The 54650-nt window shown below is 42.3% G+C and carries 68 protein-coding genes, 12 tRNA genes and 1 rRNA gene (1 of these 81 running past the window's edge); 75 read left to right on the forward strand and 6 right to left on the reverse strand.

Annotated elements, in window-relative coordinates; genetic code table 11:
• The first annotated feature begins 7 nt into the window (after nucleotides 1-7).
• The 16 genes from rrf (at nucleotide 8) to aroD (ending at nucleotide 8296) form a co-directional block, all read left to right on the forward strand.
• A 5S ribosomal RNA gene (gene rrf, locus ACWI_RS02710) occupies nucleotides 8-124 on the forward strand.
• A gap of 9 nt (nucleotides 125-133) precedes the next feature.
• Nucleotides 134-208 (forward strand) — tRNA-Asn (locus tag ACWI_RS02715).
• A gap of 55 nt (nucleotides 209-263) precedes the next feature.
• Nucleotides 264-338 (forward strand) — tRNA-Glu (locus ACWI_RS02720).
• 20 nt (nucleotides 339-358) lie between these two features.
• Nucleotides 359-435 (forward strand) — tRNA-Asp (locus tag ACWI_RS02725).
• A 162-nt stretch (nucleotides 436-597) separates the two neighbouring features.
• Nucleotides 598-673, forward strand: a tRNA-Thr gene (locus tag ACWI_RS02730).
• Nucleotides 674-694: 21 nt separating this feature from the next.
• Nucleotides 695-779: transfer RNA gene (locus tag ACWI_RS02735), tRNA-Tyr, on the forward strand.
• A 303-nt stretch (nucleotides 780-1082) separates the two neighbouring features.
• A tRNA-Lys gene (locus tag ACWI_RS02740) sits at nucleotides 1083-1158 on the forward strand.
• A 124-nt stretch (nucleotides 1159-1282) separates the two neighbouring features.
• Nucleotides 1283-1357, forward strand: a tRNA-Gly gene (locus tag ACWI_RS02745).
• Nucleotides 1358-1850: 493 nt separating this feature from the next.
• A complete protein-coding gene (gene fdhF / locus ACWI_RS02750) occupies nucleotides 1851-4526 on the forward strand; it encodes a formate dehydrogenase subunit alpha (protein WP_070369912.1) in 2676 nt (891 codons plus the stop codon).
• A gap of 60 nt (nucleotides 4527-4586) precedes the next feature.
• Nucleotides 4587-5201, forward strand: coding sequence for a molybdenum cofactor guanylyltransferase (locus tag ACWI_RS02755; RefSeq protein WP_070369913.1), 615 nt, complete (start codon nucleotides 4587-4589; stop codon nucleotides 5199-5201).
• An 80-nt stretch (nucleotides 5202-5281) separates the two neighbouring features.
• On the forward strand, nucleotides 5282-5974 hold the full coding sequence (locus ACWI_RS02760) for a TrkA C-terminal domain-containing protein (protein ID WP_070369914.1): 693 nt from the start codon (nucleotides 5282-5284) through the stop codon (nucleotides 5972-5974).
• Between the two features lie 87 nt (nucleotides 5975-6061).
• Nucleotides 6062-6146, forward strand: a tRNA-Leu gene (locus ACWI_RS02765).
• Between the two features lie 7 nt (nucleotides 6147-6153).
• A tRNA-Gly gene (locus tag ACWI_RS02770) sits at nucleotides 6154-6228 on the forward strand.
• 65 nt (nucleotides 6229-6293) lie between these two features.
• Nucleotides 6294-6370, forward strand: a tRNA-Arg gene (locus ACWI_RS02775).
• Between the two features lie 96 nt (nucleotides 6371-6466).
• A complete protein-coding gene (locus ACWI_RS02780; protein ID WP_070369915.1) occupies nucleotides 6467-7474 on the forward strand; it encodes a nucleoid-associated protein in 1008 nt (335 codons plus the stop codon).
• 63 nt (nucleotides 7475-7537) lie between these two features.
• Nucleotides 7538-8296, forward strand: a complete 759-nt coding sequence (aroD, locus tag ACWI_RS02785; RefSeq protein ID WP_070369916.1) for a type I 3-dehydroquinate dehydratase — start codon at nucleotides 7538-7540, stop codon at nucleotides 8294-8296.
• 16 nt (nucleotides 8297-8312) lie between these two features.
• Here the strand turns inward: aroD and ACWI_RS02790 are convergent, their stop codons facing one another.
• Together ACWI_RS02790 and ACWI_RS02795 are read right to left on the reverse strand one after the other, a co-directional pair.
• On the reverse strand, nucleotides 8313-8849 hold the full coding sequence (locus tag ACWI_RS02790; protein ID WP_070369917.1) for a phosphatase PAP2 family protein: 537 nt from the start codon (nucleotides 8847-8849) through the stop codon (nucleotides 8313-8315).
• A complete protein-coding gene (locus ACWI_RS02795; protein WP_070369918.1) occupies nucleotides 8849-9547 on the reverse strand; it encodes a uracil-DNA glycosylase in 699 nt (232 codons plus the stop codon). Before ACWI_RS02795 ends, ACWI_RS02790 begins: the two co-directional genes overlap by 1 nt.
• 164 nt (nucleotides 9548-9711) lie before the next feature.
• Between ACWI_RS02795 and ispE the strand changes: the two genes are divergently transcribed.
• On the forward strand, nucleotides 9712-10584 hold the full coding sequence (gene ispE, locus ACWI_RS02800) for a 4-(cytidine 5'-diphospho)-2-C-methyl-D-erythritol kinase (RefSeq protein WP_070369919.1): 873 nt from the start codon (nucleotides 9712-9714) through the stop codon (nucleotides 10582-10584).
• A complete protein-coding gene (locus tag ACWI_RS02805; RefSeq protein ID WP_070369920.1) occupies nucleotides 10574-11257 on the forward strand; it encodes a GntR family transcriptional regulator in 684 nt (227 codons plus the stop codon). The genes ispE and ACWI_RS02805 overlap by 11 nt, the downstream gene beginning before the upstream one ends.
• A gap of 81 nt (nucleotides 11258-11338) precedes the next feature.
• Here ACWI_RS02805 and lspA read toward each other — a convergent pair whose 3' ends face one another.
• On the reverse strand, nucleotides 11339-11818 hold the full coding sequence (gene lspA, locus ACWI_RS02810; protein ID WP_070369921.1) for a signal peptidase II: 480 nt from the start codon (nucleotides 11816-11818) through the stop codon (nucleotides 11339-11341).
• Between the two features lie 196 nt (nucleotides 11819-12014).
• Here lspA and ACWI_RS02815 point away from each other — a divergent pair, with 196 nt between their 5' ends.
• The 52 genes from ACWI_RS02815 to ACWI_RS03065 all read left to right on the forward strand — a co-directional run bounded on the left by ACWI_RS02815 (nucleotide 12015) and on the right by ACWI_RS03065 (nucleotide 45955).
• Nucleotides 12015-13229 (forward strand): AI-2E family transporter, encoded by a 1215-nt coding sequence (locus ACWI_RS02815; protein WP_242871564.1) that lies wholly within the window; start codon nucleotides 12015-12017, stop codon nucleotides 13227-13229.
• A 66-nt stretch (nucleotides 13230-13295) separates the two neighbouring features.
• Nucleotides 13296-14522, forward strand: coding sequence for a tyrosine--tRNA ligase (gene tyrS, locus ACWI_RS02820; protein ID WP_070369923.1), 1227 nt, complete (start codon nucleotides 13296-13298; stop codon nucleotides 14520-14522).
• Nucleotides 14523-14533: 11 nt separating this feature from the next.
• Nucleotides 14534-15769, forward strand: a complete 1236-nt coding sequence (hisS, locus tag ACWI_RS02825; protein ID WP_070369924.1) for a histidine--tRNA ligase — start codon at nucleotides 14534-14536, stop codon at nucleotides 15767-15769.
• 170 nt (nucleotides 15770-15939) lie between these two features.
• Entirely contained in the window at nucleotides 15940-17145 is a 1206-nt protein-coding gene (locus tag ACWI_RS02830) for a THUMP domain-containing class I SAM-dependent RNA methyltransferase (protein WP_070369925.1), read from the forward strand.
• Between the two features lie 67 nt (nucleotides 17146-17212).
• A complete protein-coding gene (rlmB, locus tag ACWI_RS02835) occupies nucleotides 17213-18199 on the forward strand; it encodes a 23S rRNA (guanosine(2251)-2'-O)-methyltransferase RlmB (protein WP_070369926.1) in 987 nt (328 codons plus the stop codon).
• Nucleotides 18196-18708, forward strand: coding sequence for an NYN domain-containing protein (locus ACWI_RS02840; protein WP_070369927.1), 513 nt, complete (start codon nucleotides 18196-18198; stop codon nucleotides 18706-18708). The genes rlmB and ACWI_RS02840 overlap by 4 nt, the downstream gene beginning before the upstream one ends.
• 12 nt (nucleotides 18709-18720) lie before the next feature.
• A complete protein-coding gene (gene sigH, locus ACWI_RS02845) occupies nucleotides 18721-19329 on the forward strand; it encodes an RNA polymerase sporulation sigma factor SigH (protein WP_070369928.1) in 609 nt (202 codons plus the stop codon).
• A gap of 61 nt (nucleotides 19330-19390) precedes the next feature.
• A tRNA-Tyr gene (locus ACWI_RS02850) sits at nucleotides 19391-19475 on the forward strand.
• 11 nt (nucleotides 19476-19486) lie between these two features.
• Nucleotides 19487-19562, forward strand: a tRNA-Thr gene (locus tag ACWI_RS02855).
• 70 nt (nucleotides 19563-19632) lie between these two features.
• Nucleotides 19633-20826, forward strand: a complete 1194-nt coding sequence (tuf, locus tag ACWI_RS02860) for an elongation factor Tu (RefSeq protein WP_070369929.1) — start codon at nucleotides 19633-19635, stop codon at nucleotides 20824-20826.
• A gap of 256 nt (nucleotides 20827-21082) precedes the next feature.
• The gene (locus tag ACWI_RS02865) at nucleotides 21083-21964 is read left to right on the forward strand and encodes a DegV family protein (protein ID WP_084633459.1); all 882 of its coding nucleotides are present in this window, start codon (nucleotides 21083-21085) and stop codon (nucleotides 21962-21964) included.
• A 290-nt stretch (nucleotides 21965-22254) separates the two neighbouring features.
• Nucleotides 22255-22563: a 30S ribosomal protein S10 gene (gene rpsJ / locus ACWI_RS02870; RefSeq protein ID WP_014357213.1), complete on the forward strand. Its 309-nt coding sequence runs from the start codon at nucleotides 22255-22257 to the stop codon at nucleotides 22561-22563.
• 54 nt (nucleotides 22564-22617) lie between these two features.
• Nucleotides 22618-23247: a 50S ribosomal protein L3 gene (gene rplC, locus ACWI_RS02875; RefSeq protein ID WP_070369931.1), complete on the forward strand. Its 630-nt coding sequence runs from the start codon at nucleotides 22618-22620 to the stop codon at nucleotides 23245-23247.
• 29 nt (nucleotides 23248-23276) lie between these two features.
• Nucleotides 23277-23897: a 50S ribosomal protein L4 gene (rplD, locus tag ACWI_RS02880; RefSeq protein WP_070369932.1), complete on the forward strand. Its 621-nt coding sequence runs from the start codon at nucleotides 23277-23279 to the stop codon at nucleotides 23895-23897.
• Nucleotides 23897-24187, forward strand: a complete 291-nt coding sequence (gene rplW / locus ACWI_RS02885) for a 50S ribosomal protein L23 (RefSeq protein ID WP_026393635.1) — start codon at nucleotides 23897-23899, stop codon at nucleotides 24185-24187. Before rplD ends, rplW begins: the two co-directional genes overlap by 1 nt.
• A 55-nt stretch (nucleotides 24188-24242) precedes the next feature.
• Nucleotides 24243-25076 (forward strand): 50S ribosomal protein L2, encoded by an 834-nt coding sequence (rplB, locus tag ACWI_RS02890; protein ID WP_070369933.1) that lies wholly within the window; start codon nucleotides 24243-24245, stop codon nucleotides 25074-25076.
• A 43-nt stretch (nucleotides 25077-25119) separates the two neighbouring features.
• Complete coding sequence (gene rpsS, locus ACWI_RS02895) at nucleotides 25120-25398, forward strand: 30S ribosomal protein S19 (RefSeq protein WP_070369934.1); 279 nt, start codon at nucleotides 25120-25122, stop codon at nucleotides 25396-25398.
• A gap of 18 nt (nucleotides 25399-25416) precedes the next feature.
• Nucleotides 25417-25752: a 50S ribosomal protein L22 gene (gene rplV, locus ACWI_RS02900; protein WP_041669084.1), complete on the forward strand. Its 336-nt coding sequence runs from the start codon at nucleotides 25417-25419 to the stop codon at nucleotides 25750-25752.
• Between the two features lie 11 nt (nucleotides 25753-25763).
• Nucleotides 25764-26489: a 30S ribosomal protein S3 gene (gene rpsC, locus ACWI_RS02905; protein WP_070369935.1), complete on the forward strand. Its 726-nt coding sequence runs from the start codon at nucleotides 25764-25766 to the stop codon at nucleotides 26487-26489.
• 18 nt (nucleotides 26490-26507) lie between these two features.
• Complete coding sequence (rplP, locus tag ACWI_RS02910; RefSeq protein ID WP_026393630.1) at nucleotides 26508-26948, forward strand: 50S ribosomal protein L16; 441 nt, start codon at nucleotides 26508-26510, stop codon at nucleotides 26946-26948.
• On the forward strand, nucleotides 26945-27148 hold the full coding sequence (gene rpmC / locus ACWI_RS02915; RefSeq protein ID WP_070369936.1) for a 50S ribosomal protein L29: 204 nt from the start codon (nucleotides 26945-26947) through the stop codon (nucleotides 27146-27148). The genes rplP and rpmC overlap by 4 nt, the downstream gene beginning before the upstream one ends.
• A gap of 28 nt (nucleotides 27149-27176) precedes the next feature.
• Nucleotides 27177-27434 (forward strand): 30S ribosomal protein S17, encoded by a 258-nt coding sequence (rpsQ, locus tag ACWI_RS02920; protein WP_070369937.1) that lies wholly within the window; start codon nucleotides 27177-27179, stop codon nucleotides 27432-27434.
• Between the two features lie 27 nt (nucleotides 27435-27461).
• Nucleotides 27462-27830: a 50S ribosomal protein L14 gene (rplN, locus tag ACWI_RS02925; protein ID WP_026393627.1), complete on the forward strand. Its 369-nt coding sequence runs from the start codon at nucleotides 27462-27464 to the stop codon at nucleotides 27828-27830.
• A 14-nt stretch (nucleotides 27831-27844) separates the two neighbouring features.
• Entirely contained in the window at nucleotides 27845-28159 is a 315-nt protein-coding gene (gene rplX / locus ACWI_RS02930) for a 50S ribosomal protein L24 (RefSeq protein ID WP_070369938.1), read from the forward strand.
• 20 nt (nucleotides 28160-28179) lie between these two features.
• Complete coding sequence (gene rplE, locus ACWI_RS02935) at nucleotides 28180-28722, forward strand: 50S ribosomal protein L5 (RefSeq protein ID WP_070369939.1); 543 nt, start codon at nucleotides 28180-28182, stop codon at nucleotides 28720-28722.
• Between the two features lie 13 nt (nucleotides 28723-28735).
• Nucleotides 28736-28921: a type Z 30S ribosomal protein S14 gene (locus ACWI_RS18375; protein ID WP_084504860.1), complete on the forward strand. Its 186-nt coding sequence runs from the start codon at nucleotides 28736-28738 to the stop codon at nucleotides 28919-28921.
• A 32-nt stretch (nucleotides 28922-28953) separates the two neighbouring features.
• Nucleotides 28954-29352 carry a 30S ribosomal protein S8 gene (rpsH, locus tag ACWI_RS02940; RefSeq protein WP_070369940.1) on the forward strand — a complete coding sequence of 133 codons (399 nt, stop codon included), beginning with the start codon at nucleotides 28954-28956 and terminating at the stop codon, nucleotides 29350-29352.
• Nucleotides 29353-29376: 24 nt separating this feature from the next.
• Nucleotides 29377-29913 (forward strand): 50S ribosomal protein L6, encoded by a 537-nt coding sequence (rplF, locus tag ACWI_RS02945; protein ID WP_070369941.1) that lies wholly within the window; start codon nucleotides 29377-29379, stop codon nucleotides 29911-29913.
• Nucleotides 29914-29953: 40 nt separating this feature from the next.
• On the forward strand, nucleotides 29954-30322 hold the full coding sequence (rplR, locus tag ACWI_RS02950; RefSeq protein WP_070369942.1) for a 50S ribosomal protein L18: 369 nt from the start codon (nucleotides 29954-29956) through the stop codon (nucleotides 30320-30322).
• Between the two features lie 17 nt (nucleotides 30323-30339).
• Nucleotides 30340-30846 (forward strand): 30S ribosomal protein S5, encoded by a 507-nt coding sequence (rpsE, locus tag ACWI_RS02955; RefSeq protein WP_070369943.1) that lies wholly within the window; start codon nucleotides 30340-30342, stop codon nucleotides 30844-30846.
• An 11-nt stretch (nucleotides 30847-30857) separates the two neighbouring features.
• Nucleotides 30858-31040: a 50S ribosomal protein L30 gene (gene rpmD / locus ACWI_RS02960; protein ID WP_070369944.1), complete on the forward strand. Its 183-nt coding sequence runs from the start codon at nucleotides 30858-30860 to the stop codon at nucleotides 31038-31040.
• An 11-nt stretch (nucleotides 31041-31051) separates the two neighbouring features.
• Entirely contained in the window at nucleotides 31052-31495 is a 444-nt protein-coding gene (gene rplO, locus ACWI_RS02965) for a 50S ribosomal protein L15 (protein WP_070369945.1), read from the forward strand.
• Nucleotide 31496: 1 nt separating this feature from the next.
• Complete coding sequence (gene secY, locus ACWI_RS02970) at nucleotides 31497-32756, forward strand: preprotein translocase subunit SecY (RefSeq protein WP_070369946.1); 1260 nt, start codon at nucleotides 31497-31499, stop codon at nucleotides 32754-32756.
• 23 nt (nucleotides 32757-32779) lie between these two features.
• Nucleotides 32780-33439 (forward strand): adenylate kinase, encoded by a 660-nt coding sequence (locus ACWI_RS02975; protein WP_070369947.1) that lies wholly within the window; start codon nucleotides 32780-32782, stop codon nucleotides 33437-33439.
• Nucleotides 33440-33441: 2 nt separating this feature from the next.
• Nucleotides 33442-34191 carry a type I methionyl aminopeptidase gene (gene map / locus ACWI_RS02980; RefSeq protein WP_070369948.1) on the forward strand — a complete coding sequence of 250 codons (750 nt, stop codon included), beginning with the start codon at nucleotides 33442-33444 and terminating at the stop codon, nucleotides 34189-34191.
• Nucleotides 34192-34203: 12 nt separating this feature from the next.
• On the forward strand, nucleotides 34204-34506 hold the full coding sequence (locus ACWI_RS02985; protein ID WP_070369949.1) for a KOW domain-containing RNA-binding protein: 303 nt from the start codon (nucleotides 34204-34206) through the stop codon (nucleotides 34504-34506).
• Nucleotides 34507-34509: 3 nt separating this feature from the next.
• Nucleotides 34510-34737 carry a translation initiation factor IF-1 gene (infA, locus tag ACWI_RS02990; RefSeq protein ID WP_070369950.1) on the forward strand — a complete coding sequence of 76 codons (228 nt, stop codon included), beginning with the start codon at nucleotides 34510-34512 and terminating at the stop codon, nucleotides 34735-34737.
• Between the two features lie 13 nt (nucleotides 34738-34750).
• The gene (rpmJ, locus tag ACWI_RS02995; RefSeq protein ID WP_013382261.1) at nucleotides 34751-34864 is read left to right on the forward strand and encodes a 50S ribosomal protein L36; all 114 of its coding nucleotides are present in this window, start codon (nucleotides 34751-34753) and stop codon (nucleotides 34862-34864) included.
• A gap of 144 nt (nucleotides 34865-35008) precedes the next feature.
• A complete protein-coding gene (rpsM, locus tag ACWI_RS03000; protein ID WP_070369951.1) occupies nucleotides 35009-35371 on the forward strand; it encodes a 30S ribosomal protein S13 in 363 nt (120 codons plus the stop codon).
• A 13-nt stretch (nucleotides 35372-35384) separates the two neighbouring features.
• Entirely contained in the window at nucleotides 35385-35777 is a 393-nt protein-coding gene (rpsK, locus tag ACWI_RS03005; protein ID WP_070369952.1) for a 30S ribosomal protein S11, read from the forward strand.
• A gap of 15 nt (nucleotides 35778-35792) precedes the next feature.
• Nucleotides 35793-36422: a 30S ribosomal protein S4 gene (rpsD, locus tag ACWI_RS03010; protein WP_070369953.1), complete on the forward strand. Its 630-nt coding sequence runs from the start codon at nucleotides 35793-35795 to the stop codon at nucleotides 36420-36422.
• Between the two features lie 71 nt (nucleotides 36423-36493).
• Nucleotides 36494-37453, forward strand: a complete 960-nt coding sequence (locus ACWI_RS03015) for a DNA-directed RNA polymerase subunit alpha (RefSeq protein ID WP_070369954.1) — start codon at nucleotides 36494-36496, stop codon at nucleotides 37451-37453.
• Nucleotides 37454-37457: 4 nt separating this feature from the next.
• Nucleotides 37458-37799: a 50S ribosomal protein L17 gene (gene rplQ / locus ACWI_RS03020; RefSeq protein ID WP_026393609.1), complete on the forward strand. Its 342-nt coding sequence runs from the start codon at nucleotides 37458-37460 to the stop codon at nucleotides 37797-37799.
• Between the two features lie 98 nt (nucleotides 37800-37897).
• On the forward strand, nucleotides 37898-38743 hold the full coding sequence (locus ACWI_RS03025; protein WP_070369955.1) for an energy-coupling factor transporter ATPase: 846 nt from the start codon (nucleotides 37898-37900) through the stop codon (nucleotides 38741-38743).
• Nucleotides 38734-39588: an energy-coupling factor transporter ATPase gene (locus ACWI_RS03030; protein ID WP_070369956.1), complete on the forward strand. Its 855-nt coding sequence runs from the start codon at nucleotides 38734-38736 to the stop codon at nucleotides 39586-39588. Before ACWI_RS03025 ends, ACWI_RS03030 begins: the two co-directional genes overlap by 10 nt.
• A gap of 4 nt (nucleotides 39589-39592) precedes the next feature.
• Complete coding sequence (locus ACWI_RS03035; protein WP_070369957.1) at nucleotides 39593-40414, forward strand: energy-coupling factor transporter transmembrane component T family protein; 822 nt, start codon at nucleotides 39593-39595, stop codon at nucleotides 40412-40414.
• Between the two features lie 16 nt (nucleotides 40415-40430).
• Nucleotides 40431-41165, forward strand: a complete 735-nt coding sequence (gene truA, locus ACWI_RS03040; protein ID WP_070369958.1) for a tRNA pseudouridine(38-40) synthase TruA — start codon at nucleotides 40431-40433, stop codon at nucleotides 41163-41165.
• A gap of 180 nt (nucleotides 41166-41345) precedes the next feature.
• Entirely contained in the window at nucleotides 41346-41783 is a 438-nt protein-coding gene (gene rplM / locus ACWI_RS03045) for a 50S ribosomal protein L13 (protein ID WP_070369959.1), read from the forward strand.
• A gap of 23 nt (nucleotides 41784-41806) precedes the next feature.
• Entirely contained in the window at nucleotides 41807-42199 is a 393-nt protein-coding gene (gene rpsI / locus ACWI_RS03050; RefSeq protein ID WP_070369960.1) for a 30S ribosomal protein S9, read from the forward strand.
• 84 nt (nucleotides 42200-42283) lie between these two features.
• Nucleotides 42284-44098, forward strand: coding sequence for a translational GTPase TypA (gene typA / locus ACWI_RS03055; protein WP_070369961.1), 1815 nt, complete (start codon nucleotides 42284-42286; stop codon nucleotides 44096-44098).
• 199 nt (nucleotides 44099-44297) lie between these two features.
• Nucleotides 44298-44639: a hypothetical protein gene (locus ACWI_RS03060; RefSeq protein ID WP_070369962.1), complete on the forward strand. Its 342-nt coding sequence runs from the start codon at nucleotides 44298-44300 to the stop codon at nucleotides 44637-44639.
• Between the two features lie 125 nt (nucleotides 44640-44764).
• Nucleotides 44765-45955 carry an AI-2E family transporter gene (locus ACWI_RS03065; RefSeq protein WP_242871565.1) on the forward strand — a complete coding sequence of 397 codons (1191 nt, stop codon included), beginning with the start codon at nucleotides 44765-44767 and terminating at the stop codon, nucleotides 45953-45955.
• A gap of 72 nt (nucleotides 45956-46027) precedes the next feature.
• On the opposite strand, the gene ACWI_RS03070 is transcribed toward ACWI_RS03065, so the two are convergent.
• Together ACWI_RS03070 and ACWI_RS03075 are read right to left on the reverse strand one after the other, a co-directional pair.
• Nucleotides 46028-46876: a Tle-like phospholipase domain-containing protein gene (locus ACWI_RS03070; RefSeq protein WP_070369963.1), complete on the reverse strand. Its 849-nt coding sequence runs from the start codon at nucleotides 46874-46876 to the stop codon at nucleotides 46028-46030.
• Nucleotides 46877-46919: 43 nt separating this feature from the next.
• Nucleotides 46920-47759, reverse strand: a complete 840-nt coding sequence (locus tag ACWI_RS03075) for a putative ABC transporter permease (RefSeq protein ID WP_070369964.1) — start codon at nucleotides 47757-47759, stop codon at nucleotides 46920-46922.
• Nucleotides 47760-47979: 220 nt separating this feature from the next.
• Here ACWI_RS03075 and ACWI_RS03080 point away from each other — a divergent pair, with 220 nt between their 5' ends.
• On the forward strand, nucleotides 47980-48570 hold the full coding sequence (locus ACWI_RS03080) for a secondary thiamine-phosphate synthase enzyme YjbQ (RefSeq protein WP_070369965.1): 591 nt from the start codon (nucleotides 47980-47982) through the stop codon (nucleotides 48568-48570).
• Nucleotides 48571-48616: 46 nt separating this feature from the next.
• Nucleotides 48617-51175, forward strand: a complete 2559-nt coding sequence (locus ACWI_RS03085; protein WP_175440885.1) for an MrcB family domain-containing protein — start codon at nucleotides 48617-48619, stop codon at nucleotides 51173-51175.
• 115 nt (nucleotides 51176-51290) lie between these two features.
• On the opposite strand, the gene ACWI_RS03090 is transcribed toward ACWI_RS03085, so the two are convergent.
• Nucleotides 51291-51722 (reverse strand): CBS domain-containing protein, encoded by a 432-nt coding sequence (locus ACWI_RS03090; protein ID WP_070369967.1) that lies wholly within the window; start codon nucleotides 51720-51722, stop codon nucleotides 51291-51293.
• Between the two features lie 193 nt (nucleotides 51723-51915).
• Here ACWI_RS03090 and cdaA point away from each other — a divergent pair, with 193 nt between their 5' ends.
• The 3 genes from cdaA to serC form a co-directional block, all read left to right on the forward strand.
• Nucleotides 51916-52764 carry a diadenylate cyclase CdaA gene (gene cdaA / locus ACWI_RS03095; protein WP_070369968.1) on the forward strand — a complete coding sequence of 283 codons (849 nt, stop codon included), beginning with the start codon at nucleotides 51916-51918 and terminating at the stop codon, nucleotides 52762-52764.
• Nucleotides 52751-53965 carry a CdaR family protein gene (locus tag ACWI_RS03100; RefSeq protein ID WP_242871566.1) on the forward strand — a complete coding sequence of 405 codons (1215 nt, stop codon included), beginning with the start codon at nucleotides 52751-52753 and terminating at the stop codon, nucleotides 53963-53965. Before cdaA ends, ACWI_RS03100 begins: the two co-directional genes overlap by 14 nt.
• A 143-nt stretch (nucleotides 53966-54108) precedes the next feature.
• A protein-coding gene (gene serC, locus ACWI_RS03105; protein WP_070369969.1) for a 3-phosphoserine/phosphohydroxythreonine transaminase crosses the window boundary here: on the forward strand, nucleotides 54109-54650 show its beginning. The gene runs 547 nt beyond the window's last position; 542 of the gene's 1089 nt are visible here — the first part of the coding sequence; the start codon lies at nucleotides 54109-54111; its stop codon lies beyond the right edge, outside the window.

Below are 54650 nucleotides of genomic sequence, written 5' to 3' on the forward strand. Positions count from 1 at the left end.
TAATTAATCTCGCGACGATGGCGGAAGGGCCACACCTGTTCCCATACCGAACACAGAAGTAAAGTCTTCCAGCGCCGAAAGTACTTGGTGGGCAACTGCCTGGGAGGATAGGACGTTGCGGGATTTTAAATAATCCTCAGTAGCTCAACGGTGGAGCACTCGGCTGTTAACCGATAGGTTGCTGGTTCGAATCCAGCCTGGGGAGCCATTAAGAAACAAAGCGGGTGTGAAGCAGACCGTTTCATATCCGCTCTTTTAAGCAAGGCCCCTTGGTCAAGCGGTTAAGACACCGCCCTTTCACGGCGGTAACAGGAGTTCGAGTCTCCTAGGGGTCACCAAATTTAATATCCATCCATGCGGCCTGGTAGTTCAGTTGGTTAGAATGCCAGCCTGTCACGCTGGAGGTCGAGAGTTCGAGTCTCTTCCAGGTCGCCAAAGTTTTATCCCAATTTCTGTAAGAAATTGGTCGGAAGTGGAGCGTGCGCGAGACGACAGTGATAAAACAAACGCATTTTAATTGAAAACTCATCCAATCTGGATGAGAAGAGTTTTCGATTAAAATACGATCCAATTAATATGTCAAACAATTATCATTAAGCTGATGTGGCTCAATTGGCAGAGCAGCTGATTTGTAATCAGCAGGTTAACGGTTCGAGTCCGTTCATCAGCTCCATTTTTTTGTCAAAATTCGGATGGGAGAATGCCCGAGTGGCTAAAGGGGGCGGACTGTAAATCCGTTGACGACGTCTACGATGGTTCGAATCCATCTTCTCCCACCATAAGTGAGATCCGATTTCAGGATGAAATTGGCTATGCATGTGAGCAGAGCGAATCGTGCATCATCGAACTTACGCATTTTAATTGAAAACTCATCCATATTGGATGAGAAGAGTTTTCGATTAAAATACGATCCTTAGCACAACTTAATTTAATGATCTGACCCATTAGCTCAGTTGGTATAAGCAGTGAACCAAAAATGCACGACCGTAGGGAGTGAACATTTTTGTGTGAATCGCTTAGTCAGGCAAACTTGGGTATTACACAGTCGTTTGAAGACAAACAATAACTAAATAATTTACTATGACCCATTAGCTCAGTTGGTAGAGCATCTGACTTTTAATCAGGGTGTCGGGCGTTCAAGTCGCCCATGGGTCACCATTAAAAAAGCTAACCGCATGATTTGCGTTTTTTTACTTTTTTATTAATAAAATTCAACAAAAACATCATTTGTATGAAATAATTACTTGCAGAAGAATGGATTTGTTGTTATAATATAAGCGTTGCGGAAGTGGCTCAGTGGTAGAGCACTGGCTTCCCAAGCCGGGGGTCGCGGGTTCGAATCCCGTCTTCCGCTCCAATAAGATGATCGTCAAAACGTAAGTGTAAAGTTGTGTATAACAATTTTGCACTTTTTTATTTTTCTCTAAAATAGTTCTAACTTGACTCATATAAATTTGGAAGTGAATTACAAATTCCTGTAAAAATTATCAGTAATAACTGATAGAATTGAGATTGCTATAAAAATTTTGTGGTAGTTTAATCGACAGTCATTTTTTAACGTCGGAAAATTACTCGTTATTGTTGCTATTTTCCGAAGTAGTATTTTATTCGCATTTAATTTTTGTTAGTTAAATCACAAACATACAATCATTATAAATTCAGGTCCAGAATATCGTTTTGTAAAGCATTGCAAAATCCCATCCGACAGGGATTCTTGGTGATTTTACTAAGACGATAAGTATGTATTTCTTAAATCATCCGAGAAAAGAATCATTTAACTAAAAAACATCAATGACAAATTAAAAGTTATAGAATATAATGGAATCCTAAAAGAAGGGAGAAATAAATTTATGGTTAATTTGACAATTGATGGACAAAAAGTTAGTGTCGAACCAGGAACTACAATACTGAAAGCAGCACGTTCCATCGGTATCGACATTCCGACATTATGTAATTTTAAAGACTTCACACCGGAAGGCAGCTGTCGTATGTGTCTTGTTGAAGTCGTTGGAGCGAGAAGACTTGAAACTTCCTGCTCAACTCCAGTAGCGGAAGGTATGGTGGTTAATACCAATACGCCGGAGGTAAGAGAAGCGCGCCGATTTGTATTAAAAATGCTCATGTCAGATCATACCTTTGACTGTATGACATGTTATAAATATGGTTGTTGTGAATTTGTTGAATTCAATGCGAATTGCATTGAATATGATGCGGTTAAGGCTTTCGGTACCGAACGGGTGATGACAAAACCCATCGATGATTCCAATCCGTTTTATACCTATGATCCCAATAAATGTGTACTCTGTAATCGATGTATCAAAGTTTGCGAACACCTTCAGTGCAACCATATTTTAGCCCAATGTGACCGTGGTTATGAAACCAATATCAATCCGGTTTTCGAAACGCCCAGAGGGAAATCAGAATGTGTCAGCTGTGGTAACTGTATTGCAGTCTGTCCGACTGGTGCATTGGCACCGAAACAGTTTAAACCCTTTGCCTATGCCAAAACAGTTCAGACTGTTTGTCCATATTGCGGAGTAGGCTGTACCTTGAATTTAAAAATAATAGATAATAAGATTACTGACATTTATAGCACAGAAGGAAATGTTAATGACAATCTTTTATGTGTCAAAGGACGCTTTGCTTATGATTTTGTCAGCAGTCCTGATCGTTTAACAACGCCGTTAATCCGCAAAAACGGTGTTCTGGAAGAAGCAAGCTGGGAAGAAGCCTTAAACTTAGTAGCAGAGAAACTAAAAGAAGCTAAAGCAGAAGGTCCTCAGGCAGTTGCGGGGCTGTCTTCAGCCCGATGTACGAATGAGGATAATTATGTTTTCCAGAAATTTATTCGTACTGTTGGTGAAACCAACAACGTTGATCATTGTGCCCGACTTTGTCATGCTTCAACTGTTGCCGGTCTGGCTAAATCATTTGGTAGTGGGGCGATGACCAATAGTATTGATGAAGTGGATTTAATGGATGTTATGTTTGTTACCGGCTCCAATACCACCGAAACTCATCCGGTTATTGGTGCTAAAATAAAACAGCGACAACAAAAAGGGGCAGCTCTGATTGTAGCCGAACCACGAAAAATCGAACTGGCAAAATACGCCGATGTATATTTACAGATTAAACCGGGAACCAATGTCCCATTACTTAATGGAATGATGCGTGCCATTCTGGACGCTGGTCTGGAAGATAAAAACTTTATCAATGAACGAACCGAAGGCTATGCAGCGTTTAAAGAATTTATGGATACGCTGACTGTTGAAGGATGTGCTGAAATCTGTGGTGTTGATCCTGAAGATATGCGTAAAGCGGCGCTTCTCTATGCAACCAAAGACAAGGGTGGAATCTTTTATTCCATGGGTGTCACTCAGCATAAAACCGGTACCGATGGTGTTATGTCAACCGCCAATCTGGCGATGCTGACTGGAAAAATCGGCCGTGAAGGATGCGGTGTTAATCCATTGCGTGGTCAGAATAATGTTCAGGGAGCCTGTGATATGGGCGCATTACCAGGCGATTTGCCAGGTTATCAGAAAACCGCCAACCCGGAAGTGGTGGAAAAATTCGAAAAAGCCTGGGATGTCAAACTGCCACAAAATGCTGGCAAAACACTGACTGAAATTATTAATGGGGTCGGCGACGGAACCGTAAAATTCTTATACGTCATGGGCGAGAATCCAGTTGTTTCTGATCCGGACACAAATCATGTTAAACATGCTCTTGAAAAAGCCAATTTTGTTGTAGTCCAGGACATCTTCTTAACTGAAACGACAGAGTATGCGGATGTTGTCCTGCCAGCCTTTGTATATGCTGAAAAGGATGGTACCTTCACCAATACGGAACGCCGTATTCAGTTACTCCGAAAAGCGGTAGAAGCTCCCGGAGAAGCTAAGAATGACTGGGAAATTATTTCTTTAATTGCTCAGAAGCTGGGAGCCAAAGGCTTCGACTTTAACAGTGCAGAAGAAATCATGGATGAGATTGCCTCTGTAACACCCAGCTACACCGGGGTTTCCCATGAACGACTCAGAAATGGCGATCGGATTCAATGGCCGTGCCTGAGTAAGGATTCAGAGGGAGCAAAATTCCTCCATGCTGAAAAATTTACCCGTGGATTAGGAGCCTTTATGATTGCGGATTATATTCCGCCTGAAGATCAGGCTGATGAAAAATACCCACTGATTCTGATGACCGGTCGTATTTTGCAGCACTATCATACCCGAACCATGACCATGCGGACACCAGGAATCGAGGAAATCGCTGGTGACCCATTTGTCGAAATCAATCCCGAAACAGCTAAAGAATATGACATCAATGAGGGAGATTTCATTACCGTTACGTCGCCCAGAGGAAATGTTTCTGCAAAAACCCGTTTCAATAAGGGAATTATGGAAACGAATCTGTTCATGCCATTCCATTATGGAAACAGCGGTGCTAATCATCTAACCGGCGGAGAATTAGATCCAATAGCTAAAATTCCACCATTTAAAGTTGTCAAAGTCAATATTAGTAAGTAAATAGTCACAAACCAAAAAGGGTGCGCATAAGCACCCTTTTTCGATTAAAGGAGGATGGATTTGAAGAAGTTTGGTACAGCAGTAATCTTGTCGGGGGGGCTCAGCCGACGAATGGGATATGACAAAAAAAAACTACGGATTGATGGCGAAAACATCATCAATCGCATTGTTAAACAGCTTTCCTTAGATTTTGAGGATATCATTATTGCCGGATCAAAACCTGAAAATCTGCCCGAAATTGGAGGAATTCGGGGTGTGTATCCGGATGCTATGGAGTTGTCGGCATCCCTGGTTGGTATCTATACCGGTCTATTGCATGCCCGGTCTGAGTATCTTTATGTAACGGCTTGTGATATGCCGGTTTATAATCATGATTATGTGGTATACATGAAGCAGCTGATAAAGAGCAATCCTGGGGTAGGCGGTTGCGTTACCCGTTTTGAAGAGTGGATCGAACCCTTTAATGCGTTCTATCGTGCTGATCTTGGCCCTAAAGTAGCTTCTTTCCTGGAAACAGGGCGCAAGAGCATTTATAAATGCTTTGAGCATGAAAACCTCTATTATATTGATGAGAAAAAAGGGCGAGAGTTCAGTCCCGACTGGGATATGTTCTGCAATTTAAATACCCCCAGTGAGTTAAAAAATCATATCAAAAAAAGACGAGACTTGATTTAATCGGGATCGTGCGGCATAATATAAATCTGAAGGTCATGCCGGTAAATGATTCGGATCGGTGGCCTTTAAAAAGGAGTAGCATGAGTTTTAATGTATCACTGATTAGTTTTTTTGTCCTGATAATTGCCTATTTTATCCTGGTGGAGATATTTACCGTGCTTTTTCGTCTGACCGGTCTGCGGGAAGATAAGGCCCGTTTTCAGGCGGTATCCTGTATGACGAACAGCGGCTTTACCACGAGAGAAAGCGAATTGATCCTTAATTCGGCGGCGAGGCGTAATTTGGCTCGAGTGATGATGCTGTTTGGCTATCTGTTTGCGGTTTCCGGGGTTTCGCTTTTAGTCAATTTATTTATTCGTTCTTCAGGGGATCAGATCAATTGGATGACAATACTTTATTCACTGGTTTTTCTTGTGGTAATTTTAGTGATAACCCGATCAAAATGGATCATCCGAAAATTTGATGAATTAGTGGAGCGCCTGGCTAAAAACAAAACAAAGGGAGCATTTTGTAATAATGTTCGCATTCTGGAAATGTTTCACGATAAGCTCATCGCTGAGGTTTTTGTAACCTGCATTCCCCCGGAGATCAGAGATAAAACCTTATTGGAAATGAATTTTCGGCATACCTATAAATTAAATGTTTTGTTAATCAAACGGGGGAATATAATCATGGATCATGTTATTTCTTCTGATGAAATTAAACAGGGAGACCGGGTTTTGATCTATGGTTCAAAAAATAATATAATGGAATTATTTAAAGACAGCATATAAAATATAAAAAAAGTTTCAAAGTGGGTTGACAAAGCCTACGTATTTTGTTATTATAATCAAGCACGTTACAGATGACAGCATTGCTTAGCGGATGTGGCGGAATTGGCAGACGCGCTAGACTTAGGATCTAGTATCGAATGATGTGGGGGTTCAAGTCCCTTCATCCGCACCAATTATAAGCGGAAGTGGCTCAGTGGTAGAGCATCGCCTTGCCAAGGCGAGGGTCGCGGGTTCAAATCCCGTCTTCCGCTCCAAAATTTAATAAATTTGAAGCGATTTGGGCGATTGTCCGAGTCATTCTTTTTTAATCTACTTATGTGCGCCCATAGCTCAATTGGATAGAGTGCCTGGCTTCGAACCAGTAGGTTGGGGGTTCGAGCCCCTCTGGGCGTACCATAAACGTGCTTAAACAGTCATTCGTGGCTGTTTTTTATTTACCCGAAAGTTTGTTGAATGTCATCTGATCAAACGTAATAAGAATAGGAAAATGAAATGAAACCAGAAATCAGTATTAACAAAGCAATTTTACATGTTTTGGATACCAATGCAAGTATCCCGGTGTTATCGGACATGCTTTTAAATATGACGGTGTTGATCAAAGAATATGTCGAAAAACATGTGTCAAGATCGCTAAAGGATCCGGAAATTAAACGAACCATGTTTCGGGTGGGGAGTCCTTTTAAAGAGCGAATCATTGATTATAAGAATAATCCCCATGAGCTGATCCGAGTTAGCTCTGAAATATCGCAGTTGTTTTTTGACTATATGCTGGAAAATATAGAGATACCCTCTGCCGATCTGGTTTTTGTGGACTTTAACATCGAACATGAAAACTATCTGGGAATTTTCAAATTTAATTACAAACAGGGATACATCCACTACGTCAATACCGACAATGGTCTGACAAATGATATTCTGGTTCAGCCCTGTGTACTGCCAACGGAAAGTCAGAAACTGGATGAGTTTATTCTTATCAACTTGGCCAGCGATGAGCTGCTTCTAAAGGAAAAACAATATCTGATCAATAACGAGAAGGCTTATTATATTTCCAGCCAATTGATTTTTTGCGAGCCGGCGATTTCCGAAAAGGAGGCTTTTGACATTATTGACAAAACTGTCAAAGAAGTGATTGTCAGAGAATATGGCGGTGATTATGAAAAGCTGAATGCAGTTAAAACGGTGTTGGCAGGCGACTATGAAACCGAAAACGAAATTGATGTCGATAATCTGGCTAAAGTCGTTTTTGATGGGGATTCGACCATTCAGGAGCGTTTCAGATCGTCGTTGGAAGAAAAGGGGCTTTATGATAAAAGGATTCTGGTTACGTCAAATATCGAAAAGAAAATATTCAGTAAGCAAAAGTTCATTACCGATACCGGTATTGAAATCAGTATCCCTACGGATCAGCTAAAGCGAAATGACATTATCGAATTTAAAAATAATCCGGATGGTACCATTTCGGTGGAGATCAAAAATATCGGGCTTTTAAACCACAAGTAACGATCTGCTGTCACCAGGATGGTGTTTGCTACGATGAGCGGAAGATTTGGAAGGAAGAATTTTATGGATACGAAAAAGACATATAAATTAATCGAAAAAAACACTTTTACCTCGTGTGTTCCATTGATCAGCGCCAATCGTAATGAACTGTTGGCTGATGTTGAAGTGGGGGTGGCAAATGGCTGTGATTTTCTGGAGTGGCGCCGGGATCATTTTATGCCGGGAGAGATTCTTACTGTTGCAGACGAACAGGATCTGCTGAGTGAAATGAAAATCAGAATGCCTGATCAGGGGCTGATTTATACCTTTCGCAGTCATTATGAAGGTGGTGCTGTCGAAACTTCCGATGAGATTCGGGCAGACGCAGTGATGGCTGCGATAAAAAGTAACCGGGTTGACTATGTGGATGTGGAACTTAACAACGCGGCTCCTTTTTTGACGAGGATCAAAGAGGCTCTCAAAACAAGCGAGACCCAGTGGATCGTGTCATACCATGATTTTGCGAAAACGCCGACTACAGCGGAGATATGGGATATTTTTACAGCCATGGAGGAAGCAGGTGGAGACCTGCTTAAGCTGGCGGTCATGCCCCAGTCAACGGACGATGTGCGCCGTCTGATGCAGGCAACGCTTACCTATAATGAAAAATTTCCCAAAGCGATGATTGCCATTGCCATGGGAGCAAAGGGATCGATAACGCGAATAGCTCCGGAACTGTGTGGTGGTTCGCTGACTTTTGTGGCTGGGGCCGGGAAAACCGCCCCTGGACAGCTTAGTTTGGAAGAAGTAGTGGATCTGAGGAAACGAATGGCTCTGATATAATTATCAGAGCCAGCGGTCATTCCAGAAGCTTATGCATCCAGGCGGTGTTGGTAAAACGAAAAACCAGCCACCGGGAAAAATAGGCACAGAGGATACCGATGATAATCCCGGCCAGAACATCGGTGGGGTAATGAACAAAAAGGTAAAGTCGTGAAAAACAAACAAGCAGAGCGAAAGTTACAAAAATCCAGCGCATTCGGTCTTTTCGGGTAATGAAATATGCCCAGACAAAGGCGAAAACGGACGAGCTGTGACCGGATGGAAAAGAAAAATCAGTCTGCACTGGTAACAGCATGTCGATCTCGTACAGGGTATAGGGGCGGGGTCTGGCCACCAGTGGTTTCAGTGTTAGATTTACAACCAAAAGATTGAATAAAAGCGAAACGGCAATGACGAGACCTGTTAAACGGGTTTCTTTTTTTATGAGCAGAAACAGTGTAAGCAACACGGTTAGAATGCCATCGCCCCATAAATTAGTGATAAAAATAAAAAAACCGTTAAGCTGTTCAAAAACCAGATGTTGATGGATCCATATTAAGATGTTGAGATCCATTAGTTTGCTCCATTGGATGTCTCAAGATCCTTAATGCACCAGTCTATGGGCGCAATTCCCTGGGCTTGCAACAGCTGGTTAGCTTTGGAAAAGGGCCGACTGCCAAAAAAACCACGGTGGGCTGACAAAGGGCTGGGATGGGCGGATTCAATGATGGGATGATGGCGGTTGGTAATTAGAGATTTTTTGTTTTGGGCATCCCGGCCCCAAAGAATAAAAATAACTGGTTCAGCTCGGGTGTTTAACAATTTTATGATCTGACTGGTAAAAATCTCCCAACCTGCATTTCGATGAGAACCTGCTTCACCACCCCGGACGGTGAGTACGGCATTGAGTAGCAGCACTCCCTGTGTGGCCCAGTCGGTCAAACAGCCATGGCGGGGTATCGGGCAACCCAAATCAGCTTCCAGCTCCTTATAGATATTTTGCAGCGAAGGGGGAATTGCTACGCCAGGTTTGACTGAAAAAGCCAGGCCATGGGCTTGCCCGGGACCGTGGTAGGGGTCTTGGCCAATGATACAAACCTTTGTTTGCGACAATGGCGTCAGGTGAAAGGCATTGAAGATATCATGCATGGGGGGGTAAACAACCCGGTTCTGATATTCGTTAATCAAAAAATGCCGCAGGTTCCGGTAGTAGTCGGATTTTAATTCGTGTTGAATGGGTTGTTCCCAATCGTTGTCAAAATGGATAGCCATCGTTTATTCTCCTAAATATAGTGGTGATGAGTGGATTTGGGTAAGTTAATGTCTTGATTATACACTATAAAATTGGATTATAACCATGATTTTTATTTGAATCAGGGAGGGACTGTGTTATAATGAATAAAGTATACAATATTAAGAGTGCAATGTGAGGAAAGATGAATAAGGTTGTGTTAAAGGCCAAAGCTAAAGTGAATCTATCTTTGGATGTTGTTGGCATCCTGGAAGATGGTTATCATGAAATGAAGATGATTAATCATTTAATCGAATTGGATGATATATTGACCTTTGAATCCTGTGCGACGGGAATTAGTTTAACGTCCAACGAGGATACCATTCCTCTGGATGAGCGAAATCTGGTGATCAAAGCAGCCCATAAACTGCAGCGTCAGTTCGATGTCAAACAGGGAGCTAAAATTCATCTGGAAAAGCGAATTCCAACTCAGGCTGGCCTGGCTGGAGGCAGCAGTGATGCAGCGGCTGCCTTAAATGGTCTGAATCGTCTTTGGCAACTGGGGCTAACGCAATCGGAGCTTTTGGCAATTGGCGTTACCATTGGGGCAGATGTACCGTACTGTCTGGTTGGTGGTACGGCTCTGGTAGAAGGGATCGGCGAAAAAATCACTCCGCTAAAAGACCTGAGGAAAATGATAGTTCTGGTGGTAAAACCAGATATTGATATCGCCACCCCCTGGGCCTTTAAAAAACTGGATGAATCAATGATCGAAAATCATCCGGATATTCCGGAGATTATCAAGCTGTTGCAGGATGATGCGTATGATATGTTAAAAATGAAACTGGGAAACGTTTTTGAAGCCGTAGCTTTTGCCGAATATCCTGAAATAAAGACGGTTAAAAACCAAATGATGGAACAGGGGGCTTTGGCCGCCGTCATGACCGGTAGCGGGTCGACGGTCATTGGGTATTATCAGAACCATGAATTGGCGGAAAAATCCTGGCGATTTTTCAAAGAAAAATATACAATGTGTTTTTTAAGCAACACTGAAGAAGGAGAAAACGATGTGGGATGATAAAAAAGGCTTAAGTCTTGATATAAGTTCCTGTAAGCCATTGCGGGAAATTGTTTTTGAAACCATCCGCTGCGCTATTATTACCGGTGAACTCCAACCGGGACAGCGTTTAATGGAGGTTCAGTTGGCTGAACAGATGGGCGTCAGCAGGACTCCGGTGCGAGAATCCATCCGGAAGCTTGAACTGGAGGGGCTGGTAAAAATGGTACCAAGAAAAGGTGTCTATGTGACACCAATGTCAGTGAACGATCTCAAAGAAATGATGGAAATCCGCCGGGCACTGGAAGGGTTGGCAGCTGAGCTGGCGGCCATGAATGCCACCAAAGAGGAAATCAGCAGGCTCTATGAAGCTAACGAATTGTTTGGAGAGTCGGCGTTGCATAATGATGAAGAGGGAATCATCAAACATGATATGCAGATTCATGAAACGATTTATACTGCATCAAAAAATGTCAAATTACAGGCAATGATCAATAGTCTGCGGGAGCAGATGCAGCGGTTTCGGGCTGAATACGTCCATCGCATTGAAGATAAAACGCCGCTGGTCAATCAGCATATGGAAATAATCAGACAGATCGAAAAGGGTGAGTGCCGAAAAGCCAATCTGGCCGCCTGCGATCATATCTATACGACTGGCGACAGCATGCTTGGTTTGCTCAAAAAAAACGAGTAGACAAAAAACGCCTCCCGGGATAAGACAATTTTTGTTTTATCCCGGGAGGCGTTTTGTTTAGCTGCAGTATTTTTAATTGATCTACTCCAGACTACCAAAGTCATTGTTTTCCAAAAAATTTTTATTGGTGAACAGCGCAATGACAAGGATAATGCTCCCACAAACTACAAAGATGTCGGCGAAATTAAAGATCGCAAATTTGATAACTCGAAAATCAAGAAAATCCACGACAAAATTCAGACGCAGGCGATCCAGTAAATTCCCGGCAGCACCGCCGATGATGAAGGCAAGAGCGGTTTTAATAACTCGATTCTCCCGGATATCTGGTATCTTGATTAAAAAATAGATGAGAACCCCAATAAAAACCAGGGTCATAAGAATTAAGAAAATCTGTTTATTAGTCATCAGACTGAATGCAGCACCGGTATTTTCGACATAGGTTAAATGAAAAACATCAGGAATAAGTGGTAAGGTATCAATCGGTTTTATATGGGCAACGACCAGGTATTTCGAATACTGGTCAAGAAATATAGCAAAAAGAATAATAGCGATATAGATCATGATTTCTCCTAAAAAAAGAATTAACTATAAAAATATTATGATAGATTTCTCTAAAAGACAAGGAAAACTTTAAAATATACGGGTATTAATGCGGTTTTGTTTAATCATAATTTAAGAATCTGGCTGAAACTGCTTTAATTTTTTCCGGTTAAATGTTAAGATATAACTCGAATTAAAAACAGTATTGGAGGAGCGGTTGAAATTTAAAATCGATCAGGAACTTGTAAAAAAATACAGCTATCTGTTAGTGGGGATACTTATCCTAATTTTGTCATATAAATTATTGGATAATTTTGGCGTCGTTACCCAAACACTAAGTGGCATGATTACCAGAACTCTGGAAGTATTGATGCCGATTCTGTTGGGTGTAGTGCTGGCATATTTTTTATTCCGGCCAATGCGGGGAGTGGAAAAGTTTATCTTTAAAACGGTTCCCCGAAGCCAAAACAAGGCCCGGGTGGTTCGCTTGCTTTCAATTCTGATTGTCTATGTGATCACCATTATCTTAATTGTATTGTTTTTTTATGCGACGATTCCATCGGTGATCGAGAGTCTGACCGGTCTGATTGCCCAGACTCCCGAGTACTTAACAATCATTGATAACTATCTGGGAGAAAGTCTGGCTAAAGGTGGAGCCGCACAGGATATTTTAACTGAACTGAAGGTAGCAATCGATAGTCTGCAGAATATGACGGCAATGGATGTACTCAATCAGCTGACCACATATTTTGGGGCTAATCCGGACTCCATTAAAAATATCGGTAATTTTGCCTTTGTCTTTTTAAAAGGAACCATCGGCTTTGTCATCAGCTTTTTTATTGTTTTTTTTGTTGGGCTCTATTTAATGCTGGATAAGGAAAAAATCAGTGATCAGGTCGATCGTTTTGCTAAAGCGGTGTTAAACAAGACCTTATACAATGGAAGTCATTGGGCGATCCTGACCATTGATGAAATTTTTTACAAATATTTTACCGGAAAAATTCTGACATCAATGCTGATTGGATTTTTATTTTATCTGGGACTTTTGGTGATTGGCGTGGATTATGCACCCTTATTTGGTGTGATTGTTGCCGTTACCAATGTGATTCCATATTTTGGTCCAATTATTGGGGCGGTACCGGCTATTGTCATCACCTTTATTGATGATCCGTCCAAGGCCTTTTGGGTGGCAATCTGGATTCTTGTTGTCCAGCAGTTTGATGGTAATGTTTTAGCACCAAATGTGTTGGGAAAAATTGTCGAGCTCAATCCCTTCTGGGTATTGTTCTCAGTTATTGTCGGGGGCAGTCTTTTTGGCCTGTTGGGGATGTTTGTGGCGATTCCGATGTTTGCAGTGATCAAAGTGTTTTTTGAAGAAGGACTGACTCGGTGGGAACGAAAAAAAGAGGCGCTTGAAAAACTACAGGGATAAACAGTAACAAAACTATTTAGAATAATTGCGGGGGAAACCCCTTGAATAAGGAAAGGACAGAGATAAATGGAAAGTGTATTTGACGTATTGCAGGAGCGGGGCTTTATTGAACAATGTACCCACGAAGAAGAGATAAAAAAATTACTGGCGGAAGAATCCGTTTCTTTTTATATTGGTTTTGATCCAACGGCTGACAGTCTTCATATTGGACATTTCATTCAGATTATGGTGATGGCTCACATGCAACGTCATGGCCATCGACCGATTGCCTTAATCGGAGGTGGAACCACGATGATTGGTGATCCTTCTGGCCGATCTGATATGCGTCAGGTGATGACGTTGGAACGGATTGTTGAGAATGGTGAAAAATTCAAAAAGGTCTTTGAAAAATTTCTGACCTTTGAAGATGACAAGGCGGTGATGCTCAATAACGCCCAGTGGTTGCTGCCGCTTAATTACATTGACTTTTTACGGGAAATTGGAACCCATTTCTCAGTTAACCGGATGCTGACGGCGGATTGCTATAAATCACGGCTCGAAAAAGGACTGACCTTTTTGGAATTTAATTATATGCTGCTCCAGGCCTATGATTTTTATGTGCTGCATAAAGAGCAGGGCTGTAAGATGCAGTTTGGTGGAAATGACCAGTGGTCGAATATTATTGCTGGAGTTGAGCTGGTTCGTCGCAAAGATGCGAAACAGGTCTATGGCATGACCTTCTCGCTACTGACCACCAGTGAGGGCATTAAAATGGGAAAAACTGCCAAAGGGGCATTGTGGCTGGATCCGGAAAAAACATCGCCCTATGAGTTTTATCAGTACTGGCGAAACATTGCCGATGCTGATGTGGAAAAATGTCTGGCGCTTTTGACCTTCATTCCGATGGATGAGGTGCGGCGTTTGGGAGCCCTTAAAGACTCCCAAATCAATCAGGCCAAGGAAATCCTGGCGTTTACCGTTACTGAGATTATCCATGGCACGGAAGCAGCTCAGGAAGCTCAAAGTGCGGCCCGCAAGCTTTTTGCTGGCGATCAGGGAGATGCTGAAATTCCAAGTGTGGATTTATTGCAAGCGGAATTGGGCGACGGCATGGATATCCTGTCAATACTCGAAGTGGCGAAGTTGATCCCTACCCGCAGTGAGGGACGTCGTTTGATTGACCAGGGCGGAGTTCTGCTAAATGGTGAAAAAGTATCCGATTTTAAACGGCTGGTAACACTGGCAGATTTTAAAGACAAGAAAATTGTTCTCAAAAAGGGCAAAAAAGCGTTCAAGCAAATTAATTTAGTATAGAAGGTGACCAGATGATCAGTTCAAAACCTGTGAGAGGTACCCGGGATATTTTGCCCGAGGAAATGAAAATTCGGGATCGGTTGGAGCAACAGATATTGGCAGTCTACCGTTCTCATGGCTTCAGCCGGATTGAAACCCCGGTGATGGAAAATCTCGAATTGCTGCTGGGCAGTGATGGTGGCGAGAACTTAAAAATGCTGTTTACCATCTTAAAGCGTGGCGAAAAGCTGGATTTAAGTCAGGAAGCCAGTGTAACAGATCTTTGTGATATGGGTCTGCGCTTTGATCTAACTTTGCCCCTGAGCCGTTTTTATTCAAACAATCAGGAAGTGCTCGAAACGCCGTTTAAGGCAATACAGATCGGTAATGTCTTTCGGGCGGAGCGACCTCAAAAAGGCCGGTTTCGGGCCTTTAAACAATGTGATATCGATATTATTGGCGATCCTACCGTTTCGGCAGAGATTGAGCTAATGGATACCACGGCCAAAGCGCTGCTGGCAATGGGGTTTGCCGGTTTCACGATAAAAGTGAATCATCGTCAGCTCTTAAGTGAAGTCATTATCAATGCTGGCTTTGCCGCAGATCAGGTCGGAACAGTCTGTATTGCACTCGATAAAATGGATAAAATTGGAGTCGCTGGAGTAACCGGCGAATTGTTGGAAAAGGGACATGACCAGGAAAAAGTCGACAAGCTGATGGCCTGTGTGACCGGCATTAGTCTGGACAATTTGGAACGGTGGGTGGAAGATGCTGTTGCTGTTGGCCAATTAAACGAGGTGATTAACACCGTCAAAATCCTTGCTAAAGAACAATTTGATGTTGTTTTTGACTTTTCGCTGATCCGGGGAATGGGTTATTACACTGGTCTGATCTTTGAAGTCAGCTATGGCCCTTATGGTTATTCCATTGCCGGTGGTGGCCGTTATGACAACATGATTGGCAAATACAATAAAGTTTCAGTACCGGCAGTGGGTTTCTCGATTGGCTTTGAGCGAATCATTACGATTCTTATGGAAGAGCAGAAAGATGCCCGGCAAGTTGATTCGGCAATCATCCTGTTCTACGATCCACAGAGCAGCAACATGGCAGAAGTTATTGGTGAAGGCGATCGCTGGCGGATCAAAGGGTATCAGGTCAATCTGGTGGCCATGAAGAAAAAATTTGGTAAACAGATTGCCGCCTGGGATAATGGACAATACGAAGGCTTTGTGGTTTTTGGTCGGGATGAAGCGATAAAGAATTTTTAGAAGAAGAACTGATTTTTACTGCCCCAGGCACCGGTTGCGATGAGTGTAACGGTGTTTGGGGTTTCATTTTTATTTAAATATAGTTATTTAAGAATATCTCGAATTTTTGTGTTATAATGTACTATTGAGAGTTAACGACAAGATCAAAAATAATGATAAAGGAAAAATGAATGTCGAAAAAGATAAACTTAATTGCCACAGTGGCTTTTGGAATCGAAAGTGTGGTAAAGGACGAAATAAAAAAACTGGGCTACGAGGTAACTGAAGTGGAAAACGGAAAAATCCGTTATTCCGGGCCTCTGGAAGCGATTCCCCGGTCAAATCTCTGGCTCCGTTGTGCTGATCGGGTGCTGTTGGAGATTGGCCGTTTTAAGGCCGAAACCTTTGATGAACTGTTTGAGAAAACAAAGGCATTGCCCTGGGAAAACTGGATCCCGGTTGACGGCGAATTTCCGGCGGCTAAAATTACCAGTGTTAAATCAACGCTGTTTAGTAAATCGGACGGACAGCGAATTGTCAAAAAAGCCGTGGTGGAACGCTTAAGATCTAAATATCAGGTCGATTGGTTTGATGAGAATGGCGGAAAGTATCCGATTCATATTCAAATTCTTAAAGATGAAGTCACCCTTTCCATCGATACCAGTGGCTCTGGTCTTAATAAGCGGGGGTACCGCCAATATGGCAATGAGGCGCCGCTAAAAGAAACCATTTCTGCGGCGCTGGTTTATCTATCCCGGTGGCGACCAGATCGAGTTTTTCTCGATCCTCTTTGTGGATCCGGAACGATTGTCATTGAAGCGGCGCTGATCGGTAAAAATATTGCCCCGGGGCTGAAACGGGATTTTGTCTCTGAAACCTGGGACGCCATTCCGCCGGAATTGTGGGAACAGGCTCGTCAGGAAGCCCGGGATGCCATCAATGACAAAGAATTTTTGTTGCTGGGATCCGATTGTGATGCCAATGCGCTAAAACAAGCCCGGACGAATGCAGAATTGGCTGGCGTTTCAGATTTGGTCGCTTTTCAAAAACTGCCGGTTCAGTCGGTATCCACCAAGAAAAAATATGGGGTCATTATCACCAATCCGCCCTATGGTGAGCGAATCGGCGAAGAAAAAGAAATTCAACGCCTCTATCGGGATATGGGTAAGGTCTTTCACAGTCTGGATAGTTGGTCTTATTTTATTATTACCGGTTATGAAAAGTTTGAGAAATATTTTGGCGAAGTGGCAACCAAGAATCGCAAGCTTTATAATGGCGACATTAAGACCTACTATTATCAGTATTATGGACCACTGCCGCCACGAAAACGAAACTCTGTCGATGAAGCCCAAAATATGAATGCAGAAACTGAAATAAACACACAAGCCGATAAATAAACGAAATAATGCAAGAATCGGTTTATCGAGAAATAAATTGAATTAAAATAAAAGAATAGGTGAAAAGATGAAACGAGTATCAAATAGTCGCTCAAATAGCAGCAAGACCAGTGACAAGCCCCGAGGGAAAAGAAATGACCAGGCGGCAAATGGGGATAAACGGCCCCGCAAGTTTGAAGAACGTGGGGAAAAGGACGATAAAAAACCACGGAAATTTGACAGCAGAGGGCCAAAAGAGGAGCGTGGGCCCCGTCGTTTTGATGACCGGCGACCAGCACGTAAGTTTGATGGACATAACCGGGACGATGATGGCGTAACCGCAGAAACCTTTATTGTTGTCGGGAAAAATCCGGTGATGGAAGCACTTCGTTCCGGTCAGGAGATCGATAAATTATTGATTTTAAAAGACAACACCGATCATGTTCTTAAAAAGATTACCGATGCAGCGAAAAAACAGAATATCATTATTCATTCGGTCGAAAAAGCCAGACTGGAGTATCTGGCTGATGGTCAGGTACATCAGGGGATTGTGGCGTTGATGGCGCCATTTCCCTATAGTAATCTTCAGGATATCTTAAATCATGCCAAAAGCAAGGGTCGAGACCCCTTTATCGTTATTCTCGATCATCTGACGGATCCCCATAACTTGGGGGCGATAATACGGAGTGCCAATATTTGTGGGGCTGACGGCGTCATCATTCCCAATCGCCGCTCGGCTTCGCTAACAGCGGTTTCGGTAAAGGCTTCATCTGGAGCAGTATCCCATACCCCGATTGTTAAGGTGACAAATTTAAGTCAGACAATTGATGACCTTAAGAAAAAAGGGTTCTGGATCATGTCGACGGATATGAAAGGGAATCCCTATTATAAAGCCGATTACAAGGGGTCATTGGCCATTGTTATTGGTAACGAGGGGAGTGGAATCAGCGAGAAGATCAAAAAGCAATGCGATTTTTCAGTATCGATTCCCGTACATGGCGAGATTGAATCCTTTAATGCATCAGCAGCAGCAGCGATCATTTTTGCAGAGGCTGCCAAACAGCGATTTCAATGAAAACCATATTAATTGTGGATGGTTATAATGTCATTCATGGTTCAGATGATTTAAAACGTCTTTCAGAAATTCAGTTGGAAGAAGCCAGGCTAAAGTTGATCGATGATTTAAATGGCTACAGCGGATTTAAAGGATGGGAAACCATCCTTGTTTTCGATGCCTATCAGCAACAATCATTGGAAAAACGGGAAGAAGTCCATGGCCGGATCAAAGTAGTGTTTACCGAAAAGAATAAAACCGCCGACAGCTATATTGAAAAGCTTGTCTATAGCCTCCCGAAAGCTTATAACGTTCGGGTGGTAACGTCAGATTTTACCCTTCAGCAAATGGTCATGGCCAACGGCGCCGAGCGGGTTCCAGTGCGGGAGTTGATCCAGGATATGGAAGCGTCGTTGAAGAATTTTCGGGATGATAAGAGAAAAAGCGTCCCGAAACAGGGTCTTAAGCTCAGTGATTTTTTGGATGAAGAAACCCTGGATCAATTTAACAAAATGCGTGTTAAAGAATAATGTGAGGAAAAGATGGTTAAGCTAAGCAATGATAAACTAGCGGAATCGGAAATCGTCAGGCGTGCCCAGCAGGGGGACAAAGAGGCAGAGGAGTATCTTCTGGAAAAATATCGAAAAAATGTCCTGATCCGAGCCCGTTCTTATTATCTGGTTGGCGGGGATCATGAGGATTTGATTCAGGAAGGGATGATTGGGTTACTAAAGGCTATATGGGACTTTCGCCCTGATCGGGAGACACAATTTGCAACTTTTGCCAATCTTTGTATCGAACGCCAAATTCAAACAGCGATCAGCTCGGCGAATCGTCAGAAACATATGCCACTTAACAATTCGGTATCAATTTATGCGGCTGTTTCGGAAGAAGACCCTGGAAATACGATTTTTGACCGATTGGCAGCTAAAAAAAGTGTGGAGCCGGGAGTAAAATTAATTAAAGAAGAAGAATTGGAACAGCTGATGATTGATGTTAAACGGGAATTGTCCAGCTTTGAGAAAAAAGTTCTGGCACTTTATATCCAGGGGGCCTCCTATTATGAGATTTCCAGAATATTAGCGTGTGGAAATAAATCGGTGGACAATGCCTTGCAGCGCATTCGAAAAAAAATCGGTAAAAAGATTTAAAAAACAGTTGACAAAAATGGCAAAACAAACTATTATAGAGAAGCTGAATTAATAAGCACGTGGGAGAATGCCCGAGTGGCTAAAGGGGGCGGACTGTAAATCCGTTGACGACGTCTACGATGGTTCGAATCCATCTTCTCCCACCACTTTATTATAAGCCCTCATAGCTCAGTAGGTAGAGCACCACCATGGTAAGGTGGGGGTCTCCGGTTCAAATCCGGATGAGGGCTCCATTTTTATATCATAAATTAAATTTGACATAGTGGTTAAACGATAATATTTAGATTTATAAGGAGAATACAAATGGCAAAGTCAAAATTTGAAAGAAATAAGCCCCACGTAAATGTTGGAACAATTGGTCACGTTGACCACGGTAAAACGACATTAACAGCGGCCATCACATCTGTATTAAACAAACGTTTTGGAACCGGTGAAGCCGTAGCATTCGAAAACATCGATAAAGCCCCAGAAGAAAGAGAACGTGGAATCACTATTTCCACCGCTCACGTTGAATATGAAACAGCGAACCGTCATTACGCCCACGTTGACTGCCCAGGCCATGCCGATTATGTTAAGAACATGATCACTGGTGCTGCCCAAATGGATGGTGCCATCCTGGTTGTTAGTGCGGCTGATGGTCCAATGCCACAGACCCGTGAACATATCCTGTTAAGCCGTCAGGTAGGCGTGCCTTATATCGTTGTTTTCTTAAACAAAGTTGATATGGTCGATGACGAAGAATTACTGGAATTAGTTGAAATGGAAGTTCGCGAACTGCTTGACGAATACGAATTCCCAGGTGATGATACCCCAATCATTCCCGGATCGGCATTACGTGCCTTAGAAGATCCAGACGGCGAATGGGGCGACAAAATTGTTGAACTGATGACTGCTGTTGACAACTGGATTCCAGATCCAGAACGTGATACCGACAAACCATTCCTGATGCCAGTGGAAGATGTTTTCTCAATCACTGGTCGAGGAACTGTTGCAACCGGACGTATCGAACGTGGGGTTGTTAAAGTTGGTGAAGAAGTCGAAATCGTTGGTATCCACGACAGCCGAAAAACCGTTGTAACCGGAATCGAAATGTTCCGTAAATTACTGGACGAAGGTCGTTCTGGCGACAACGTTGGTGCATTACTGCGTGGTGTTGACCGTACTCAGATCGAACGTGGTCAGGTACTGGCTAAACCAGGCTCCATCAAACCACATACCCACTACATGTCAGAAGTCTATGTCTTAACCAAAGAAGAAGGTGGACGTCATACCCCATTCTTCGATGGCTACCGTCCACAGTTCTACTTCAGAACAACCGACGTTACTGGTATCATCAAATTACCAGAAGGCGTTGAAATGGTAATGCCTGGCGATAACGTACAAATGGAAATCACTCTGATCACTCCAATTGCGATCGAAGAAGGTTTACGTTTTGCGATTCGTGAAGGTGGCCGTACTGTTGGTTCTGGTGTTGTTGCCAAAATGCTGGAAGACTAATAGCCTAAAAACAGAGCAAATACAGATTTTTAAAGAAATGTCCGTTTGGATATGATTCTTGAAAAATCAGTAACCCATATAAAAAATAATCTATATAAAAATTCAACCGTCCTTTTCAGGGCGGTTTTTTTATTTGGATATTGTTAAAATTATAAGTTAGTGATAAAATAATGACTTAAACAAAATAATAAATTAATAGCAATAAGTAGCATCGATAAGTTGAAAATTGCTGGCAGCAATTGGAAAGAAGTGAAAAATGATAAGACTCTTAGTGGACAGTATGTGCGATCTGCCAAAAGATTTTGTAAATCATCCCAACTTGGATATGGTTTCGTTAAATGTAATTATTGAAGGCGTGGCTTATCGGGATAAACGGGAAATTGATTTGGATGGCATGAACAAATTTATGGCCCGGGGAATCGTGCCAACCACATCCCAGGTGAATCCGGGGGACTTCCTGGAATACTTTGAAGATTGTGCTAAGAATAATGTGGAATGTCTGTATCTGGCTTTTACCTCTAAACTATCGGGGAGTTATGAGACGTCGCGTCTTATTCTAAAAGAAGTGAAGGAAAAATATCCCGCTTTCAACTGTCAAATTGTTGACAGTCTCCACAGTGGCGGAAGCATTGGCCTGATTGCGGTGGAGTTGTTGAAATTGATCGACCAGGGCAAAGATCTGGACTATCTGGCAGATGCGGCAAAAAAAATGATTCCGCATGCGCATTTCTATTTTAGCATTGAAGATCTTAACTGGCTTTATATGGGCGGGCGGGTATCCAAGGGTACGGCTGTCGTTGGGGGGTTCCTGAAAATTCATCCGATCGTTTCAGTGGAAGAAGGGGAATTGAAGATCATTGGCAAATCCCGGGGGCCTAAGAAAGCGCAAAAGACAATTATTGATAAAACGGCTGAAAACATTGCTGGTTATCTGGATCAACACGTTGGCATTGCATTTAATGGCTCGATGAAGCCGGTGGAGGAGTACGATGCAGCGCTTCGTTTAATGGGTGTTAAACATATTGAACCAGTCCCGATCGGATGTGTGTTGGCTGCTCATTTGGGACTTCAGGGGACAGGGATTTATTTTTTTGACACGGCGCCGGAGACGATTTTGGAGCAAACGAAAAATAATTGAAAAATCTTGTAAAATATGAAAAAACGCTTGCCAAAGGCGTTTTTTTCTTGTATAATGTGAAAGGTTGACACTCTGCGATGAAGTGAGAGGTTGCTGTCGCCTTAGGCAGGTTTTTCCCATGGAGTATGTCACGATCTTAGAATCGGACGACAACCACTTAAATCATCTGATTTTTGCAAAATGATCCGTCATTTTGCTAAAAAAATAATGATGAAACACCCGGATGGGTTGACGAGTGGTTGGAGTACCTAAATGACGAGTAAAAATTGATAAGGAGGTAAAATTTAGGTATGGCAAAACAAAAAATTAGAATCAGATTAAAAGCGTTTGATCACAAACTGTTGGATCAATCCGCTGAACGAATTGTGGAAACAGCAAAGAGAACAGGTGCGAGCGTTTCTGGCCCGGTGCCACTGCCAACAGACAAAGAAATCATTACAATTCTGCGAGCAGTACACAAGTATAAGGATTCCAGAGAGCAATTTGAAATGCGTACTCACAAACGGTTGATTGACATTTTAAACCCAACACCAAAAACCGTAGACGCATTAATGCGATTGAACTTACCAGCAGGCGTTGATATAGAAATCAAACTATAAGCCCCAATTGGTATTATGATTGCAAAGCAATCCAATGATATTTAGGAGGAAATGATGAAAAAAGCGATTATCGGACGAAAAATTGGAATGACCCAGATTTTCACAGAAAATGGAACAGTAATTCCAGTAACAGTAGTTGAAGCAGGGCCCTGCGTTGTGCTTCAAAAGAAAACCATCGAAACTGACGGATATGAAGCAGTGCAATTAGCATTTGGCGAAGTGAAAGAACGACGCATGACAAAACCGCTAAAAGGTCACTATGACAAAAACAGTATCGAGTATAAAAAAGTAATCCGGGAATTCAAACTTGACGATTATGCAAGTTATGAAACCGGTCAATTAATTCAGGCTGATGTGTTTGAAGCTGGCGAACGTGTGGATATTTCAGGGACTTCAAAAGGTAAGGGATTCCAGGGGGTTATTAAACGACATAACCAATCCCGGGGACCAATGGCCCATGGTTCTAAGTATCACCGTAGCCCAGGTTCCATGGGAGCATCTTCTTCGCCTTCACGAGTATTCAAAGGCAAGAAGCTTCCAGGCCAGATGGGGAACAAAAATGTAACTGCAGTTAATTTGGAAGTTGTTAAAGTCGATGCTGAAAACAATGTGCTCTTAATCAAGGGTGCGGTACCAGGCATTAGAGGAGCACTTATTACAATTAAAAGCAGTGTTAAAGCATAAAAAAATCAAGCCTGAAAGGAGGAAATCAAATGCCTAAAATTGACGTTTTAGATGTAAAAGGAAATGTTGTTGGTGATGTCGAATTAAGCGAAGGAATCTTCGGAATCGAACCCAACGAACATGTAGTACATGAAGTAGTGGTCGCACTGCTTGCAAATAGACGACAGGGAACACGTTCCGCCTTGACTCGATCAGAAGTCCGTGGCGGTGGTCGAAAACCCTGGAGACAAAAAGGAACAGGCCGGGCTCGAGCCGGTACCATCCGATCTCCATTGTGGAAGGGTGGCGGTGTGATCTTTGCACCAAAATCAAGAGATTACAGCAAAAAGGTTAACAAGAAAGTTAAAGCTTTAGCAATGAAATCTGTTTTCTCGGCAAAGGCTCAGGACAACGAACTGCGGGTTCTGAATCAATTGGTGATGGATGCTCCAAAAACCAAAGAAATGGTAGCGGTGCTGAACAATATCAACGCTCAAAAAGCCTTGATTGTACTGCCGGAAAACAACGAAGCGATTATCCGCTCCGCAAACAATATTCCTAAAGTTGCAACAACGACAGTCAGTGAATTAAACGTATATGATATGTTGAAATATGACGTGTTGATCATGACTCAGGAAGCATTACAAAAAATTGAGGAGGTATACGCATAATGAAAAATCCTCGCGATATTATTATCAAGCCAATTATTACCGAACGTAGTATGGCCGATGCCGAAGAAAAAAAATTCACATTTAAAGTGGATAAAAGAGCGAATAAAATTGAAATCAAGAATGCAGTAGAAGTCATATTTGGTGTGCAAGTTGAAAAAGTAAGCACCATGAACATGAAGGGAAAACTGAAAAGAACCGGACGTTTCGTTGGTCGAAGATCAGATTGGAAAAAAGCAATCGTGAAATTGACACCCGGAAGTAAGGGTATCCAATTCTTCGAAGGCGTATAAGCAAACAAACGAGACTACAACCCGAGAAGCATACAAAAAAAGGAGGTAGCGATTAATGGGTATTAGAAAGTATAAACCAACGTCCCCAGGACGTAGAAATATGAGTGTCAATACATTCGAGGAAATTACCAAGCACGAGCCTGAGAAATCCTTATTGAAGCCACTTAAAAAACATGCTGGTCGTAATGCATATGGACGCATTACTGTTAGACATCATGGTGGTGGAGCGAAACGAAAATACAGAATTATTGACTTCAAACGAAATAAAGACAATATTCCCGGAAAAATTGCCGGAATTGAATATGATCCAAACAGAAGTTCAAATATAGCACTGGTTCACTATGCAGATGGTGAAAAACGTTATATTATTGCGCCACTTAAGTTAAAGGTTGGAGATGTTATTTTCTCTGGACCGGAATCAGATATTACCATTGGTAACTGTCTGCCACTCAAAAACATTCCCGTTGGTACAACGGTTCACTGTGTTGAGTTAAAAACTGGAAAAGGCGCTCAAATGGTGCGTTCTGCCGGTGCCAGCGCTCAGCTGATGGCGAAAGAAGGAAACTACGCAACATTGCGATTGCCTTCAGGCGAAATGCGACTGGTTCGAATTGAATGTCGAGCTACCATTGGTCAAGTTGGAAATCTGGATCATCAGAATGTCCGGATTGGTAAAGCGGGTCGTACCCGACACATGGGGATCCGCCCAACCGTTCGTGGTTCGGTAATGAATCCCAATGACCATCCACACGGTGGTGGTGAAGGACGTGCCCCGATTGGACGTTCTGGCCCAGTTACACCATGGGGTAAACCAGCACTTGGTTATAAAACACGTAAGAAAAACAAGCCTTCCGATAAATATATCGTAAGAGCCCGAAACAAAAAATAAGCACTCAACCATATAAGATAACGAACCGAGAGGAGGTTGAATAATGGGTAGATCACTTAAAAAAGGACCTTATGTTGACGAAAAGTTACTTAAACGTATCGAAGCAATGAACGAAAAAGGTGAAAAGAACGTGCTGAAGACCTGGTCAAGAAGCTCCACACTTTTCCCACAAATGGTAGGACACACCATCGCCGTACATGATGGCAGAAAACATGTTCCAGTTTATGTTACCGAAGATATGGTAGGGCACAAACTTGGAGAGTTTGCACCGACCAGAACCTTTAGAGGTCATGCTGGAGAAAAGAAATCTAAATTAAGATAGCCAGAAGGAGGTATACGAATGGAAGCAAGAGCGACAGCTAAATATGTACGTGTTTCATCCAGAAAGGCTAAGTTAGTGGCTGATTTAATTCGAGGCAAAAGCATTGGAGAAGCATTAAGTATTCTAGCATTAACACCAAATAAAGCAGCGAAAATAATTGACAAAGTTGTAAAATCTGCTTTGGCAAATGCTGAAAATAATTTTAACATGAATCCTGAAAACTTATATATCGATCAGATTTATGCAAATCAGGGTCCAACACTAAAACGATTCAGAGCGGGTGCACAGGGACGTGCAACAATCATTCGAAAAAGATCGTCTCATATTACAGCCGTATTAAAAGAAAAAGAGTAAGGAGGGCATAGATGGGTCAAAAAGTCAATCCTCACGGATTAAGAGTTGGCGTTATTAAGGACTGGAATGCAAAATGGTTTGCGAACAACAAGGATTTTGCAGATTGTTTAATTGAAGACTATGATATTCGTAAATATATAAAAGTAAATCAATACCAGGCGGGCATTTCTAAAATTGTCATCGAACGTTTTGGTAACAAGGTAAAGATTCATATCTATACAGCAAAGCCAGGCATGATCATTGGTCGTGGTGGTGCAGGTATCGATGCGTTGCGTCTTGAACTTGAAAAAATGACCAAGAAAACCGTTTTTATCAACATCGTTGAAGTTAAAAATGTTGATATGGACGCTCAATTAGTGGCCGAAAACATTGCTGCTCAGCTGGAACGACGAATTTCTTTCCGACGGGCAATGAAGCAAACCATGCAACGAACCATGAGAGCTGGCGCTAAGGGTATTAAAACTGCTGTTGCAGGCCGTTTAAACGGTGCTGAAATGGCACGAAACGAACATTATGCCCAGGGTCAGGTTCCCCTTCAAACCCTCCGAGCTGATATTAGCTATGGCTTTGCTGAAGCTGATACCACCTATGGTAAATTAGGTGTAAAAGTTTGGGTCAATAAAGGCGAAATTTTAACTGGACGTGAAGATATTTTAGCCGTCACAGCTGAAGACGACGCAAAAGCTAAAAAAAGCGCACCCCGCCGAAAAGCTCCTACTAACAGGACAGAAAACTAAGAGAGGAGGCCAACGCATATGTTAATGCCTAAACGTGTAAAACGTAGAAAACAACATAGAGGTCGTATGAAAGGAAAAGCGCTTCGTGGTAACAAAATCACTTACGGAGATTTCGCTATTCAAGCATTGGAGCCAGCATGGATTACTGCTAATCAGATCGAAGCTGCCCGTATTGCCATGACCAGATATATTAAAAGAGGTGGCCAGGTTTGGATTAAAATATTCCCAGATAAACCTGTGACACAAAAACCAGCAGAAACTCGAATGGGTTCCGGTAAAGGATCTCCTGAGTATTGGGTTGCAGTGGTAAAACCAGGTAGAGTAATGTTTGAGATTGCCGGAATTTCTGAGGAAGTAGCTCGGGAAGCCATGCGTCTTGCGCAACATAAATTACCAATCAAAACGAAATTTATCACTCGTAAAGATCAGGAAGCACAAGAAGTGGGTGATGAAGCATGAAACCAAGTGAATTAAGAGAATTAACAACGATCGAACTTGAAGCAAAATTGGGTGATCTGAAGGAAGAATTATTCAACCTCAGATTTCAACATGCGACTGGCCAGTTGGAAAACCCCATGCGGATTAAAGAAGTTAAGAAGACTTATGCACGGATCAAAACAATTATCCAAGAACGTGTCATGAAGTCAGATGAAGCATAATAAACCAATAGATAAGGAGGTTTAGCTTATGGAAGAAAGAGGTTACAGAAAAACTCGAATCGGTAAGGTTACCAGCGATAAAATGGATAAAACCATTGTTGTAGCTGTTGAAAGTTTTGTAAAACATCCACTTTACACAAAACGAGTTAAGCACACTGTAAAGTTCAAAGCCCATGACGAACAAAACGAATGTAATATCGGTGATACCGTTAAAATAATGGAAACAAGACCACTCAGCAAAGACAAACGCTGGAGATTAGTAGAAATCGTAGAAAAAGCACTATAAGTCAATGTGCGGAAGGAGGTATTTCGGATGATTCAACAAGAAACGAGACTGAAAGTAGCAGATAATACCGGTGCAAAGGAATTACTGTGCATCCGAGTTCTTGGTGGTTCCGGTCGTCGATATGCAAATATCGGGGACATTATCGTGTGTGCTGTTAAAAGTGCTGCACCCGGTGGCGATGTTAAAAAGGGCGACGTTGTAAAAGCCGTTGTCGTACGAACAAAGAGCGGAATCAGAAGAGACGATGGCAGTTACATCAAATTTGACCAGAATGCAGCGGTTCTAATAAAAGATGATAAAAACCCAAAAGGTACACGTATTTTTGGACCTGTCGCACGAGAATTACGGGACAAGAAATACATGAAAATCGTATCTTTGGCTCCTGAAGTACTTTAAGGAGGAAATGAAAGATGCATGTAAAAAAAGATGATATCGTAATGGTAATTTCCGGTAAGGACAAAGGAAAAAAGGGAAAAGTGATTCAATCTTATCCTAAAGATGGAAAAGTCCTTGTGGAAAATGTGAATATGGTTACTAAACACCAGAAACCAACACAGCAAATGCAACAGGGTGGAATAATCCGTCAGGAAGGGCCAATTCAGGCTTCCAATGTATTAATTTACTGTGCAAAGTGTGATAAAGGCGTTAGAACCGGTCATAAAGTTCTAGGTGACGGAAAAAAAGTCAGATTTTGTAAAAAATGTAATGAAACATTTAATAATTAATTTCGGGAAGGAGGACCAATATGCCCAGATTAAAAGATAAATATCTAACCGAAGTAATTCCAGCATTGATGGAAAAATTTCAATATAAAAACATCATGGAAGTTCCTAAACTCGAAAAAGTTGTGATCAACATGGGTTTGGGAGATTGCAAAGACAATTCCAAAGCTTTAGAAGCCGCCGTGATCGACCTTGGAATTATTGCTGGCCAAAAACCAGTGATCACTAAGGCAAAAAAATCAGTAGCTAACTTTAAAGTCCGAGAAGGCATGAACATTGGAGCGAAAGTAACTCTGCGAAGTGATCGTATGTATGAATTTGCTGATAAGTTATTCAACGTTGCCCTTCCTCGAGTACGTGACTTCAGAGGGTTATCCAATAAATCCTTTGATGGACGTGGTAATTATGCTTTTGGTATCAAAGATCAACTCATTTTTCCTGAAATTGATTATGACAAGGTAGAACAGGTTCGCGGCATGGATATCATGTTTGTCACAACGGCAAAAACAGATGAAGAAGCTCACGAACTGTTAAGACTGCTTGGCATTTCATTCAGTAGAGCATAAGGAGGACGGTACAGTGGCAAAAAAAGCGATGAAGGAAAAGCAACAACGCAAAGCAAAATATTCAACTCAGGCGTATACACGCTGCCGAATTTGTGGTCGACCACATTCTGTATTACAGAAATTTGGCATTTGTCGTATATGTTTCCGAGAATTAGCATATAAAGGCGAAATCCCTGGCGTAAGAAAAGCAAGCTGGTAAAAAATACCAGCAAAGAAAAGGAGGTACCGAGTATGGTTATGACTGATCCTATTGCGGATATGTTAACACGCATCAGAAATGCAAATGATGCAGGTCATAAAACAGTTGAGATGCCTGCTTCAAAAGAGAAAAAAGCAATTGCTCAGATTCTTTTAGAAGAAGGTTATATTAATAAAGTTGATTACATTGCTGATGAAAAGCAAGGTGTCATTAAAATTACTCTCAAATATGGAGAAAACAAAAGTCGTGTCGTTGCAGGCATCAAGAGAATCTCAAAACCTGGTTTAAGAGTATATGCCGGAAAAGACGAAGTGCCAAAGGTATTAAACGGTTTAGGCATTGCCATCGTTTCTACATCTAAAGGCGTAATGACAGATAAAAAAGCAAGAAAAGCCGGCGTTGGCGGCGAAGTGATATGTTACGTTTGGTAACAAATTAAGACAGGAGGTAAAAAGATGTCAAGAGTAGGAAAAGCACCTGTTGCAATCCTCCCAGGAGTCGACATAAAAAAAGACGGTCAAACGTTGACGGTCAAAGGTCCATTAGGACAACTCGTTAGAACGTTTCATCCTGATGTCATCATCGATGTCCAAGATAGCGAAATTGTTGTCACCCGACCATCTGAAAGTAAGCTGCATAAATCGCTTCACGGTTTAACCCGGGCTTTAATTCAAAACATGGTTACTGGTGTCAGCACTGGCTTTACACGAACCCTGGAAATCAGTGGAGTTGGGTATAGAGCAGAGAAAAAAGGAAATAAGCTGGTTATGAATTTAGGTTATTCACATCCCGTTGAGATGGAAGATCCTGAAGGTGTAGAAGCTGTTCCAGAAACCAATACTAAAGTCGTAATTAAAGGCATTAGCAAAGAAGCCGTTGGTGCACATGCCGCCAATATTCGAGCGAAACGCCCACCAGAACCTTACAAAGGTCATGGCGTACGATATTCTGACGAAGTAATAAGACGTAAAGAAGGTAAAACAGGTAAATAACCTGCCAACCCGTCAAAGATGATGAAGGGAGTAAAACTCGATGATTAAGAAACCCATTAAAAATAAAATACGTATTGCTCGTCACTATCGGGTCCGAAACAAGGTTTCTGGAACTGAAATGAGACCACGTTTAAACGTATTTCGAAGTAATAAAAACATTTATGCTCAAATTATAGATGATACCAAAGGTATCACCTTGGTTTCTGCTTCTTCCAATGACTCTGAACTTAAAGGTCAGTTATCAAAAGGTGGAGATAAAGCAGCAGCTAAAGCCGTCGGTCAGGCTATTGCCAAACGTGCACTTGAAAAAGGCATTGAAGCAGTGGTATTTGATCGAGGTGGTTATGTATATCATGGTAGAGTAAAAGAATTGGCTGACGGCGCTCGTGAAGCCGGCCTGAAATTCTAAGTAAAGGAGGTCATTTGATGCAAAACAAAAAAATCGATCCAAGTACATTAGATTTGAAGGAAAAAGTCGTTGCCATCAACCGTGTAACCAAGGTTGTAAAAGGTGGTCGTAACTTCAGATTCAGCTGTCTTGTGATTGTTGGAGACGAAAACGGTCATGTTGGCGTCGGTAAAGGAAAAGCGATGGAAATTCCAGATGCAATTCGTAAAGGTATCGACGCAGCAAAAAAATCATTGATCAAAGTGCCAATGGTTGGAACAACTATTCCTCACTTAGTCAACGGTGAAGCTGGTGCAGGTCATGTATTATTGAAACCTGCTGGAAAAGGTACTGGCGTTATTGCTGGCGGACCCGTCCGTGCAGTACTGGAACTCGCTGGAATCAGAGATATTCGTACTAAATCTTTAGGATCTAATAATGCCCGTAACATGGTTAATGCTACAATGGCAGGCCTTGCAGAACTGACTACTGTTGAAGAAGTAGCAGCAAAACGTGGTAAGAAACCTGAAGAAATTTTAGATTAGGAGGAATCATTATGGCTAAGCAATTAGAAATTACACTAAAGAAAAGTTTGATTGGTCGTAACCCCAAACAACGGGCTACCATTGAAGCTTTAGGCCTCAAGAAAATTGGTCAAACTGTAACACATAATGATACCCCTCAGATTCGTGGCATGATTCATCGAACAGATTTCATGCTCGAAGTAAAAGAAGTATAGGAGGTGTCGAGATGAAGTTACATACTTTAAGTCCAGCCCCAGGTTCAAAAAAGGCACCCAAGCGAAAAGGACGAGGTACAGGTTCTGGTCTTGGAAAAACTGCTGGTCGTGGACAGGATGGACAAAAATCACGTTCCGGCGGTGGCGTACGACCAGGTTTTGAAGGTGGACAGATGCCGCTGGCAAGACGTTTACCAAAACGCGGATTTTCTAACGCACGATTCAAAAAAACATATGCAATTGTTAATGTGGGTGAGCTGAATGCATTTGATGCAAACACAGTGATTACTCCGGAACTATTGATGGAATACGGATTTGTCCGTAAATTAAATGATGGCTTGAAGATCCTTGGAAACGGAGAAGTTGAAAAGGCATTCACCATCAAAGCACATAAAATCAGCAAATCAGCTGAGGAGAAAATTCTCGCTGGAGGAGGAAAGGTAGAGGTGATCTAGTATGGTCTCTACCTTGAAGGATGCTTGGAAAATTCCAGATCTACGACGAAAAATAATATTTACGTTAGCGATGCTGTTTATATATCGTTTGGGATCCTTCATACCGGTTCCCTTCATCGATACCGAACAGCTTAGTCAACTCGTCAACGATAGTGGAATTTTTGGTCTGTTTGATATTATATCCGGTGGTAACTTTGGCAACTTTACGATTTTTGCCATGAGTATCACCCCGTATATTAATGCTTCAATTATCATGAACCTTCTGGCATTTGCAATTCCAGCTTTGGAAGCACTACAAAAAGAAGGCGAAGAAGGAAGAAAAAAACTGGCTCAGTATACGCGTTACCTTACCATTATTCTGGCGCTGATTCAGGCACTGGGAATGAGCTTATCCTTCGGAGACTTGCTAATTGAAAAAACACCATTTACCGTCTTTACGGTTGTATTATGTATTACAGCAGGGACTGCGTTTTTAATGTATCTGGGCGAGCAAATCACTGAAAATGGTATCGGCAACGGTATCTCTTTGATTATCTTTATCAGTATCATTTCCCGTATTCCATCTGCAATCGGCCAAATGTATCAATATCTGACGATTGGAACCTTAAATATCATCACCCTGATTGTTTTTCTGGTTTTCATTGTGGTGGTTATCTTTGGTGTGGTGGCAGTTCAGGAAGGGCAACGACGTATCCCGGTTCAGTATGCAAAACGGGTCGTTGGCCGAAAAATGTACGGCGGACAAACTACCCATATTCCCATGCGTGTGAATATGGCAGGCGTTATTCCGGTAATCTTTGCCAGTTCTTTAACGTTATTCCCAGCGACACTTGCCAGCTTTTTTCCGACATCGGCTTTTGCAAACTTTATTTCAACCTATTTTGCCTGGGGATCCTGGCTCACTAATATTATTTATATCACACTAATAATTGCGTTTACCTATTTTTATACAGCTGTAACATTTAATCCGTTTGATATCGCAGAAAATATCAAGAAACAAGGTGGTTATATTCCTGGGATCAGACCGGGAAAACCAACCGTAGAATACTTGTCGAGAATTATGAACCGATTAACATTATTTGGTGGCGTCTTTTTAGCGATCATTGCTGTTATTCCTATTTTTGTAGGTAATTTTATGGGTGTCAATCTTCAATTCGGCGGAACAAGTTTGCTGATTGTAGTTGGGGTAGCCCTTGAAACGGTTAAGCAGATTGAAGCAGAAATGATGATGAGACACCATCAGGGATTTTTAAAATCTTAAAATGAACTGGAGTTAAGTGAAAAATGAGAATTGTATTATTAGGACCTCCGGGAGCTGGCAAAGGGACACAGGCAAAACGAATTTGTGAAACTTATGGTATCCCGCATATTTCTACCGGCGATCTCTTTCGAGAAAATATGAGCAAAGATACGCCGCTCGGAAAAAAAGCTAAAGAGTATATGGCACAAGGTCTTTTGGTTCCGGATGACTTAGTTGTTGATATGGTTGAAGATCGGTTGACACATGAAGATGTATTGGCGGCTGGCTATGGCTATTTGCTGGATGGATTTCCACGAACGGTTCATCAGGCGGAAGCTTTATGTCGAATCAATGCCAAGCGTGATTGCGAGTTGGATTTTGCAATTAATCTTGATGTGCCCTTTGATATTTTGATTGAACGGGTTTCAGGCCGTCGGATCTGTCCGACATGTCATGCAACCTATCATATCAAGTACAGCAAACCCAAGGTCGAAGGTGTCTGTGATTTAGACGGAACACCCTTATACCAACGGGAAGATGACAAAGTCGAAACCGTAAAGAAACGAATTGAAGTATATCAAGATCAGACAGAACCATTAATCGAGTTTTATGAAGACAAACAAAAGATCATTAATATTAATGGATTGCAACATATGAAGGACGTTTTTGATAATATCGAAAAAATCCTAAGTGGAGTTAATTAAAGATGATAACCATAAAATCCCAAAAGGAAATTGATCTAATGCGCCATGCCGGAAAGATTGTGGCAGGCGCCCACGCCTTAGTAGAAACAATGATCAAGCCTGGGGTAACAACACAAGAACTGGACCATGCAGTTGAAAAGTATATTCGTGATGCCGGAGCAGTTCCAACATTCAAAGGCTATGGTGGATTCCCAAACTCAATTTGTGCTTCAATTAATGAAGTGGTTGTCCATGGGATTCCTGAGAAACGACGTTTGCAGGATGGTGACATCATCAGTATTGACATCGGAGCTACATTTAAGGGTTACGTTGGTGATGCGGCGGTGACGCATGGCGTCGGGACGATTTCCGATGAAGCAAAAAAGCTGATTCGAGTCACCCGGGAGTCCTTTTATAAGGGCATTGCCTATGCCAGGGATGGCTATCGCTTGTCGGACATTTCGAATGCGATTCAAAAATATGTTGAGGACAACGGTTTTTCAGTTGTCCGGGACTATGTCGGTCATGGTGTTGGAAAACAAATGCACGAAGATCCACCAATTCCTAACTTTGGACCCAAAGGTCGAGGACCGCGGCTACGACAAGGAATGACATTAGCCATTGAACCAATGGTCAATGCCGGAACTTATGACGTTGTTACGTTAAAAGATGGATGGACGGTGGTAACCACTGACGGCAAGCTTTCTTCACATTACGAGCACACCGTTCTGATTACCGGAACCGGTGATCCCGAACTGCTGACAGTACTATAAGTTGGTGTTTGGATGAATGAATATAAAGTTGGACAGGTGGTTCGTTCAAAAGCTGGCCGGGATAAAGGTCAGTATATGGTGGTTATTGAAGTGGTGGACGAACAGTTCGCCATGTTATCAAATGGAAAGCTTCGAAAAGTGAGTAATCCAAAAAAAAAGAAGGTCAAACACTTGGCGAAGACGAATCACATAGCCACAGATATTCGTGATAAAATATTAAATGGAAAAAATGTAACTAACGCTGAGATTAGAAAAATACTCGAGTCCTATCACATGCCTGATGGTATTGGGGATGAGAATCGTGAGGAGGTTTGATCAATGGCCAAAAAAGATGTTATCGAGGTAGAAGGCTCAGTGATTGAGTCATTACCAAATACTATTTTCTTAGTAGAATTGGAAAATGGACATCAGATAACTGCGCATATTTCGGGAAAACTTCGTATGAATTACATCAGAATTTTACCCGGAGATAAAGTAGTTGTTGAATTATCCCCATATGATTTGACCCGCGGGCGTATCGTATGGCGTGGAAAAGGGAAATCATAAAGGAGGCATACAAATGAAAGTTAGACCATCAGTTAAACCGATTTGTGAAAAATGCAAAATTATTAAGAGAAATGGTCGTGTTATGGTAATTTGTGAAAATCCAAAACACAAACAAAAACAAGGTTAAACCGTCGAGTCCAGAAAAAAAGAACATGGCCGCGGCAATTTTAGTCATGTTCATGATATAAAACACCCTGGGTTTTAATTTCGTTACGTCACTAACTTGATTAATTTACCAGCATTTAGAAAATAATTAGGAGGTACACACCCTATGGCAAGAATTGCCGGAGTCGATTTACCCCGAGATAAGCGGGTAGAAATTGGATTAACTTATATTTACGGTATTGGACATTCAACATCGCTGGAAATCTTAAAAGCTTTAAATATTAATCCAGATACCAGAGTTAAAGATCTTACTGAAACTGAAGTAAATGATCTGCGAAATACGATAGACAAATACACCGTTGAAGGTGACCTTCGTAGAGAAGTCAACTTAAACATCAAACGACTGATCGAAATTGGATCTTATAGAGGATTACGTCATCGTCGAGGACTTCCTGTTAGAGGGCAAAAGACAAAAACGAATGCCAGAACTCGAAAAGGTCCGAAACGTCTCGTAAGCAAAAAGAAATAAGGAGGGCTAAAGAATGGCAGTTAAAAAAGCACGAAGAAAAGTTAAAAAAATTAAAAAGAATATCGAACGTGGCCAGGCCCATATTCAATCTTCTTTCAACAATACGATTGTTACCATTACTGATATCTCCGGAAATGCTCTTTCATGGGCAAGTTCTGGTGGATTAGGCTTTAAAGGATCACGTAAAAGCACTCCTTTTGCATCTCAAATGGCTGCAGAGGAAGCGGCTAAAGCTGCTATGGAGCACGGTCTTAAAAGTGTTGAAGTTTTAGTCAAAGGCCCTGGTTCCGGACGTGAGGCTGCAATTCGGGCCTTACAGGCGGCGGGATTAGAAATTACCCTGATCCGTGATGTAACGCCTATTCCACATAACGGTTGTCGACCACCTAAGCGACGACGAGTATAACAGGAGGGCGAAAAAATGTCAAGAAATATAGAAGCATCATGCAGACAATGTAGACGTGAAGGTGCAAAACTGTACCTGAAGGGAGAACGTTGTTATTCTACAAATAAATGTGCGTTTGAAAGACGACCAACACCACCAGGCCAACACGGTAAAAGACGAACAAAATTATCAGAATATGGTCTTCAGTTACGAGAAAAACAAAAGGCAAAACGTATTTACGGTGTCCTTGAAAAACAATTCCGTGGCTATTTTGAAATTGCTGAAAAGCAAAAAGGGATCACCGGTCACAACTTATTGATCCACTTAGAATCACGTATGGATAATGTTGTTTATCGACTGGGTCTGGCAACCTCCCGTAAAGAGGCCCGTCAGTTGGTGGATCATGAACATTTCCTGGTTAACGGTAAAAAACTGAACATTCCTTCTTACATCATGAAAGAAGGCGATGTCATTGAAGTTCGACCAAAAAGCAAAAAATCACAAAAATTCAAAGATATTTTAGAAACGACTGAAAATCGAACCATGGCCTCATGGTTATCGAGAGATGTTGACACACTATCAGGAAAAGTCATTGGCAGACCGGCAGTAGAAGACTTAGATGTCGAAATTGCTGAACATCTTATTGTTGAATTGTATTCTAAATAGGCTACATGTTCGGGAACCAATTAACCCTCATGTTAATGTATGGATTATAAATAAGTAGGAGGGTCTGATAAATGATCGAATTCGAGAAACCAGTCATCGAAATTGTTGATAAAAAAGACGACGATACTTACGGGCGGTTTGTCATTGAACCTTTAGAACGGGGATATGGAACCACCCTTGGTAACAGTCTGAGACGAATAATGCTGTCATCCCTGCCGGGTGTGGCAGTCACATCAGTAAAAATAGAAGGCGTCTTGCACGAATTCTCTACCATTCCAGGAGTTAAAGAGGATGTTATTGAAATCCTTCTGAATCTCAAAGGTTTGGCAGCTGAAATTTATACCGATGAGCCCAAAGTTATTTACATTGAAGCTTCAGAAGAAGGTGAGATCACCGCTGGTGATATCATTGCTGACTCTGATGTCGATATCCTTAATCCGGAAATGCACATTGCTACCTTGTCCAAGGGGTCAACTCTGAACATGGAAATGCGCATTGAAAAGGGTCGAGGCTATGTGGCAGCAGATAAAAATAAATATCCGGGTATGCCGATTGGAACCATCCCGATGGATTCAATCTTCTCTCCGATTATCAAAGTTAATTTTCTAGTTGAAAACACCCGAGTCGGACAAATCACCGATTTTGATAAATTAACCATCGATATCTGGACCGATGGAACCACAACCCCGGAAGAAGCACTCTCTTTAGCTGCGAAGGTGTTAAGTGAACATCTCAACCTGTTCATTAACTTGACCGAGCATGCCACCACGGTGGAAATCATGGTGGAAAAAGAAGAAAGTGAAAAAGAACGTATTCGCGAAATGTCCATCGAAGAATTGGAGCTTTCAGTAAGATCCAGTAATTGTCTGCGACGGGCGAATATCGATACTGTTGAAAAATTAACACAACGAAGCGAAGAGGACATGATTAAAGTCCGTAACCTCGGTCGTAAATCCCTGAATGAAATCAAGCACAAACTAGCAGAAATTGGATTGTCCTTGAGTCAAGAAGAAGAAAAGGCAAAGGAGTAACACTATGGCGGGATATCGAAAACTAGGCCGTCCCTCTGATCAAAGAAGAGCATTATTGCGTAATCTTACCACTGCCCTTTTAGAACACGGTAAAATTGAAACAACCGTAACCAGAGCGAAGGAAGTAAAAAGAATTGCAGATAAAATGGTCACTTTAGGTAAAAGAGGCGACTTACATGCCAGAAGACAGGCAATTTCATATATCACTCAGGAAGCAGTGGTAAAACAATTGTTTGACGAAATTGCACCTAAATATACTGAACGAAACGGTGGCTACACACGAATTTACCGTGTTGGACCACGTCGTGGCGACGGCGCAGAAATGGCGATAATTGAATTAGTATAATTTAAGAGGCATACAGGGGATTAAGATGTTATTGACGCTTAATCCCTTTCTTGTATTATAAAGTTAATTAACACCAAAGAAGGTGATTACACGTGACAATGGATAGTAAAAATAGAATGATTGACGTGCAGGATGTATATTTCAAATATCCTCATAATAACGAAAATGAATCAGTCGTAGCCTTGGATGGCGTCAGTTTACATATTGAAAAAGGTGAATTTGTCGGAATCATCGGACATAATGGTTCGGGGAAATCCACCCTTTCCAAATTACTCAATGCGATTATCTTTCCCACCCAGGGTGATGTAATGGTCAGTGGGCTCAATACCAAGGATCATGAAAACCTGTGGACGATTCGTCAAACTGCCGGAATGGTATTTCAAAACCCCGACAACCAGCTGGTCGCAACGATCGTCGAAGAAGATGTGGCTTTTGGTCCTGAAAATTTGGGTGTACCACCCCAAGAAATCAGAGAACGGGTAGATCGGGCTTTAGCAGTGGTCGAAATGCAGGCCTATGCCCATCAGAAACCCCATCAATTGTCGGGTGGTCAGAAACAGCGGATTGCGATCGCCGGGATTCTGGCGATGGAACCCGAGTGCATCATATTTGATGAACCCACAGCGATGCTGGATCCGTCCGGACGACGGGAAGTGATGGAAACCATCAAGCGCCTTAATCGCGATAAAGACATGACGGTTATTCATATCACCCATTTTATGGAAGAAATCGTCGATGCGGATCGGATCATCGTGCTGGATAAAGGTAAGGTGGTCATGGAAGGAAAACCCCGGACGATCTTTAAACAGGTAAAACGGCTCAAAGAAATCGGCCTGGATGTACCCCAAATGACGGAGTTGGCGTATGAACTGCGAAGTGCCGGACTTGAAATTGCGGACGATGTATTAAGCATCGAGGAAATGGTGGATGCCTTATGTCAGTAGAAATAAAAAATCTTTCCCATACCTATTCAGAGGGTTCACCCTTTGAATTCAAAGCTCTCAAGGAGATCAATTTAACCATCGAAGACGGTAGTTTTATTGGCATCATCGGCCACACTGGTTCGGGTAAATCGACGCTGATTCAGCATCTCAATGGATTACTAACTCCTACTTCCGGAACTGTTCTAGTCGATGGAAAAGATATTTTCGAAACAAAAAAAGCCCAACTAATTCAGCTCAGACACCAGATTGGCCTGGTCTTCCAATATCCGGAACACCAACTGTTTGAGGAAACCGTCCAAAAAGATGTCGCTTTTGGCCCCAGAAATCAGGGACTCACTGAGGACGAAATTGATCAGCGGGTCAGACAATCAATTAAGATGGTTGGTCTTGATTTTGATGCAATCAAAGATAAGTCGCCCTTTGAATTATCCGGGGGACAGATGAGGCGGGTCGCGATAGCTGGTGTTCTTGCGATGGAACCTGCAGTACTGATTCTCGATGAACCAACCGCTGGCCTTGATCCCCGAGGACGGGAAGAAATATTGGCTCAAATCAAATCATTGCATAGTCAAAAACAGATAACCGTTATTCTGGTGTCCCATAGTATGGAAGATATTGGAAAAATGGTCGATAAAATTCTGGTTATGAATGAAGGGGAAGTTGTTTTTTACGATACACCCAATCGTGTGTTTACGGAAATTTCTACCCTGGAGAGCATTGGCCTGGCGGTACCAGAGGTAACCTATCTGATGCGGCGACTCAAAGAAAAGTATCCAGAAATTAGAGAAGATATTTTTACGGTGGAAGCAGCCAAAAAAGAAATTCTCAAAGTTGTAAGAGGATAATAAAATGTTAAAAGATGTTACAATTGGCCAGTATTATCCAACCGGGTCGGTGATCCACAAATTAGATCCGCGAACGAAGATACTGTTTACCACAGCATTTGTTGTGATGTTGTTTTTTTTGAATAACCTGTGGGGGTATCTTGCCACATTTGTCATACTGGCAACCATCACCCTGTTATCTAAAATCCCCGTGGGGTATATTATCCGGGGAATTAAAGGATTAGTCCTGATTATTATGCTGACGGTGGTTCTGAACCTGTTTATGACGCCGGGAACGGTCGTGGCAACGTTGGGGCCACTGACAGTTACATTGGAAGGATTAAAAGTGGCAACCTATATGGCGCTGCGCTTGATTTTCTTGGTGGTTGGTACCAGTATTATGACACTAACGACCTCGCCGATTGATTTAACTGACGGGATGGAGTGGTGTATGCGATATATTCCCTTCGTCCGACGATATGCGCATGAGTTAGCGATGATGATGTCGATAGCGCTGCGCTTTATCCCAACATTGATGGAAGAAACCGAGCGAATCATGAAAGCCCAAAAAGCCCGGGGGGCAAATTTTGAAACTGGAAATATTATTTCCCGGGCTAAGAATTTGATCCCAATTTTAATTCCCTTGTTTATATCTGCATTTCGAAGAGCGGATGAGCTGGCTACAGCCATGGAAGCACGCTGCTACCGGGGGGGCGAAAACCGAACCCGGATGAAGCAATTGGCTTTTGAATTCCGGGATGGTGCCAGCCTGGTATTGATGTTTGTAATGATCGTGGGGCTTTATCTGACCACCTGGATTCAAATACCGCTATTATTTCCGGTCTAAGAATTAATATCGAGTAATGAAAAATATCCAATTAATCATCTCTTATTGTGGTACCAGGTATTGTGGTTGGCAGATACAACCCAATGGCGTGACCATCCAGGAAGTAATTATCAATGCAATCCGAGAGTTGACGGGCGAAACGGTCAATCTGATTGGATCTGGTCGAACCGATGCGGGCGTTCATGCTTTGGGGCAAAGTGCCAATTTTCTTACCCGATCAACAATTCCGGCAGAGGCATTTTATCGGGCGTTGAACACCAGATTGCCGTCAGATATTCGCATTGTCGGCAGTCGAGAGCGAGCGCTTGACTTTCATAGCCGTTATCATGCCAAGGGGAAGAGTTATATCTATAAGATTTATGAGAGTCCGGTTGACAGTCCCTTTTACTCGGATCTGGCGTTTCATGTCAGCCGTACCCTGGACTGGCAGGAAATGAAGGAGGCCGCATCCTATTTTATCGGTGAGCATGATTTTTCCGCCTTTATGGCAAGTGGCAGTTCGATCAAAACAACGATCCGCACCATTGAAGAAATTTCATTTGATAAAAAGGGTGACCTTTATGAAATGACATTTCGGGGTAATGGCTTTCTCTACAATATGGTCCGGATTATGGTCGGAACCCTTTACGAAGTCGGCTATCAGCGGCGGAAACCCGAGGACATCGCTACAATCATTAAAAGTCTGGAGCGCAGTCAGGCTGGGATAACGGCTCCCGCCCAGGGGCTTTACTTAAAGGAAGTCTATTATTAAAAATAAAAACACACAACGGCATAAATTACTTGACACACCCGGAAAGATGCTATAGAATTAACGATGGACGTTAATGTATCACTAGCCCGGATACAATAAAAAACGATTTCTGATAACTCCCACTTGTCAGAAAGCCAATAGATAAAATAAAGAAATTATTAACTGAGGAGGACTTTTGAGATGAATGCGAACGCCACAAAAATGGCCAAATCTCATGAAATAGACCGTAAATGGTATGTGATTGATGCAGAGGGTAAGGTATTAGGACGACTGGCAACAGAAGTTGCAAATATTTTACGAGGAAAAAACAAACCAATCTTTTCACCACATATGGATTGTGGAGATTTTGTCATTATTATTAATGCCGATAAGGTTGTGTTAACCGGAAATAAACTGGATCAGAAATTATATAAAACATATTCTGGATATTGCGGTGGGTTAAAAGAAATGACCTATCGAAAATTCTTAGCTGAAAAACCAGAACTTTTGGTTTTCAAAGCAGTAAAGGGAATGATCCCACATAACAAATTGGGTGATAAAATTGCGACTAAACTTAAAGTTTATGCTGGCAATGAACATCCACATGCTGCACAATTGCCTGAAGTTTACGAATTTTAATGCTGAGAAGGAGGAAATAGAGAATGGCTAAAGTACAATATTTTGGAACTGGACGAAGAAAAACCTCGGTTGCCCGAGTTCGATTATTACCAGGGAGTGGAAAATTCACCATTAACGGACGTGATATTGATGAATTTTTCGGAATGGAAACCTTAAAGGTTATCGCTAGACAACCATTAACATTAACCGATACACTAAACACCTTTGACGTGATTGTCAATGTTCACGGTGGCGGTTTTACCGGACAGGCTGGTGCAATCCGCCATGGGATTGCCCGTGCTCTGCTTGAAGCAGACATCAACCTGCGACCAGCACTGAAACGTGCCGGTTACTTAACTCGAGACTCTCGTATGGTTGAACGAAAAAAATACGGTCTCAAAAAAGCGCGTCGTGCACCACAGTTTTCAAAACGTTAATATCAGACTTATTACAAGTCCTGCGACATTCAATGTTGCAGGACTTTTCAGTGTAACACTAGTTAATTAAGAAAGCAGGAATTTATGAATAACAAACAACCCATTATTAACATTGCAGTCATCGCCCATGTCGATGCCGGAAAATCTACCCTGGTAGATGCCCTTTTAGGACAAAGCAATGTTTTTAGAGAAAATCAGGAGGTCGTGGACTGCGTAATGGACAGTAATGACCTTGAACGCGAACGCGGAATCACCATTTACTCAAAAAACTGCTCCATTATGTATAAAGACATCAAAATCAATATTGTCGATACCCCCGGCCATGCCGACTTTTCTTCAGAGGTTGAACGAATCCTGAAAACTGTTGATACAGTTGTTTTGCTGGTCGACTCCAGTGAAGGTCCGATGCCGCAAACCCGTTTTGTTCTGAATAAGTCGCTGGAGAAGGGGCTTAATCCAATTCTTTTCATTAATAAAATCGATAAAAAAGATCAACGGGCGGAAGAAGTCGTTGATATGGTTTTCGATTTGTTTGTGGAACTCAAAGCCAATGACAAACAGTTGGATTTCCCGGTACTTTATGGGATTGCCAAAGAAGGAATCGCCATTCGTGATATGGATGACGAAGGGGTGAACCTGGAGCCGCTTTTTGAGACCATTGTGGAGCATGTCGGCCTTCAGGATGATCTGAGCCTGGAACCACTACAGATGCAGGTTTCTTCCCTGGCATATGATGATTACATTGGCCGCTTGGGAATTGGTAAGATCTATTCTGGCACGATTCATGCAGGCGAGCAAATTGAAATATGCAAAACCGATGGATCCTTTAAAAAAGAGAAAATCAACCAGGTCTTTGTGTATCGCGGTTTATCCCGGGTCGAGGTCAAAGAAGCCAAGGCTGGCGATATTGTGGTTGTTTCAGGAATACCTGATATCTCTATTGGGGAAACCATCGGTGAAATCAACCAGGTACAACCGATGGAACTGATTGAAATTGAACAGCCAACTTTATCAATGAACTTCCTGGTCAATAAGTCGCCGTTTGCTGGTGACTCTGGAAAATTTGTAACGACCCGACACATTCGGGCTCGATTGGAAAAAGAACTGGAAGTTAATGTGGGTCTACTCGTTGAAGAACTGGAAGATACCACCGATGGTTTCAAGGTTTCCGGACGGGGCGAGCTTCATTTATCGATTCTTTTGGAAAACATGCGTCGTGAAGGTTACGAAGTGGCTGTATCCAAACCGGAAGTAATTATGCACCGGGATGAAAATGGTAAGTTGCTGGAGCCGGTGGAATTGGTCATTATTTCAGTACCGGAAAAATATTCGGGTGCCGTTATTTCAAAGCTAAATATCCGTAAAGGTCGGATGGAGAGTATGTATACCGATGAAGCCTGGACAAGAATGGAATTCTTTGTGCCGACTCGGGGCTTGTTGGGCTATCAGAGTGAGTTTATCAATGATACCCATGGAGAAGGAACCATGGTTCGGCGTTTTGCTGCCTTTGAAGATCACAAAGGGGATATTCCGCAGCGTCTTAATGGGGTACTGATTTCTCAGTTCAGTGGCGAAACCATGGCCTACTCGCTGTTTAACCTCAGCGATCGGGGTGAGATGCTGGTTGGTCCTGGAACCAAGGTTTACGAAGGGATGATCATCGGGATCAATAACCGAAGTGATGACATGACGGTTAATCCGACAAAGAACAAAAAGATGACCAATGTCCGATCGTCTGGTACTGATGAGGCGTTAAAACTGATTGAGCCTCGCATCATGACACTGGAGCAGGCACTGGAATTTATCAATGATGATGAATTAGTGGAACTGACCCCCACCGATATCCGGATTCGCAAGAAAATTCTCGGGGAGCTGGAACGAAAACGTAGCGCCCGCTAAAAATTTTGGAACGCCGGACTGGCGTTCCTTTTTAAATGACAGAGAAAAATGAAATATCAGCACCGGTGCATGAAATAACGATTGACCGTTAAACTTTCAGTGTGATATTATATATACGGTATAAGGTTTTACCGAACAAATAACCAAACGGATAATGGCTTTACAGCTGTTGTCTGAACTTAAGCGGAGGTAATACGATTTGATTAATATTGATAAACAAGAAGCTGAAGATGGTAAAATCATGGCAGTTTTTGCCTATATTATCTTTCTCATTCCATTGTTTGCCGCCGGAGACAATCAATTTGCCCGCTATCATACCAATCAGGGTTTGGTGTTATTTCTGGCATGGCTGGTTTTCACCGTAGTCGGAATCATTATCGGTGTTGTTCCCGTCATTGGTTGGATTCTTTCAACCATCCTTTTTAGTGCCGTGCCCCTGGCGTTTGTTGGTTTTGCCATTTATGGAATCATCAATGTGATTCAGCTGGAGGCCAAACCGTTGCCATTAATTGGCGGAATTACCCTGATTAAGTCCTATTAAGTCGTTCTTCATACATCATAATAAATTTGTAAAAAGCATTGCTTTACCAGGCGATGCTTTTTACTTTCAAAATAGTAGTAGCAAAACGTATTAGAAAATAACCCGAATTTAAAGGCGGTGAATCTGTGGAAAACAACAATGAGCGTAATAATGAAAATCACGATATGAGCGATAAAAATTTTCGGAATTATTTCTTTCTGATTACCTTTGGAATCTGCTTACTGGTAGCCTTGCTGAACATCAGATATCTGGTCAGCTATTTAGGGCTATTTATGAATATCATCACACCAGTGCTGATTGCGCTGGGTATTGCGTTTGTCTTAAACATCCCAATGACCTTTATCGAAGGACATTTTCTTGGTTTTATGAATCGCATAAAAAATAAAAAGAATCGTGATCTGAATAAGGGCAAACGAATAATTGCAATAACCCTGACATTCTTATTTGTGATTGGTATTCTGGCCGGTTTGATTACCTTTGTTATTCCCCAGGTGAGCGAAAGCATCGATACATTAATGGTCAAATTACCAGGGTATGTGGATTCATTTAATACGCTGGTAGATGATGCGCTGGCATTCTTTAATTTACCGGATACACTGTGGAATGACATTGCTATTGAATGGGATTCTTTGATGGAACAGTTTGGTAGCCTTTTGCTTAATTCCGTACCGGAAATATTCAATGCGACGAAAAACTTCACGGTTGGTTTTTTTAATGCGATTATGGGAATCGTCATTTCCATTTATCTGCTGGCTGATAAAGAAAACTTGTTGGCCGTCAAAGATAAACTGATTTATGCTTATATCCGAAAAGACCGGGCTGATTTTATCCAGGACGTCAGCATTACCGCTAATCAAGTGTTTCACGGATTTATTGCCGGGCAAATAACGGAAGCCTTTATTCTGGGAACCCTCTGTACCGTTGGATTAGCTATTTTGCAGATCCCGTATGCGTTACTGATTGGAGTATTGGTTGGCATGACTAGCGTGATCCCAGTGTTTGGCGCTTTTTTGGGAGCCGTACCCAGTGGCTTTATTTTACTGGTGGTCAACCCGATCTATTGTCTGATCTTTGTGATTTATATTATTGCCCTACAACAGGTGGAAAGCAATGTGATCTATCCCCGGGTTGTGGGAGGCTCCATTGGTTTATCCGGTTTATGGGTACTGGTTGGAATGATTATCGGTGGCAGTCTGTTTGGTTTCCTGGGAATTATTTTGGGGATTCCTTCATTTGCGGTATTTTATGCGGTATTTAGAAAAATTACCAATGAGCGGATCGAAAAAATGAAGCTTGGGCAGCAAGAGTCTGACTAAATCAAATGATGAATTAAAAAGCGTCCGGAAGTGGATCCAGTTGGGTCAGTCACTTCGTGGACGCTTTTTCAGTTATTTTTTTGTAGTTCGTGTCTTTTCCAGTTGTTGTTTGGCTTTGGAAGCGATCTGGGTTAAAGTGACCGTGAAATTCTGAAAACCGGCATAAAAAGGATGCCGCATATCCAGGTTGCGAATCTCGCCATGCTGATCCAGTAGACGATTGGGAGGATGATTGTTGTGGGGGAGTTTGGATTCATTACCGACCACAATCCTTTTTCCAGCGATGCTGTTAAGCAGGATATTAACCACATCCCAGGCCGATTCATAGGCAATGATTTTATCCTGATTGGCGATAATTTCGGTGGCATATTTACGGATGAATTCAGCCGAAAAACCCTGACTGTTAAAGGTCACACAGCGACTAATCTTTCTGCCTGCAACAACGGTAATATACTGACCATTGTTGCCGCCTTTGGAATGGCCGGTTAAGGTATAATGTTCCATATCAAAGGCCGCATCAACAGCACGATAGAATTCCAGGGCTTTTAGTTGTTGTGGGGTATCGGTCACAAAGCCGCCTTGAATATTGTCAATCCAGCCGATGCCGGTGGTGCCCCGAAAAGCGATGATGCCGGAGTGTGGAATAACATCAGAAAAACAATAAGCGACGAGTCCGTTTTCGGGCTGGTTTGTGTAGGCGAGTACCTTCAGGGCAGTGAGGTGCGGATTAGCCATCATCAGATGAAGGGATTGATCCCATTCAGCGGCCGACATGGCGCAATCGCCCTGAAGATTATTGACATTTTGCAAGAGTGCCGCAACCATTTCGCCCACCGAATAATCAGGTAATCGGGATGGTTCAACCGGTAGGTTCAGGGCAGCCAGTTGGCTGATCAAATTCAGTTCACTATGATACAACATGCTCTTACCTCCTTTGGTAAGAAATTAAAACTGCTATGCAAAACTAGTTTGCATCAATTTTTGTATGTTTGGCTTTGTTTTTCTCCATAAAGGCTTTATAGATTTCCAATGACGTTTGATGGTTTAGATGGGACATCTTGGGAAAAGCATTCATAATTCGGCGATGTGAATACCGATTGATGACTTTGTTTTCGCTGATGCGATTGGTTAGCGAGACGATCAGATGGTGGGCTGAATCCTTGGCTTCGGTCAAGGTTCCGTCTTTGAGATCCCGAACTTTGGCAGTCACTTCGTGAGCGGTGGTGATCCCTTTCTCTTTTAAATGATCTTTAAGTTCAGTGGTCGCTTCGTAAACACTGCCCAGTTTTTTGTTGAAGGAAACGGTTTCCCGGGTCGATTCCACCAGATCACTGACAAAGAAGACGGCTGCAATGGTGGCAATAACCTGAATCCAGAAAGCGGAGAAACTGTTAACTAGATCATTGACAATGGGATGAACCACGTACATTAAAATCACACACAACAGACCAAAAAGAAATGAATTGAGCAGACAGACGCGTCCATTGATGTTGAATTTATGGTCGGAGTAGTCCCACCATTTGGCATGAAAGAGTTTTTCCATTCCCCAACTGGTGACATATTCCAATGTACTGGTGAGAATAATGCCAATGAAAAAAACCAGAATCGGATCACTGACATAGGGCATCAGAAACATGATGATAATCAGTGCGCCAACTCCATAAATCGGACAATAGGGACCATTTAGAAAGCCCCGGTTAATAAATTTTTTTTCCGGGATGGAGCAGTACACGACTTCACACATCCAACCGATGATGGCATAAAGAAAAAAATAAACAAATAGCAGACTCAGATTATAATACATAAATGATTCCTCTCAAATTTTAGCTTTGAATCATTTTAACACATCAGTATGCGGTCATAAAGAAAAATCGTGAATAAAACGCCTTTTGACTCCTGTACTGCAAATATTTATCCAAGATGGGTGGATATGTTTTTGTTTTTTTAAAATGGATCGTTTATAATGGTTGATATACCCCAAATAATGACAAAGCAACCAAAAATCAATCAAACAGGGAGCATAAATGAAAAACAATAAAATTGAGATAACAAGAAGTGAACAACTCATCGACATTACCCCAGCGATTCGGGAATTTGTTGACCAGTCCCGATTAAACGATGGCTTTGTACAGATTCAGGTTCCCGAGCGAACCGCAGCAGTGATGATTTCCATTAATGATGACTGGCGGCTTGAACGGGAATTTTTTGATAAGTTGAACCATCTGATGCCTAAATATGACGGCATGAAGTTTACCGGTTGGACAACCGCCTGTGTTAAGGCTACGATTTTTGGACCATCGCTGCAGGTGATGGTTAACAGCGGAACGTTGATGCTGGATAAAAATCAGAGTATTTATTTTGTTGAATTCCAAGGGCCCGGTGAACGTCAGTATTTTATCAGCAGTTTTGGCACAACCCTGGCAGAACATGAGGAAGCGTCAATGCCGGAAGAACTGGCTTTAATTTTTGAGAAGCGTCAAGCTTATGAAGCAGAACAGCAACAGATTGCTGAAGAAATGCGCAACGAATGGCGTCTACGGGAAGCGAATCGGTTGAAACAGGAAGCCGAAAGCAGAGAAACAGTCGTCGCAGAAAACGATACCGATGGCGATTGATAAAAACACTTACCACAATGAGCAAGAATCGAGAAAGGCAGTAACAATGAGCTGGGAATTAACAGGATCGGATCAAATGATCAAAATGATGGAACTCGCAGACTTTAAAAGTACGGAAATGCTTGTTCCAGTTGAAATGATTGGTTTTTTTGGCAATGTCGGAGACCGATTGGCAATTATTTATCAGAATCGGGAATACCCGGCATACCTGGAAGCTGAAGACGGAAATACCATACTGAAATGGAGTAAGGTACTGATTCGCAAACTGGGTGAAACCTTTCCGGACTACGAGTCCTGGTTTCAGGGCGAGCAGCCGGATGTTTTTATACCAAGAATGGAACTGACAAAAAGCAACGATGCGTTTAGTCTGAGCTTAATAACTGGCGCTTCGGCCACAGCTTCTGATGCGGTCAAAGCGAGTGATGCGACCCAAAAGACCATCCCGGCAGGAGTAGGACTTCGGGAGTTGCTGTTAAAATGGATAGCCGGTTACCCCAACTATTATCCCCGGGATTTTCGTTTTTCCTTTAAGGATATCATCAACGAAGAAATTCCCAAGGTGATTGAAAGCCTTGAAGCGATCCAATCTGGCCATTATCAGGTTCGGGGCTTTGCCGGGGACACCCAGTGGGCGGAAATTCCCTGGGTTAAAGTGGTTGAAAAAAAAGATCAGCGGCTGGATCATGAGGATCTGTATCTGGCGTATATACTGGCGAAGGACAGTGGCAAACTCTATCTGGCGATTGTCTATGGTAAAGAAGGTTTGGGAATCCGAAGTCTTTCGGAGCAAGCCGCCAAATACCGGGAAAAGATTGAGACGGAAAATTTTAAAACCAGTCATCAGGAGGTTTTATTGGCCAGTGCCAGCCTGGTATCCGGGATTGTCTGTTATCGGGAATATAGCGAAACGGATATGCCTGAAGATGGGGTACTGGCAACAGAATTTGAAGCGTTCAGAAAAATGTATGAACAGTGTTTGATTAAGGATCGGGATGCGGATAAAACCTTAGTCAGTAATGAAACGATTGAAAAAATCAGCACCGAAACAGATTGTGGAGAAACCATTGAAACAGTGAGCGCCAGTCCGATAATGGAAGTAGAAGCGGATCCGAAAACGTTGGTGGAAGCGGCGAAGACAGTGGCAGAACCGCAACTAACCAAAACTGCCGCAGTGGTTGCAAAAGACCTGGATGCGAATCGTTCGGATGAAGTGATCGATAGCGACGACAGCTTGCTTTGTAACGCAGAGGATAACAGAGAACCACAGCCTGTCTTTCCTTCGCCCCCCCCGGACAAAGCAATGGAGACGGAAACGGTGGCGCCCTGCGAAAGCCGAAATCCAGCTGAAACCCCTTTTGATCAGGAAGCAGAGAGCGCCCAAAATGGTCAAATAATCAGTGGCAAAACCCAGAAAATTTGTGAGAAAGCCGAATTCGAGGAGGATCACGCGATCGCTTCGGATGCCAATAAAGCTACTCCAGTTGAAATGTTGACCCGGCCATTGGTCCGTTATCCGGCCCAAAATGATGAGCTCACTCCGGCGCTCCGGTTGGTTCAGGCAAAAATGGGAAATAGAGGCTATTACTATCCGGCTGAATTAATTAAGCGTTACTATCTGTCGATTAAGTCAAAACCCTTTGTGATGATTAAAGGCCGGGTGGGTAGTGGCAAAACAAGCTTTCCCCGACTTTTTGCCGAGGCAATTGGCGCTACTTCAGAAAACAGTCGATTTAAACGGCTATTGGTGGGGAAGAATTGGGATGATGATACGCACCTTTTTGGTCGTCTGGACAGCCGTGGTCACTTTATTCCTGGTCCGATTATGCTGATGTTAAAGGCCGCCAAAGAATACCCGGACAAACCCCATTTTTTTCTGCTTGATGAAATGGATCGGTCGCCGACAGCAGAGTATCTACGGCTGCTGTTGGAAGGGATCAATGGCAGCCAGGAGCCTTTTTTAAAACGGGAAGATTTTGGTTCTGATATTACGGCGTACCGGGAATACGGCAGTTTGAATTTTCCAGATAATCTTTATTTTATCGCCACCATCAATGAAGGCTTGGGTTATTTTCCGGTCCCAGACCGGGTTATTGACAGCGGCAATGTGATTGAGATGCCAGTCGTTGAAATTGGGGTTTTCCCGGATTATGGCAGTCCTGTCGGTGACAGCGACTGGGAGAACAGCGCTTTTAAAATCCATAGCCAGGCCAAGGGCTTGCCGGAAATTCTGGAGCGACTGATGAATTTACTAAAAGATCTCCAAACGCTGTTAATTGGGCATGATTGCCCGATGGGATATCGCGGCAAAAATGAAATCCTGGCTTTTGGAATTAACAGTGGAGCCGAGGGCTTGTTCACAGAAGAGGAGATCATTGACTTGGCCATTGTCCAACGGATTCTACCAGCACTGGCGCTTGATCCTAAAGCTGATCATGTCGTCTATCAGGAATTAGCCTGCTTTTTACTGGACGACGGGCTACGGGAAAAATGCCTGAATCTACCACTCGATCGTTTTATTGGCCACTATGAAGTGCTACTTAAAGACCAAGTCATTCCCTGCCCCAGAAGTGGTCAGGCGGTGGTAAAGTTACTAAAAACCAAATAGGGTCAACAAAAAAAGCCAATTAACAAAGTCTTTGTCCGGCATTTCTGTGGTCAGTATGGTCTGACTGGGGGACAAAAGATTAGTTAATTGGCTTGACTTATGAGCGGAAGGATAGTTAGCCAGCTTCCTGCTCAGCTACCTTATCTTCTAAGAAACTGATCAGTTCTTTGATCAGTTCCTGACGACGGAGGATGCCGATAAAAATACCCTGGTCATCGACTAGGGGAATAAAGTTCTGTTTGACTGCCAGCTCCACCAGATGTTCGTAGCTTTCATTGATTCGGGCCACTTCCAGATTAATTTTAAAATCAATATCTTTGATTTCAAAAGACTCCAAATCAATTTCGGGATGGGTGAGACTCAGTGACAGTACCCGGAGCAGATCACCCTCACTGATGGTTCCGACATACTGTCCTTTCTTGTTAATAACCGGTAAGGCGGTGTAATTGGTAATGACAAACATATTATAAGCTTGATTAAATGAATCAGTGTTGGTTAAAAAGACGGTTTCGCTTTTGGGCAATAAATAAAACAGATGGTTTTTCATGAAAATGATCTCCTTATTCTTAAAAAAGATGGGAAGGTTTCAATTTAAAATTTATTTTAACATGTGTTTCACAAGTCTCCCTTAAAAAAATTCTTAATGATGATTGTAAAAATATGAAAAAAAACAAATTCTCTTTCACGAAATGGCCTTATTAGTGTATAATTAATAGCAACGAATGAACGAGGGAACTAAAATGGAAGAGTTTTTGTTATATATTCAATCGAGAATCACCGTAGCCAGTATCATTGAGATCGTCATTATTTCCTTTATTGTCTATCGGCTATTGATGTGGATTCGGGGCACTCAGGCTGAACAGGTTTTTAAAGGCTTGATCGTGTTGCTTTTTTTGGCGCCCATCAGTGAATGGTTGGGTTTCACCACTCTGAATCTGATTATCACCAGCGTTTTTACCTGGGCGTTTATTTTTATTGTCGTGGTATTTCAGCCGGAATTCCGTTCAGCTCTCGAACAACTGGGGAATTATCGAATTTTTAAAGAGATGATGAAAAAGCCCTCAATGGATTTTCTGGAAGACGATGTGGATAAAATCATCAAAGCCGTGGGAAAACTGGCCTGCGAGCGAACTGGAGCTCTAATTGTACTGGAGAAAGATACCGGGCTTAATAATATTGTTAAAACGGGCACGGAGCTGGATTCAGACATCAGCAGTGAATTACTGGAAAATATTTTCACCCCCAATCGACCCCTTCATGACGGAGCGGTGATTATTAAGCTTTGGTCCAGACAAATCCGAGCGGCTGGTTGCTTGCTGCCACTTTCGGACAATCGTGATTTAAGCAGTGAATTGGGAACCCGCCATCGGGCGGGGTTGGGAATGACTGAAAAATCCGATGCCCTGGTCATCATTGTATCGGAAGAAACCGGTCAAGTTTCCTATGCCTCAAAGGGTACCTTGTTTCAGGACATCATGATTGAGGTGCTCAAACAAATTATCATGGAAAACTATACCGTAAATGAGGATGGTAACACCGATAGCGGGTGGATTGGCAAACTTTGGGGGCGATTAGATGGCAGCAAATAAAAAGAAAATTTCGTTTCGTGAACGACTGATTCGAATGCTTGCATCCGTTGGTATTGCGATTACGCTTTGGTTTATGGTCAATGGGAATGCGGATATGCTGATTACCCAGGATTTTAACAGTATCCCGATAACCTTGACCAATGTTGAATCGTTGTCCGGAAAAAATCTGGTTCTGGCCGATGATAAAACCTATTATCTGAATATGCAGGTCAAGGGGACGGACAAGAATCTAAGAAATGTTAACATGAAAGAAATAACCGCCGAAGTTGATCTTGGGGATATCGATGAGAAGGGAACCTACGATCTGGATGTAGAGGTTAAGGGACTGGCCAACTCGGTGATAATCACCAGTATGAATCCTTCCAGCCTTCAGATTGATGTGGATAATATTATCAAAGAAGATATGGATGTGGATATTGGTCTGGAAGGGAAACCCGCCGATGATCTGGCGGTGATCTCGGCCGAGTCTCAGGAAACCGTGGAAGTAAAAGGTCCACAGGAGTCCATCGCCCGGATTGATAAAATTACGGCAACGGCCAATGTCAATGGGTTAAAAGAGGATACTACGCAAAATCTGGAAGTAACTGCTTATGATACTGCCGGAAATCCGATTACCGATTTGGAGATCCTACCCAATGTGGTGGAAGCGGAAATCATCCTTGGCAAAACAAAATCAATTGGGATTGTTCCATCCACAACCGGAGACCCAGCCAGCGGATATATTGTCACGGGTGTTCAGGTTGAGCCCTCCAAGGTGCTAATTGGAGCCAAGGAAGGTCTGCTCAATACCATTGAGACGATTCCGATGGATGCCATTGATGTATCAGGACAGTCCAAAACATTTACCAAAGATGTTAATCTGTCGCTGCCGTCAGGATTTTATTTCCTCGATGGTAGCGGAAAAGTCAAGGCGACAGTGTCCATTGAAACGCCGGTGGAGAAAAGCTTTACCATCGATAAAGTGAGTACTAAAAATCTGGGAACTGGTCTGGTTACGTCTAAGATCAAGGATTCTCGAGTGGTGGTTAAATTAGAAGGTGCCAGCAGCATTTTAAACAGTTTAAATGCAGCTCAGATTGAAGCCTTTGTTGATTGTGCCAACTTGGGTCCAGGGGAATATGAATTGCCGATTCAGACGAATTTATCCCAGTCTTTGGTCAAATCGATTACGCCAGCAAAGACAACAGTAATAATTGAATAAAAAAATTTGGTAAACAATAATTTTTACATAAAATTTAATACAAAATCTTGCATTTGACAAACTTTTAACATATAATAGCAGGAAGTAATTTTTTCAGAGAATTACATTCACACCAAAAACACTATTTAAGGAGGAAATTAAAAGTGAAAAGAGTTTATAATTTTTCAGCTGGACCATCTTGTTTACCACTCGAAGTCCTGGAAAAAGCTGGGTCTGAAATGGTATCCTATGGAGATGCAGGCATGTCCGTAATGGAGATGAGTCATCGATCATCCTATTTTGATGATATTCTGCAAGCTGCCAAAAGTCTTTACCGGGAACTGATGAATGTTCCAGAGAATTATGAGATTCTGTTTTTACAAGGTGGAGCATCAACTCAGTTTGCCATGGTTCCCTTGAATCTTTATTCAAAAACCAATAAAGCCGATTTTATGATTACCGGCAGTTGGGCAAAAAAGGCTTATCAGGAGTCAGCCCGTTATGGAGAAGCAAAGGTTATTGCGTCATCCCAGGATCAAACCTTTTCCTACATCCCCAAGGTGGATCCCAAGGATTTTACACCCGATGCTGATTTCTTCCATATTTGCGTAAATAACACCATCTACGGAACGCGATTTAAACCTGAAAATATTCCTGATACTGGAAATGTGCCACTGGTTGGGGACATGTCGTCAAATATCTTATC

This window comes from Acetobacterium wieringae (assembly GCF_001766835.1).
GTDB lineage: Bacteria > Bacillota > Clostridia > Eubacteriales > Eubacteriaceae > Acetobacterium > Acetobacterium wieringae.

What these genes read in the sequence shown, in the direction of transcription:
- sigH (WP_070369928.1), top strand. Translation starts at nt 18,721, where the DNA reads ATGGTTAAGCTAAGCAATGATAAACTAGCGGAATCGGAAATCGTCAGG.
- ACWI_RS03015 (WP_070369954.1), top strand. Translation starts at nt 36,494, where the DNA reads ATGATCGAATTCGAGAAACCAGTCATCGAAATTGTTGATAAAAAAGAC.
- ACWI_RS03070 (WP_070369963.1), bottom strand. Translation starts at nt 46,876, where the DNA reads ATGTTGTATCATAGTGAACTGAATTTGATCAGCCAACTGGCTGCCCTG.
- rpsJ (WP_014357213.1), top strand. Translation starts at nt 22,255, where the DNA reads ATGGCAAAACAAAAAATTAGAATCAGATTAAAAGCGTTTGATCACAAA.
- ACWI_RS03085 (WP_175440885.1), top strand. Translation starts at nt 48,617, where the DNA reads ATGAGCTGGGAATTAACAGGATCGGATCAAATGATCAAAATGATGGAA.
- aroD (WP_070369916.1), top strand. Translation starts at nt 7,538, where the DNA reads ATGGATACGAAAAAGACATATAAATTAATCGAAAAAAACACTTTTACC.
- rpsC (WP_070369935.1), top strand. Translation starts at nt 25,764, where the DNA reads ATGGGTCAAAAAGTCAATCCTCACGGATTAAGAGTTGGCGTTATTAAG.
- ACWI_RS02805 (WP_070369920.1), top strand. Translation starts at nt 10,574, where the DNA reads ATGTGGGATGATAAAAAAGGCTTAAGTCTTGATATAAGTTCCTGTAAG.
- rpsD (WP_070369953.1), top strand. Translation starts at nt 35,793, where the DNA reads ATGTCAAGAAATATAGAAGCATCATGCAGACAATGTAGACGTGAAGGT.
- ACWI_RS02790 (WP_070369917.1), bottom strand. Translation starts at nt 8,849, where the DNA reads ATGGATCTCAACATCTTAATATGGATCCATCAACATCTGGTTTTTGAA.
- rplC (WP_070369931.1), top strand. Translation starts at nt 22,618, where the DNA reads ATGAAAAAAGCGATTATCGGACGAAAAATTGGAATGACCCAGATTTTC.
- rpsK (WP_070369952.1), top strand. Translation starts at nt 35,385, where the DNA reads ATGGCAGTTAAAAAAGCACGAAGAAAAGTTAAAAAAATTAAAAAGAAT.
- rplF (WP_070369941.1), top strand. Translation starts at nt 29,377, where the DNA reads ATGTCAAGAGTAGGAAAAGCACCTGTTGCAATCCTCCCAGGAGTCGAC.
- map (WP_070369948.1), top strand. Translation starts at nt 33,442, where the DNA reads ATGATAACCATAAAATCCCAAAAGGAAATTGATCTAATGCGCCATGCC.
- ACWI_RS03030 (WP_070369956.1), top strand. Translation starts at nt 38,734, where the DNA reads ATGTCAGTAGAAATAAAAAATCTTTCCCATACCTATTCAGAGGGTTCA.
- rplO (WP_070369945.1), top strand. Translation starts at nt 31,052, where the DNA reads ATGAAGTTACATACTTTAAGTCCAGCCCCAGGTTCAAAAAAGGCACCC.
- rpmD (WP_070369944.1), top strand. Translation starts at nt 30,858, where the DNA reads ATGGCTAAGCAATTAGAAATTACACTAAAGAAAAGTTTGATTGGTCGT.
- ACWI_RS03090 (WP_070369967.1), bottom strand. Translation starts at nt 51,722, where the DNA reads ATGAAAAACCATCTGTTTTATTTATTGCCCAAAAGCGAAACCGTCTTT.
- secY (WP_070369946.1), top strand. Translation starts at nt 31,497, where the DNA reads ATGGTCTCTACCTTGAAGGATGCTTGGAAAATTCCAGATCTACGACGA.
- ACWI_RS03100 (WP_242871566.1), top strand. Translation starts at nt 52,751, where the DNA reads ATGGCAGCAAATAAAAAGAAAATTTCGTTTCGTGAACGACTGATTCGA.
- tuf (WP_070369929.1), top strand. Translation starts at nt 19,633, where the DNA reads ATGGCAAAGTCAAAATTTGAAAGAAATAAGCCCCACGTAAATGTTGGA.
- ACWI_RS02985 (WP_070369949.1), top strand. Translation starts at nt 34,204, where the DNA reads ATGAATGAATATAAAGTTGGACAGGTGGTTCGTTCAAAAGCTGGCCGG.
- ACWI_RS02780 (WP_070369915.1), top strand. Translation starts at nt 6,467, where the DNA reads ATGAAACCAGAAATCAGTATTAACAAAGCAATTTTACATGTTTTGGAT.
- ACWI_RS03080 (WP_070369965.1), top strand. Translation starts at nt 47,980, where the DNA reads ATGAAAAACAATAAAATTGAGATAACAAGAAGTGAACAACTCATCGAC.
- rplQ (WP_026393609.1), top strand. Translation starts at nt 37,458, where the DNA reads ATGGCGGGATATCGAAAACTAGGCCGTCCCTCTGATCAAAGAAGAGCA.
- rpsI (WP_070369960.1), top strand. Translation starts at nt 41,807, where the DNA reads ATGGCTAAAGTACAATATTTTGGAACTGGACGAAGAAAAACCTCGGTT.
- ACWI_RS03025 (WP_070369955.1), top strand. Translation starts at nt 37,898, where the DNA reads ATGGATAGTAAAAATAGAATGATTGACGTGCAGGATGTATATTTCAAA.
- infA (WP_070369950.1), top strand. Translation starts at nt 34,510, where the DNA reads ATGGCCAAAAAAGATGTTATCGAGGTAGAAGGCTCAGTGATTGAGTCA.
- rplE (WP_070369939.1), top strand. Translation starts at nt 28,180, where the DNA reads ATGCCCAGATTAAAAGATAAATATCTAACCGAAGTAATTCCAGCATTG.
- rpsH (WP_070369940.1), top strand. Translation starts at nt 28,954, where the DNA reads ATGGTTATGACTGATCCTATTGCGGATATGTTAACACGCATCAGAAAT.
- ispE (WP_070369919.1), top strand. Translation starts at nt 9,712, where the DNA reads ATGAATAAGGTTGTGTTAAAGGCCAAAGCTAAAGTGAATCTATCTTTG.
- rplP (WP_026393630.1), top strand. Translation starts at nt 26,508, where the DNA reads ATGTTAATGCCTAAACGTGTAAAACGTAGAAAACAACATAGAGGTCGT.
- rplX (WP_070369938.1), top strand. Translation starts at nt 27,845, where the DNA reads ATGCATGTAAAAAAAGATGATATCGTAATGGTAATTTCCGGTAAGGAC.
- rpsS (WP_070369934.1), top strand. Translation starts at nt 25,120, where the DNA reads ATGGGTAGATCACTTAAAAAAGGACCTTATGTTGACGAAAAGTTACTT.
- cdaA (WP_070369968.1), top strand. Translation starts at nt 51,916, where the DNA reads ATGGAAGAGTTTTTGTTATATATTCAATCGAGAATCACCGTAGCCAGT.
- lspA (WP_070369921.1), bottom strand. Translation starts at nt 11,818, where the DNA reads ATGATCTATATCGCTATTATTCTTTTTGCTATATTTCTTGACCAGTAT.
- rplN (WP_026393627.1), top strand. Translation starts at nt 27,462, where the DNA reads ATGATTCAACAAGAAACGAGACTGAAAGTAGCAGATAATACCGGTGCA.
- rpmJ (WP_013382261.1), top strand. Translation starts at nt 34,751, where the DNA reads ATGAAAGTTAGACCATCAGTTAAACCGATTTGTGAAAAATGCAAAATT.
- typA (WP_070369961.1), top strand. Translation starts at nt 42,284, where the DNA reads ATGAATAACAAACAACCCATTATTAACATTGCAGTCATCGCCCATGTC.
- ACWI_RS03035 (WP_070369957.1), top strand. Translation starts at nt 39,593, where the DNA reads ATGTTAAAAGATGTTACAATTGGCCAGTATTATCCAACCGGGTCGGTG.
- hisS (WP_070369924.1), top strand. Translation starts at nt 14,534, where the DNA reads ATGATCAGTTCAAAACCTGTGAGAGGTACCCGGGATATTTTGCCCGAG.
- rplB (WP_070369933.1), top strand. Translation starts at nt 24,243, where the DNA reads ATGGGTATTAGAAAGTATAAACCAACGTCCCCAGGACGTAGAAATATG.
- rpmC (WP_070369936.1), top strand. Translation starts at nt 26,945, where the DNA reads ATGAAACCAAGTGAATTAAGAGAATTAACAACGATCGAACTTGAAGCA.
- ACWI_RS02975 (WP_070369947.1), top strand. Translation starts at nt 32,780, where the DNA reads ATGAGAATTGTATTATTAGGACCTCCGGGAGCTGGCAAAGGGACACAG.
- rplD (WP_070369932.1), top strand. Translation starts at nt 23,277, where the DNA reads ATGCCTAAAATTGACGTTTTAGATGTAAAAGGAAATGTTGTTGGTGAT.
- tyrS (WP_070369923.1), top strand. Translation starts at nt 13,296, where the DNA reads ATGGAAAGTGTATTTGACGTATTGCAGGAGCGGGGCTTTATTGAACAA.
- rpsE (WP_070369943.1), top strand. Translation starts at nt 30,340, where the DNA reads ATGCAAAACAAAAAAATCGATCCAAGTACATTAGATTTGAAGGAAAAA.
- truA (WP_070369958.1), top strand. Translation starts at nt 40,431, where the DNA reads ATGAAAAATATCCAATTAATCATCTCTTATTGTGGTACCAGGTATTGT.
- ACWI_RS02865 (WP_084633459.1), top strand. Translation starts at nt 21,083, where the DNA reads ATGATAAGACTCTTAGTGGACAGTATGTGCGATCTGCCAAAAGATTTT.
- ACWI_RS02795 (WP_070369918.1), bottom strand. Translation starts at nt 9,547, where the DNA reads ATGGCTATCCATTTTGACAACGATTGGGAACAACCCATTCAACACGAA.
- rplM (WP_070369959.1), top strand. Translation starts at nt 41,346, where the DNA reads ATGAATGCGAACGCCACAAAAATGGCCAAATCTCATGAAATAGACCGT.
- rlmB (WP_070369926.1), top strand. Translation starts at nt 17,213, where the DNA reads ATGAAACGAGTATCAAATAGTCGCTCAAATAGCAGCAAGACCAGTGAC.
- ACWI_RS02760 (WP_070369914.1), top strand. Translation starts at nt 5,282, where the DNA reads ATGAGTTTTAATGTATCACTGATTAGTTTTTTTGTCCTGATAATTGCC.
- rpsQ (WP_070369937.1), top strand. Translation starts at nt 27,177, where the DNA reads ATGGAAGAAAGAGGTTACAGAAAAACTCGAATCGGTAAGGTTACCAGC.
- ACWI_RS02830 (WP_070369925.1), top strand. Translation starts at nt 15,940, where the DNA reads ATGTCGAAAAAGATAAACTTAATTGCCACAGTGGCTTTTGGAATCGAA.
- fdhF (WP_070369912.1), top strand. Translation starts at nt 1,851, where the DNA reads ATGGTTAATTTGACAATTGATGGACAAAAAGTTAGTGTCGAACCAGGA.
- rplW (WP_026393635.1), top strand. Translation starts at nt 23,897, where the DNA reads ATGAAAAATCCTCGCGATATTATTATCAAGCCAATTATTACCGAACGT.
- ACWI_RS03075 (WP_070369964.1), bottom strand. Translation starts at nt 47,759, where the DNA reads ATGTATTATAATCTGAGTCTGCTATTTGTTTATTTTTTTCTTTATGCC.
- rplR (WP_070369942.1), top strand. Translation starts at nt 29,954, where the DNA reads ATGATTAAGAAACCCATTAAAAATAAAATACGTATTGCTCGTCACTAT.
- rpsM (WP_070369951.1), top strand. Translation starts at nt 35,009, where the DNA reads ATGGCAAGAATTGCCGGAGTCGATTTACCCCGAGATAAGCGGGTAGAA.
- rplV (WP_041669084.1), top strand. Translation starts at nt 25,417, where the DNA reads ATGGAAGCAAGAGCGACAGCTAAATATGTACGTGTTTCATCCAGAAAG.
- ACWI_RS02840 (WP_070369927.1), top strand. Translation starts at nt 18,196, where the DNA reads ATGAAAACCATATTAATTGTGGATGGTTATAATGTCATTCATGGTTCA.